Here is a 52895-nt window from a genome sequence, read left to right as displayed (position 1 = left end):
AGATAAGCGGCACTTGAGGGCGGCCGACTGGAGCGGCAGCGAAAGGAGGTCGCGGTCAAGCGTCCGCTTCATCTCCTGGTTAGGCGTCAGCTGTTGCACTTCATATGTGAACCCAAACGCCATTTTCGCCTCCTGCTTAGCTGCAAAACAGACGCGAACCTTTGCATCATGTTGGCTCCTCTTCATAGATCGATACTCCGAATCTCACGTCACGAGCCCTCAGATACCCCGTGAGGCTTTCCAGCTGCGTCTGAGTTTCTCGGTCAATTTGGCCACCCGGGAGTAAAACGTTTACAAAATGCTCTTTAGAGAAATCACACGCTTCGAGGACCGTCGGAGAGGAACTCGAGCCCATTGGTTCAAGAGACACACCAGACCCGCTCACGTAGACGTCGATCCATATTTGATGAGATCTACATTCCGTGTCTTTGCATACTAGATCTCTTTCAACGCGCCCGCACTCCCTGGCAAAGGCTTGATGCGCGATGCCTATACCAATGACGGCAACTACGAATATCGGTAGTGCTTTGCGCATGACGCCTAACGCCGAGATAAGCGGCGCTTGAGGGCGGCCGACTGGAGCGATAGCGAAAGGAGGTCGCGGTCAAGCGTCCGATTCATCTCCTGGTTAGACGTCAGTTGTTCCGCTTCAAATGTGAATCTAAACGTCAACAGACTATTTCGCTTCAGTTTTATGACAAACCACCTCAACGTTATGTCCATCCGGATCGGTGACGAAAGCCGCATAGTAGTTTGCGTGGTACTGCACGCGAAGACCAGGAGCACCATTGTCCATGCCGCCCGCAGCCAAAGCTGCGCAATGGAATGCATCGACTTGCTGGCGATTTTCGGCTGTAAACGCCAAGTGGAGATGCGCTGGCTTCTCGTCGGTTTGGAACATGCACAGTGACGTCTTACCATCGGAGCTAATCTCGATGCCGTGCGGCCCTTCCTGAACAATAGCTACGCCAAGCGGCTCGAGCGCCTTCAGGAAGAACGCCTTGCTTCTTTCATAATCGCTCACTCCGAATACAACGTGGTCAAACATTAGCTTTCCGGATTTTCGTGATTCTGAGTGACGTCTAACGCCGAGCTAAGCGACGCTTGACGGCAGCCGACTGGAGCGGCAGCGAAAGGAGGTTGCAGTCAAGCGTTCGCTTCAGCTCCTGGTTAGACGTCAATTGAGATAGTGCTTCCATAAACCTTCTTCACTGGCAATCCATCTATGTCTATCCCTTCGAGACAGCGCACGTTTATCGCCCAACCATCGAATCGCTCTATACCCTGGTCAAGCTCAGCTCCTGTGGGATCGCTAGGACGTCGGAAAGGAAGGATTCCACAGGTTGGACAAAAATAATCTCTGGCAGTGCCGGAACCCCACTGATAAAGAGCAAGGTCCTCCCAGGAAGAGAGGAGCACGAGCGCTTCTCGGGGCACTCTAAAATTAAGGGCACCGCGTTTACTGCAGATCGAGCAATCACAAGATCGAACGTGATCAATTTCAGCTTCAACGCGAAACTTGATCTTCCCACAGTGGCAGCTCCCCGAATATGTCCTCATGACGTCTAACGCCGAGATAAGCGGCGCTTGACGGCGGCCGACTGAAGCGGCAGCGAAAGGAGGTCGCAGTCAAGCGTCCGATTCATCTCCTGGTTAGGCGTCAGTTGGTTCACTTTCTCCCTATACCTCGTGTTGCATTTCAAACGCGAATCTAAGCGTCATCTCCTCTACCACCAATCACCTGAATTCTAGACTTCCGCATTGCCCGATAGAAATCGTTTCGCTCGCCTCCAATACGACTACCGAGCTCTTGAAGATCTTGATGGCTCATAGCCATCCTATTCTGGATGATTTTGGCGTGTTCCTCGTAGGTTTGGCGTGAAGTTGAAATCACATCAAGGGCTGCTTTGTTGTCGAGAATGTGTAAGCGAGCGACAACCTCAGATCGCGCACCCGCGTGAAGATTAAGTTTGTTCCACGCATCATAGACGGATGTCCAGTCTGTCCCATCCCGCTCCTCTATTTTAGTCCCCTGCTTTTTCAGCACTTCGAACCATAACTCAAAATACTTAGACATCGTTTCGACGATTTGATCGATGGATTCAAGATCGCGGTCCACCAGTCGAGTTCTCAAGTCGTGGGAGCGACTTGCTTCGCCTAACTTGATATCGCGACGATAGGCGAAAGCGGCTGTGGCGATAGCGATGATAGAGGGAATCCCGATCTTGATAAGATCGGAAACGACTGTTGGCGTAATGATCTCGCTCATGACGCCTAACGCCGCAATAAGCGGCGCTTGAGGGCGGCCGACTGGAGCGGCAGCGAAAGGAGGTCGCGGTCAAGCGTCCGTTTCATTGCCTGGTTAGACGTCACTTCGATACCCCGTTTCGATTGCATTTCAATTGTGAACCAAAGCGCCGCAATCACTTCTCATTCGCCTGGTGCTTCCAGCCGTCTGAAAGCTTAATCGGGGAGACATTGCTCAGGAATGCATTCATAGCTGCATTAACCTCGTCCGATATTGAAACAAAGTTCCAGGGCTTAGTCTCTGGTGTTACTGCAAGCCGAGCATAGGTCAGATGTGCGATCTCTTTGCCGGCTCTCTTTTTCGCCGCTTGAAGGTTTGCTGAAAAGTCGGGACGAACCGATAACCAAGTATCAGCGGTAGTAAAAAAATCGTGCGCCACGACGTCGTCACCTCGCGGTGAATCGTTGAACAGAAAATCAATCAGGCCCCTCAGATGCACCACAAACGATTCCAGCAATGCATTCCTGATCCAGTCTGGGGCAGTCATCCCAGAAGCCATCGCCCTTGTTACGGCGTTGAGCATCTGGTACTCGTACAGGAGGTGTTCAGATACACATCTAAGCTCCTGATCGGTTCGGTCTGCTCGCGGCATAGCTAATGACGTCTAACGCCGAGATAAGCGGCGCTTGACGGCGGCCGACTGGAGCGGCAGCGAAAGGAGGTCGCGGTCAAGCGTCCGATTCATCTCCTGGTTAGGCGTCAGCTGTTGCACTTCAAACGTAATTCTAGACGTCATCTCTTGAACCGTTTCCAGTCACTAGGAACTGAATCGAGAATTGTATCCAAATCTGCAAGATGTTCTTGCTCAAGGTGAAAAAGCAAACTGGTCAAGGAAAAGAACCGATCCCGGGCACCGCTGTACTCTCTAGCAGCTTCGCAGAGCACGCAAACATAGGTCGATTGATGGTCAGGGAGGACGTTGGTTTTGTAGTGGCGTTTCATTCGGTCAGTCAACGTCGTCATGCCATCGTACCACCCACGACACAGATGATTACCACGCCGATCAGTTTCAAAGAAAACCTTACTGCCGTGATTGCAACTCCAGTAGTGAACTTGCGCACCGCAATAGGGACAATCCTGCGGGTGGCTTTCAACCGTATAACATCCGGGGCCGTGGCTGGGGCTACCCATGACGCCTAACGCCGAGCTAAGCGACGCTTGACGGCAACCGACTGGAGCGGCAGCGAAAGGAGGTTGCAGTCAAACGTTCGCTTCAGCTCCTGGTTAGACGTCATCTTCTAAACTCCTCAATCAGTCGACCTCACAGCCGAATTGATACTGGCAAAGAGTCCTAGCAACGACGAAACAAATGCCACTCCGATTAACGTGGTAAGGAGCTTAATCTCAATATTGCTAGACGCTGGATTGCTTAGATCAACCAACTTCCCGAAAAAGCTTCCATAGAGCATACCTGCAGCTGCTGCAAATGCTGCAGAGAAAGCACAGCGCCTTGCCACACTTGGCCGGCCCATCAGATATGCCGTTAGCAACAATGGCACACCAATGAAAAAGTCATCCAAAACGAAGAGTAGGTTTCTTCCTTGGCCCCAACTGCGAACAAGCTCACCGACCATCAGAGACGATCCAAGTAATGCAGCCCAAATTCTCCAGAAGGTCACGGCATATCTCCTGCACTGTTAATCTTCGCGATGATGACGTCTAACGCCGAGATAAGCGGCGCTTGAGGGCGGCCGACTGGAGCGGTAGCGAAAGGAGGTCGCGGTCAAGCGTCCGATTCATCTCCTTGTTAGGCGTCAGTCGGCTCACCTACCTTCTATCCTCTCTGTTGCACTTCAATTGTGTATCTAAGCGACCCCGACTTTACGATGAGACATAGGCAGCGAACAAGAGATCGACAACCCGCTTCGAGCTGCCGTTGATCGTGCCGAAGTAGATCTCATGCGAGTCCTTCATCACACGGATGTTGCTACATTCATAACAGATAAGAAAGTCGAAGGTAGATCCTGCGGCTTTAATCGTTACAGCATGTCTTGGAATGAAGCACAGACTGATACCTGGCAGTGGGTTTGCGATCTCGTTGTGAAGCAGTGATACCAGGCGTGCGACTTCAACGGGCTTCTCCATGGTGCCGGTACCTAGCATTTCAAAGCCATGGAAATTCGGTGGCTCTGCATGAATTCCGGAAAGCTTAGTGAGTGAGGCTTGGGCTGTTTCAGCGATCTCGAGCCAAAACGTGTTCGGGAAGGTTTCTGAGACGTCGGTGCCTGATAGTGCGTATCCAGAAAGGAGGATCGAGAGGAGCGCTGGCAGGGTACGGAGGGTGGACATGGTGCGTGACGCCTAACGCCGAGATAAGCGGCGCTTGACGGCGGCCGACTGGAGCGGCAGCGAAAGGAGGTCGCGGTCAAGCGTCCGATTCATCTCCTGGTTAGACGTCAGTCCTAACACTTCGAATTGGATCCTAAGCGTCATGTTTCAACACTCATCTTTTCAGTTGTTGGAGGATCAACAAGGCTGTCCGCTCCATCGTTTCCAATTTCACATCAGCATTCTCTAGGAAATCTGAGTCGAACTGCTCAGGATCGGCCCAATGCCTGCCCTTGATGTCGCATTTCTTTGCCAGTGTGTCTAACCCCAGATCGGTCAGCCTAAAGCTCAGATTTGTCCATATCATGGAGAGCTGGTTTTCTGCTCCGTAGTTACGCTTTCCGTTGTTTTGAAGTTCTCTCATGTACACAGCCGTACTTCTTGAAGCCTGGACAACCTCTCGAACCGCCGCGATGGACTCCGCCTTTCGTTTGTCCGAAGCTCTACTTAGGTTTCGAATCCATGCTGCGGTATGTTTCAGCAGATCCCAAAGGGAAATCGAGGTGACTATCTCAGGCATGATTCAATGGTGCTCGACTGGCTGCATGACGTCTAACGCCGAGCTAAGCGACGCTTGACGGCAGCCGACTGGAGCGGCAGCGAAAGGAGGCTGCAGTCAAGCGTTCGCTTCAGCTCCTGGTTAGACGTCACCGCTAATCCTTTTTTTCGTTGGGCGACTTTTGAATTTAAACAACACGACGTCAGGTTGCTAGCCAACCTATTCATCGACGCAACTTTGTTCTGGTGTTCTAAAATTGATTCCACCTCCTTGCAAACTCACTGTTGGCCATGCGCTCTGCGTATCCCAGCCTTGGCTGGGATACTCTCTAATCAAGGACTGCTCATCATCCATAGAAAAGACACGTGTGGAAGATTCCCACTTGTTTCGCAGCTTTCGAGCATTGATCAAGCTCATTACCGGGCCGTTACGCTGCTGCGTGACTGCCAACCAATAGCCATAGCAATCTGAAGGGTGAAAATTGTTTAGAACACTCGTTACCGTTTCTGGACCAAACACACTACGCTGTACGTACTGCATACGCTTCGCGAATTCTCTAGGGTCTCTAGTACGCATCCCGGTAAATTTTCGAACATCGTATATCTCAACGTACACGTCATAGACGGGATACTCCTCACCATCTTGCCTCATAATGAACTTGGATGAAGATTCATCAAGGTCTTCGAAAGTCAAATACACATAACTATCACCACCGAGCACCTGCTTCTCAAATGTATGTTGTTCGGATACTGCTCGTACGCTCTGAGCCATCGTAGCTACAGACGCGATAATGATCATTGCCTTGTATCGCATCGGCAGCCTGTCTTGTACGGCCGAATAGATCGCAACAACAAGCGTGAGGGAAGTCGCGATGATACCCAATAGCATGGTCATACTCTGCTTCCTCAGGTGGTGATGTTCTACAAGACTGCCATTCGCTGAAACTCCAAATACCGCATCGTCAGGAATATCGAACAACTTACCGTGACGTCTAACGCCGAGCTAAGCGGCGCTTGACGGCAACCGACTGGAGCGGCAGCGAAAGGAGGTTGCAGTCAAGCGTTCGCTTCAGCTCCTGGTTAGGCGTCAATCGCTGTACTGCAAATACATTCCTAGGCATCACTTTGTATTCCAGTGAGAATCGTCGTTCCGCAGTATGCGCCAATCATGAAAAGCACAATGGAACAGACGACCAGGAATAGTGAAATCCAAAGCCAAATCACGTGATGCCCAAGACCCGATTCTTTCGCTCCCAATGCCGATTCGTTGTAGAGGCGTAGTTGAGTTACGTATGCCGTGACGTGGGCGAATCCCGACAACGCAATTCCCACAATGAAAAGAACCATCGGTACTTTCAACGACGGTACGGATACCCCTCGTCCTACCACGTCTCCGATTAAGGCTAATAGCGCGATGGACGCACCACCATTTACAAGAGCCCCAAACTTAAGGCCGGTCTGCGAAAGCTGGATTAGCCCTTTGTATGTTTCTTCTGAATGCCATTCGGTTCTCATCGATGACGCCTAACGCCGGCGATCAGCTGCGCCGGAAAGGGGCGCACAAATTGCGGAAGCAATTTGTGTGAAGCTTTTCGGCGTCAGCTGCATCGCCATTGTTAGGCGGCGAATCCCCGGTGCATTGCTCTCCATGACGCTACGGTACGATCTCAATTGGCGTTCCGGGTTCGACCAAGTTCCAAATTTCATCCATCTCGGCATTCGTAACTGCAATACAGCCATCTGTCCAGTTGAACTTCTGCGTTAGCCAGGCAAGCCAGCCGAGGCCGTTCCGTTGACCATGAATCATGATCGCTCCACCAGGATCATGACCTTGGTGAGTGGCTCGGTCGCGGTCTGCTTCATTGGGATACGATATGTGGATGGCCTTGTAGAAGGCGCTGTCGGCCTTCTTGTAGTCTAAAACGTACCACCCCTCTGGTGTACGTTCGTCGCCCTCCCTCTGCTTGTGACCCGTTGGATTCGCGCCGAATGCTACTCGGTAAGACCGAAAGGCTTCTCCGTCTCTCAGCAGATACATGCGTGCTTCGGATTTCACTACACGTACCTGATCCGCGTTAGGCGGCTGCGAGTAGACCATCCCGATGGGTGATAGGCCCAGCGCCAGCCACCACAGCAGATTTCGAACGGTTCTAAACCTGAGGAAGTACCAGGTGCCGCGCATGAGCCGCCTAACGCCGAGCTAAGCGACGCTTGACTGCAGCCGACTGGAGCGGCAGCGAAAGGAGGTTGCAGTCAAGCGTGCCGCTTCAGCTCCTGGTTAGACGTCCAGTCCTCTAGACTCGGCTGTCATATTCAACAAGATCTGGATTTTCTCGCAATTCTACGCCACGCCAACTCCAGGAGGTCTTTAAACTTACGTTCTTCGACCGTAGGACGAATCAATACTGCTGGGTACCCCTTGTAGTGATCGGTGATATAGAACGACGTGTCTTAAGAATCAGTTCCTGCTGCTCCTCAACGGTGTTGATCAGCAGGACAATTGCATCCTCTTTGTCGGTGCATCCGCAGCATCAGACGCTTCCCGACTTTAATAGCCGGTGTTCCATATGATGTGCTCACCCTCAGTTCCTGGGAGCAACTTGGTCATTTTCTCTATGCGACTGAAAGTGATCATCTCTTACTGACGTCTAACGCCGCGATAAGCGGCCGACCGACCTGGCGGCTTTTCGCAAGCAGAAAAAGATGACAGTTAGGAGGTCCGATTCATCGCCTTGTTAGGCGTCACATCTGTTTCCTCGGACGTAGAAGCCTACCAATAGCACCGAGAGCAATTGCCGCTAGGAAGGGTATCGTCACGCCGGCTCCAAGGTAAGCCACCATCATCAACGTCATGGCTCCGCCATCTCCATCCCTCAAAGGCGATTGTTAGCACGATCATGTAAATCGCTATCCACGTAGCTCCGGCAATACCATAGAGAACCAGATATGAAAAGTGGGAGTACCCACTGTTGTAAGTGTGTAGAAAGGTAATGTTAGCACCACGGCGACCAGCGAACTGAAAAAGATCAACATGTCCGGCAACATCTCAGTCCGAGAAACGAAAAGCATCAGTTGAGATGCAAGCCCCCAGAAGATACCAATCGCAGCAATGCCGTCACGGGTAATGCTCGGTGTTGTGATCCATGAGACAGCTGGCTGGTTCGTTGAGCCGCGACGCCCTAACGCCAAAGATAAGCGACGACGAAATGCGGCGCGACTTTTGCGCATGCAAAAGGCGTGACGCATTTTGGCGCTTCGCTTCATCTGATGGTTAGACGTCGGCCTTTCAACACGATTCATATGGAGGCGAAGCGACGGATATTGAATGGCGAAGATAGCCCCGAACGAAGACTGAGCGCAAGGAGGGTGCCTTCAATCGGAGAAGGCAAGCATGGAAGGCTCTGGTTAGATTCCTGGATCCCCCTTTTCCAACGCGGTGGGGAACTGAGACTTGCGCCTGCCACCTTGGATCAGGCTCAATCGAGCTGAACAACTCGCTGAAAGTGAAATAACCCGCGATATTCGAAGCCAGCACCGGGACGAAGGAAGCTGATCTTCCATCAGAAGGTAGTGATTACTCGCGAACAAAGTGAAATTTCTTCTGTAGTGAACGCTGACGTCTAACGCCGAGCTAAGCGACGCTTGACGGCAGCCGACTGGAGCGGCAGCGAAAGGAGGTTGCAGTCAAGCGTTCGCTTCAGCTCCTGGTTAGACGTCACTTCGTTACCTCCTCTTTGGCGCGCAAATAATTGAGCACATCATCAGTCACCGGCCAAACAGTGCGGGAACAAGATTCAAATCTCGGCCGAGGGTATCGATGTCGATGATCCGCTGGTGATATTTCATCCGTAGGATCAATAGCAAGATCGAGCTTTCTAAAACACACAATGTAAAAATGGCCAATCTCGAACTCGGGGCCACAGCCTCCCAGGATAGATCGTTGGGACCGTTATAGATTGGCATAGCCAGTCGGATATCTCTCCCGGGGAGTCCCCTTTGTATACCTCCACGACTTTCGTCAGCACCCTGGAAGCTGGCAGGCTCCCCAATCCTCGGTTCTTCGTCAATTGGGAATGCTCTAGTAACAACACCCAGAAGAAAACTTCGGAGTACTCATCATACTGCTCCTCTACAGTTGGTCTCGGTACGCAAGAGCACGCCTCCGATGTACCTGCAAAGGAAGAGTGCGGATAGCGAAAGCACTCCAATGATCGTACAGCGCATGCGGTGACGTCTAACGCCAAAGATCAGCGACGACAGGGAGAGGGGATTTTTGCGCAAGCAAAAGCATGACGCTCCCTTGGCGTTCGCTGCATCTTTTGTTAGACGTCAGTCGCTGTGCCTTCAATATGTATTCAAGCGGCGTTCTCGCGAGCCCTCGAAATCGCCTCATGCAAAGTATGTAAAACAAACCGAACTGTTGGAATGTGTATTTCGAGTCTGTCCTTTTCATAAATGTAACGCCACTTCGTTCGAATGCTTCATTCAGCATCGCAATGCTGGCGGTCAAATCAGGAACATCGTCACTAAAATGTTGGCGCACGGCCAAAGCAGACTCGTCAATCAAACCTTTTATGTTCCGGTGACAGTTTGGCATAGAGGTCAGTTAGCTTATGCCCGCGAACTGAATGCCCCTCCAGGTCATGGAGAGTTTTTTTATATAGAGTTCAGCTGCGAATGAGGAATTCACCACAAATGGTGTAGCCGCAGGGCCATAGAATGGAGATCTCTCACCAAATGTTTCTTGTATATGCTGATCGCCGTTTCGGCAAATGAGTTTGCATGCCCAAACATCTGGTCATTCCTGGATATCTGTTTCCAAAGGTTACGGTCTTTCAGATACCTTCTAACTGATTGAATGTCATCATCTTGGAATACCCGTGGACTCATACTCCCCGACAACAATTCCATTTAGAACGATCTTTTTCTTCAAGGATTGGTGATTCCAATCATGACGTCTAACGCCGAGATAAGCGGCGCTTGAGGGGCGGCCGACTGGAGCGGTAGCGAAGAGGAGGTCGCGGTCAAGCGTTCGCTTCAGCTCCTGGTTAGACGTCAGCAGCTTGCCTTTCTGATTCGCGTACTCGCGAAGAGCACGATTGACCGCCTCTGGAATCGGGGAACAGCTTTGTGAAGATCCGGATCGATGAGAACAACGTTTGTTCCCTCTCGATATTTCGATACATACTTGCCGCGAACACCAGTTCTTATGAGATCTGAATCGTATTCGGGTCTCAAAGTGTCTTTGTCATTACTCCATAAGCTTGTATCTCTCGGCGGGACATCCGCCGTGCGGAGATGATTCGAATTCTATCACCCCGATCGGTGAATGATACGACCAGGTGATTTTGCTGCTTGCTAAGTCCGAAAATCAAGAAACGGTTCTCCTCTGCAGAATGATCTGGATCAGATACCGTCAAGGAGAAGTCATCATCGAACACGGCTCCTTCTTAAAGGTTACCCCGTGTTTTTCAATATTCTGATTAGCCTTGGTTATGTCCCATTCAAATTCCATTGGAAGTGATTCTCTGACGTCTAACGCCGAGATAAGCGGCACTTGAGGGCGGCCGACTGGAGCGGCAAAGCGAAAGCGAGGTCGCGGTCAAGCGTCCGCTTCATCTCCTGGTTAGGCGCGTCAGCTGTTGCACTTCATATGTGAACCCAAACGCCATTTTCGCCTCCTGCTTAGCTGCAAAACAGACGCGAACCTTTGCATCATGTTGGCTCCCTCTCTTCCATAGATCGATACTCCGAATCTCACGTCACGAGCCCTCAGATACCCCGTGAGGCTTTCCAGCTGCGTCTGGAGTTTCTCGGTCAATTTGGCCACCGGGAAAGTAAAACGTTTACAAAATGCTCTTTAGAGAAATCACACGCTTCGAGGACCGTCGGAGAGGAACTCGAGCCCATTGGTTCAAGAGACACACCCGACCCGCTCACGTAGACGTCGATCCATATTTGATGAGATCTACATTCCGTGTCTTTGCATACTAGATCTCTTTCAACGCGCCCGCACTCCCCCCTGGCAAAGGCTTGATGCGCGATGCCTATACCAATGACGGCAACTACGAATATCGGTAAGTGCGCAGACGCCTAACGCCGAGATAAGCGGCGCTTGACGGCGGCCGACTGGAGCGGCAGCGAAAGGAGGTCGCGGTCAAGCGTCCGATTCATCTCCTTGTTAGGCGTCAGTCGTTGTCTCAAATGTGAACCTAAACGCCAGGGCATAGAACATCGACATACTCAACCTCGAGCAACACTCCTGAAGCACTCATGCCAACATAGACACACTCTTCGTCGACGCCAGAGTCGAATGAACAATCCGCAGTCTGTCGATCATATTGCTGGTAAGTTCCCACTAGTTTTCGGCCCACATGCCTTTACTCTCTGATATCCGTTTACCAGCAGTGATTCTGATAGGTCAATTGCCAATCGATTCATACTACTCTGATTTTCATAGCTCTCCCGATCAAGGTAGATGGCGTTTCCCTCGAATTCCAGTTGATAACACCCTCCACCCTCACAAGCCGTTCATTGTACTTTCACCGCTCGCGACGAGCTCGTGTAGAGAAATTTGCAGGGCATGCTCGTCTGCAACGCAGCAGGAGGTCGGTCCCGCCAGCGCAAGACCAGCGGCGAATACTAGATAGAAGGCAACGACTAGCACCTGACGTCTAACGCCAAAGATAAGCGCGACGACGAAATGCGGCGCGACTTTTGCGCATGCAAAAGGCGTGACGCATTTGGCGTTCGCTTCATCTGATGGTTAGACGTCAGCCTTTCAACACGATTCATATAGAGGCGAAGCGACGGATGTTGAATGGCGAAGATAGCGCCGAACGAAGACGGAGCGCAAGAACAGCATCTCGAATCGGAGAATGGGGGCTGGGATCGCTCCTGCTAGATTCCCCTGGTTCGATCTTTTCCAACACGGCGGGAGACTGGAGACTTGCGCCCATACCCTTGGATCCGGCTCAATCGAGCTGAGCAGATCGTTGAAAGTGGAATCACATCCGCCATTCCGGAACTAGTGCTAGGTATATGAAGAGGGTGATGTTCCATCGAAAGTATGAGATCTGGCGAGCAAAGTGAAATATCTTCTGTGGTAAACGCTGACGTCTAACGCCGAGATAAGCGGCGCTTGAGGGCGGCCGACTGGAGCGGTAGCGAAGGAGGTCGCGGTCAAGCGTCCGATTCATCTCCTGGTTAGGCGTCAGCTGTTGCACTTCAAATGTGAATTCTAGGGTACTCACTCCGGAGTACCAACGAGAAACCAAGTCGAGAAAAACGCGACAACTCCCACTAAGCCGATTACCAGCCACGAAACGACGACCTTCATACGGTGTGCTTCGCAAAAAGCGATTTCATCATCCCGTCCCCTTTCAGCATATTCGCGCCTCAAGAGATATTGAATTGTTGGCCATGCACTCAACAGACCTGAGTCGGTTCTCCAGTTGCGGCACCCTGTGTTCCCAAAGGCTTGGATGTCGCGATCTCAATGCACTTAGGAACCGCCACGAATACCAGCTCTCTATACCAACACCAATGATCATGATCGCGGCTGCTAGCCAAAAGGTGCTGCATGTTCTGCCCATGCCGGTAAACCTTCGACCATCGCACTCAACCTGTGGAGTGTCGAGAATTCCCTAATCCGTCGGATGGCATCCAATGACGCCTAACGCCGGGCTAAGCGACGCTTGACGGCAGCCGACTGGAGCGACAGCGAAAGGAGGCTGCAGTCAAGCGTTCGATTCAGCCCCCTTGTTAGGCGTCAGTCGTTGCACTTCAAATGTGAACCTAAGCGCGTCGGACGGCACGATTGCTGTGTAGATGAACATGTCACTCGGGCAACTCCCATGCTCTGAGTACACCAGTTTGAAGCGCATCGGCAAGAGTGAGCTTCGGGTAGCTCCGAAACTGAACCCGATGGACTTCTGATCGACTTCGCTCACTTGAGTTCGAAGCGTAGTTGAGCGAAGACTCATCGACGAAGGCGCGCGTAAACGGGACCTCATTGATCATTTTGGGGAATATCGCATCCACAATGAGCGGAGGTTCTTCACTCTGATGATGCTAAGGACACTGTCCACTCCAATCATCGACGAGGGCATTTCGATTTCATGTTGAGTAGCAACTTCGTTGCAGATGAACATGCTCGCGTTGCTGGCGCATGGCACGGTGAAGAAGCAGGAATCGTGTTGCTTGGGGGAGCAAACAGCTGCGCCCAAGCCATGAGCTGCGCGATGTTGCCCGTCCTCGGTTCCATTAGTTGCTCGAGATCTGCACGGCTGGCTCCCACGACGCCTAACGCCGAGATAAGCGGCGCTTGACGGCGGCCGACTGGAGCGGCAAGCGAAAGGAGGTCGCGGTCAAGCGTCCGATTCATTTCTCCTGGTTAGACGTCAGTCTTGGTGACGTTGGGATATTTTCTGGATTCCGAATCGAGTCGAGCGAGATCAATATCTAGGTCGGGGCCAGTGGATACGCGCCAGGGCCCTCTGTGATCACATTCAGAATTTGTTCGACTGTGGCTTTCTTTAAACCAAGGGAAGTTAGGAGAAGGGTAGGAAATGCTCCTCGTCGACGATCAGTACCCACAACCCATCTGGAGAAATGTCAGTGACTACGATTTCCGAAGTACTTTTTCCAGGTCTTCGGACAAGCTCATCTCTATGCGCCTCGACTATCGCTTCGATCTGACGAAGCTGTATCTGGGACAGACGGTAATTCTTTGCCAATTCTATACGAGGTTCAAGCCAATACTTTGCCTCACCGTCTTGAGATCGAATATGAACGTGCATCCTTGATTCTTCCAGTGAAAGAAGAACCGGTATCCACGCTCTCTGAATATGGTGGGGCTCATCTGCTTCTGACGTCTAACGCCGCGATAAGCGGCGCTTGAGGGCGGCCGACTGGAGCGGCAGCGAAAAAGGAGGTCGCGGTCAAGCGTCCGCTTCATTGCCTGGTTAGACGTCAGTTCCAGCGCATTGAATGCAAGGCTAAGTGTACGAGTCATTGAGGAAGCCTTCTTTCAAAAGCAGTTCGTAGATCGTAGCACCAATTTCAAGGCAATCTTTCACCTCGAACCCCTCTGCCTCGAAGGAGTTTGTGAATACTTCCGAGACGGCCCGAGCCACATCAAGTTGGGAGTTGGATTTTCCGGAATCTGGGTCACGATGGAGCCAACCTCACCTTGAAATTCGTCAGTCGGTGAGCCGCTTGAGACAAGTTTGTATGGGTCCCAGTCGTTGATGGCTTCTTGAATCAATTGCAGTGCCCTTCTGTAATCCTGTTTCTGTTGAAGGGTCATCTGCAGTGACGTCTAACGCCGAGCTAAGCGACGCTTGACGGCAGCCGACTGGAGCGGCAGCGAAAGGAGGTTGCAGTCAAGCGTTCGCTTCAGCTCCTGGTTAGACGTCATCTGATACTCCCGCCGATTGCACTTCAAATGTGAGCCTTTGCGTCGACTGATGCTTCCCCGATCTACTACACTATTTACGCTGTTGGAGTTCAAAAATGAAACTAGTGACACCGAATAATCCCGGCCCCCAGTCCGTTTCTGTTGGTATTACACAAACCGATCTAGCTCTTCGATAACTTGACGCGCTGATGAGCGGAGCTCGGCCTTTCGCTCGTCACTCAGTAGACGCCAGTCAATACCCAACAACGCGCATTCCAAAGCATAGTCCAGTTGATAGTTATTCGCTTACCGAACTGCATCCGCAATGCCGTAAAGCTTCCCACGGCCCCGATGTTCTCGCAAAGATAGAACGTCTTCTATTCCGACTTCGGCCAATAGTTTGGCAGATGTAACGCCCAAACTGGGTAAATCGAGTGCCAAATGTTCTGCACCCTTCCCATGACGTCTAACGCCGAGATAAGCGGCGCTTGAGGGCGGCCGACTGGAGCGGTAGCGAAAGGAGGTCGCGGTCAAGCGTCCGATTCATCTCCTGGTCAGGCGTCACTGATCGTACACCTGCCTGATTGAAGTTTCGCCTGCACAACGCCAACAAGTGCTTCAGCCGTGTATTGATCGCCGAACGACATTTTCAGGGTAATCCTCAAGAGCTTTTTCAAATTGGCGATGCATGCGCTCTGCGACACTAGGGCGAGCGGAGGCCTGACTGGATCGGTTGGCAATTCGGGACAAGGTGTCTGGCAGCGCTGCATGAAACAGGTAGTCGAAGGAATCCAAAAGTTGAAAGGATCGTCGGATGAAGCCAGGGCCCGTTACTCCATCAACGAAAACGGAATAGCCAGCTTCGGCAAAGGGCAGTGACCGATGGAGCAATATGCTCGCACAACGGCCTCATTCTGGACTTGAGAGCCCGGTTTGGACGGATCGATTCTGTGAGCGATGAAATCGAAGAAGTCGTCCGTGTGAATATGAACACCTTTCGTAACCGTCCGGTGAACCCATCTTGCCTTTAGAAGGATTTTGTCTACGTAGCTGGTGTCGGGATTCCAGCAGTGCGGCAGTAACTCTTCGATCCGGCTCGCCGGCTGCGTCGGCAGTCGCTCGAGCACGTCCTTAAGGTATGCGTAGGCGTCATGCCCGTTAAGCTTTGCTGACTGGATGAGGCTCATCGCAGCAGCGGCACGTTGCCCACCGCGCAGAGATCCCGCGAACAACCAGTTCGACCGGCCGAGGCGATCGACCGGATGCGATTCTCGATGTGATTTTTGTCCGGCGGCAGATTGCCGTCCTCGACGAACCGGACGAGTGCACCCCAGCGATTCAGGCTGTAGTCGAGGGGCTTTGGCGATGGCCGTGCCCTCCGTCGCCTTCTGGCGCTGCGAGCACCAGCCAGTCGTGGAAGGTATCCACGATCGGCCGGGTCTTCAGTGTTCGCAGTCGAGTGCGCTGATCGACATCGAGCGCCTGCAGGCTTCGTTCTATGTCGTAGATCGCCGCGTAGAAGCGCAAGGCCTCTTCTGCAACGGGACTCTGGTGGTACGTCCACAGATCGAAGAACTTGCGCCGGGCATGTGCCAGGCATCCCACTTCTGTGACGCCCCACCGGCGAACAGCGCCTTGTACCTGAAGTCATCACACACCAGCTTGCCCTGCCAGCCGGTGAGGAAGCGCCTGGCGTGCGCTCCAGCACGACCCTCGGCGAAGTCGTAGACCACGGCCTGCAGTGGATCATAGACCGTCGTCCCGTAGGTCCAGACATAGGCCCGATGGGTTTTACTTGCCGGGTACCAGCATTGCCACCGGCGTCCTCGTCAGCGTGTAAAAAACGGGTCGTTCGCATCTGCTCTCGCAAGGCGTCCACCAGCGGCTGCAGTTGAACGCCGCATGACCCACCCAGTGCGCCAGGGTTGAGCGCGGGATCGCCACCCCGCCCGGCCAAAAATACCTTCCTGTCGGTACAACGGCTGATGATCCAGGTATTTGGCCACCAGCACCTGGGCCAGCAGGCCGCCGTCGGCAGGCCTTTGTCGATCACGTGCGGGGGTACCGGCGCCTGGACGAGGATCTCCAGCGCCCGCACACCCACTTGCCGCGGACGTGTCGCTCGACGCTGAACACGCCCGGCACATAGTCGAAGCTTCTCGCTGATATCCTCGCCGATGCGCTTCATGGCACAACCGCAGGCGCAAAGGGTCGACTCCGGCTCGTGGCGCACCTCAGTGCGGGCAGATGGGCGGGCAAGGCGGCCCGGCGCGGCTTGCCCTTGAGCGGGGTACGCTGTTCGATGCTCTGTAACGCCTCGAGTTCTAGACCGGATGGCTTCCAGATCGGCTTCGAGCGTCTCTTCGAACAGGTGACGCTGGGCGGGTTCAACCGCTCGCTACGTGCAGCGAACTTCCAGCGCGCTTCAGGATCGCCATCTCGTGGGTGAGCTGGTCGATCTTCAGTTGCTTCAGCGTGTTGTCGCGGCGGATCTCGACCACTTCGGCAAGTAGCTGCGCGGCCAGCGCACGCAGCGATTCTGCGTCCAAGGTGGCAAGTTGGATCGGCCGAGTGCATGGCGGGCAGTATCCCACAACAGGCAACCGAACGGGATCCATTGCGAGAAAATATCCGGCTCCAGGCAAGCCGGATGGCGACCGCGCCCAGTCGCTGCCAGGGCAGTCCAACCACCAGTGCCTGCAACTGCTCGGCGGTCAGCGTCACCGCAGCCTCTGACCGTACACCCGCCCAGATGAAGCCGCCGCGATGCAGGCCGTCGGGCACACAACCACAGACCAAAGCCGTCGTGCACGAGCACCTTCATCCGATTGGCCCGCCGGTTCGCGAACAGGTAGGCGTGATGCGCACGCGCCTCACCAAAAACCTTGATCACCCGGGCCAGCGCGCCGTGTCGGGGCCTGCCGCATGTCGAGCGGCTCGACGGCGAGCCAGATCTCATCGATACGGATCACTGCAGCAACTCTCACTCAGCCACTGGGCACAGATCCCTGCGCCCGCGACTGGCCACTGGATATCGAGCGTCCGTGCCACCTCGACGGATCGAGATCCGGATGTCGCCTGCCGGCATCGATCCCGGTCGGCCGTAACACCGGCAGGGCGATGAACCTCGTTGATCCGGATCAATGTCCTTAACCGCCCGCTGCCCTGGTCCCGCCAGCCGACGCCACCTGTGGTACCAGGTTCGCGTTCAGCCCGTGCTCCATCGCGATCCGCGCAACCGAAGGCTCCAGGTTCGTTACAGGCATCCAGGAACTCTGGTCTTCAACTCTGCCAGCTATGACGGCGACGCGTACCGCGCACTCCTGCCATCTTAGTGTCCGCACTATCGATTAAGGTGGACACTATCCTCGGCACCCGATTCAGATCGCGCTAGATGGGTTTACCGGACGGTTACCACCTTTCTCATCGAGTTCAGCGTGAGCTTCGAACATAGCGTTGTTTTACCGCATCCAGGGCTGCCACCTACAAAAACTGGGCGCATAGCGGTGACGCCTAACGCCAAAGATCAGCGACGACGGGAAGTGGGCGGGACTTTTGCGAACGCAAAAGGCGTGACGCTTTCTGGCGTTCGCTGCATCTTTTGTTAGGCGACAGTCCATAGTTCTCTGCACTGAATCAGTCTAGTTTTAACTGAATATGTCATCCGGGTAGTGAACGGTATCCGCATCCGACAAACGAGATCCTACCACCAGATAGGTCGCGGATTGGCTGGACCGATTGGTAATGTGATGCGCATTGGGAACACCCCGCGGAAAACCCACAACAGTTCCTTCTCTCAGAGGATGTTCGCCATTATCGTCGATTAGCACGAGTTCGCCTTGCAACACGTACACAAATTCGTCTTCCAGATTCATGCCAATGTCGAAGAGCCGAGTAGGACCCGGGTTCGAGCACTACTCGATTGACGCCAAATTGCGAAAACCCCAACTGTTCGCAAGTCGACTTTCATGCGTGCCTCGGAACCCAGTTCGGTTTTGATGGGGGACTCATATTCCTTGATGACCACGATTCGAGGGGTACTTGGGAAACGTGTCCGATTCTCGATGCACTCATCTCTACATTTCCCGGTTGTTTTTCATCCGCTGTCGCCTAACGCCGAGCTAAGCGACGCTTGACGGCAGCCGACTGGAGCGGCAGCGAAAAGGAGGTTGCAGTCAAGCGTTCGCTTCAGCTCCCTGGTTAGGCGTCAGCTGTAGCACTTCAAATGTGAAATCTAAGCGTCAATCCCATCACTAGCCTCCAGTCGCAACGGCAGTTCCCAAGAGGACAGCATTGCCCAAATCACAATCTTGAAAGCATGATAACGCCTGAATCCCGTTATCAGTACAGCGTGTGCAGGATGGCTTTGTTTATAGTGGACGGTGAGGTTCGGCGCGTTCGGAACACCTTCCCGAGTGCGCCATCTACCATCTCAGCGCCGATCCAACTCGGAAATCCATAGCCAAGCTACGTTCGATACGTAGTTCCTTCCGTCAACTACATAGGAGTACTTAATTTCTCGCATCGAGAAGTTCACAGCGTCTCCGCCATCGAGGTACTCCATATCCCAATGATCAAGAGTCGCTGAGGTAACTGGCCAGGAGGCCGATGCAATGCTCTTCCTGCACGAAACACCTCTAGCGACAGAAACACTATAGCGGCGAAAAACAGAAGATATCCGAAAGCGGCCAACGTTGACGCCTAACGCCGAGCTAAGCGACGCTTGACGGCAGCCGACTGGAGCGGCAGCGAAAGGAGGTTGCAGTCAAGCGTTCGCTTCAGCTCGGTTGGCGTCAGACGCTTCATTTTGATAGGGAGCTTAATCAGCATGCAGCATCTTATCGAGTAGATCATAACCGGATCTCTCTGCAAATCCGGACCTGCGATAGAACCTGCGCGCTGCATCGTTTGCTCGCGACAACTGCAATGACACGTTCGTACAGCCAATACGGACGGAACTCTGATTCTGCGGCGCCGAGCAACTCGGAGCCAACCCTTGATGATCGCCCGAAAGGTAGAACGAAAAACTCATCGATCTCCGCAGTGAGTCCCAGATGCTCCAAACTGAAGACGTACACCGAAAGCAAGTAACCGATAGCAACTTTGTCCTTGATAAGCTATCCAGCCCGCTCCAAGTCCGGGCGTCGCAAGAAGTCTCTCCAGCGGCGGGCCGACCCGTGATTGGTCGAAACCAGAGATAGACTCGTATTCACCAATATGCCGCGACCAGAGGCAGTAGTTTCACGGAGTCGCCAGGTTCTGCTCTCTTGATTTTCCACCATAGCGCTCATCTGTCGCCTAACGCCGGAGATCAGCGGCGACGAGAAGCGGCGGGCCTTTTGCGAAAGCAAAAGGCGTGACGCTTTTTGGCGTACGCTGCATCTCCATTGTTAGGCGCCACCGAGAGCAATAACTGCACTGAGTACAACAATAGATACAACAATGGCAAGCAAAATCCAGAATACCCATAAGGCTATCCCAAGCGTCATTACAACAAACTGACGAAGGAGCTGAACGGTACCATCCCAACCAAATACAAGCAGTAGCAGAAGCAGCGACCACGGAAAGAAAATCGCTACGAGCCCTACAAACAGAACCGCATGCCACAGAGGATTCGTATCTAGTGATTCTTGTCCAATCGCGCGGTTCCGCTGCTCTCGTACTTTTCTATGGGCATCCCACCCAGCATTCCATTGTCTCGACATCTCCTCATCGGAATCTCGGAAGGGATTTTCAGAACGGTCCAGTTCATTGGCATGCGCCAGCTGGCCGTCCCTATAGGCACGACTATCGGTGTCCGCCCGCCACGACACATTAGTTAGAGCATCGGTTTTACTGCCGTAGCCGTGGAGATTCTGGTGTGCTCTAGCGTGTACCAACCAACCAGCATCCCACTCCTTGGCTAGGCGCTCGTCCGAATTTCTGTAAGGGTTGCTAGATTGTTCAATCTCGTTCGCATGCGCCAGTTCACCATCTCGGTAAGCGCGGCTATTGACGTCAATCACGCTATGCATCTGCTGTCCGGATGATCAAATTCATAGCGGCGCCTAACGCCGCGATAAGCGGCCGACCGTGGCCGGCGATTCTTTTGCGTAAGCAAAAGAAGTGACGGGTAGGGAGGTCCGCTTCATCGCCTGGTTAGGCGTTGCACTCATCTTTCTCTCCACAAACTGGACAGCTATCCAGATTCTGAATCTTCACTGCCTAAAACTTCACGATTGACGAAATCGATGAAACGATGATCGTATACATGTTCAGCTATTTTGAACCATGTCTGGCGAACGAAAGGCGATTCCATACGCCAACGCATGTTCCTTCTTTTTGAATCAAACACATGCTCATCTATCGTACCGTTTACGTAGTGAAGATAGTGCGCCTCGAAAAGATTGAACATGTGTGCGCAAATCGACTCAGCAATCTGTGCTTCCTGCTTGGTTAATAGCTCGGGCTCTCTCCCGGGTGAAATCGCTTTCTCAAATACCTCCGGATACTCCGCCCGTAGGGTGTGAACCAAAGAACCTATATCTACCCATGAAGTATAAATGCTGGAGCGAATACTTTTATTGTTCTGACGGATCTGAAGTGCCAAGTACCCTAGGGTTAGAAGGACAGCAATGGCACCGACAATTTCCCCTACTGCTCCTATGGCATCCCAATTCACGTTGAAATCCTAGCGACGCCTAACGCCGAGCTAAGCGACGCTTGACGGCAGCCGACTGGAGCGGCAGCGAAAGGAGGTTGCAGTCAAGCGTTCGCTTCAGCTCCTGGTTAGACGTCATTCTCAATCTCCATCTGTCCGTGATCGGCCAACTCCGGTCGTTTAGGAACGTTGACTAGGCTTCTCTGATGCGTTGTGCAACCTGCGGCATCACCTCGTCCAGCAGAGCCAGGCAGTTTCGATAGCCAACCATCCCAAGTTCATAGGGGTCAGGAATGCCGCCATTTCTTTCATTCGCAACAATCACGCTCGCACTGCCTCCGTTCAGGACGGCACGTACCTTGTCGGCCTCATCAACGCCCACACAAACTATCCACCGGTATTGATCGAGATCATCAAGGCCTCCGATCCAGCGACTGATATGACCACTCAAATCGACCCCGCGCTCCTTCATACACGCAACTGAGCGAAAATTGGCTGGGCGACCTGCTAACTCCTTAGTCAAACCGGCACTTTCGACAACGAACGCAGCGCCAAGTCGCTGCTGAAGCACTGCCTGCATCATCGGGCTACGGCTAATATTGCCAACACAAACACACAAGACCTTGTACATCATTCGATCAAAGCATGGTCAGCCGCTGAATTAAACCAGTGGCGCAAGAACAAACGTTTAGGGCAAAAAAGCAAACATTATTGAAAGTAGATTCCATGACGTCTAACGCCGAGCTAAGCGACGCTTGACGGCAGCCGACTGGAGCGGCAGCGAAAGGAGGTTGCAGTCAAGCGTTCGCTTCAGCTCCTGGTTAGGCGTCAGCTGGATCAAGAATCTCACCACACAATTCCTCTATCGGTTTCACTGAATTCAGCTTTACGACCGGGCAATGAAGGCGTTTTATCCAGTTTGTATGCAGATCCATGCTGCGAATCGGGGCTGCAGCGGTATCGTAGCTGAGGGCCCATTCCATAAATTCTAGGTGTTGATGGTACATGTCTCCTCCGGGCTCGATTCGGGCGCCGTACCGCTCGATTTCCCTTAGGCGAAGCCGTTCCATTCGAATGCTGGGATCGATGAACAGAAAGATCGCAAGCGTAAACCGGTCCAATAGAGGATCACCCCAACTGCAGAGAGATCCCGAAAGTACCCAGCGCTCAACGCCGCACACGTCTTGCTCAATCATTTCGACTCGCTCGATAGATTTTCTTTTCTCAACGAAGGGCGGATCAGTATCCATCCAGTAGTAAGAATCAGTGTCGAGGTGAAGGCCATCTATTCGGCGCGCGAGTTCACTACCTAGAGATGTTGTGCCCGATCCCGAGGCACCAAAAACGTGTATTCGGTGATTCACCACTGACGTCTAACGCCTAGATAAGCGACGCTTGACGGCGGCCGACTGGAGCGGCAGCGAAAGGAGGTCGCAGTCAAGCGTTCGCTTCATCTTTTGGTTAGACGTCAACTGTTGTACCTCCGACGCGAACGTAAGCGGCACATTCCTATTGGGGTCCAGATCTGCACTTCAGTTTCACACTCCAAGCAGCTTTCTGATATGCATGAACTGGCCAAAGACTTGCCCCATTTCATCGGCGGCTTGCTCGACATTTTGAATTGTTAATCCTCGCCTACTGTATTCGCTCTTATCTTCAGAAATCCACGGAGGGAGTCTTAGGCTGATGGGTTCGTTATTGCGCAAAGGTAGTATCTCCCAAGAGCCATGAACGAATGAATTCCTAACGAAGCGTGCACGGTTCGTGCGATCGACCCACTCCTGCAGATCCACACGTTCCGTGTTCAGCCGTTCATCAGCCTCCACAAGTTTGATGAATTTATCGAGCTTCTTTTCCAGGGACATGTTCGATATCGCGCCATACGACTCTTTCGGTGCGGCCTCATTGATTAGGAACGAAAGCGAGAGCCCAAGGTTTAACTCCAGATGGTTGAACCACTTCAGCAGCCGCAGCACGGCTACTGAAAGCGCTGTTTCTATCTGTTTTGTGTCGCTGACCATGGCCTACCTTGACGTCTAACGCCGAGCTAAGCGACGCTTGACGGCAGCCGACTGGAGCGGCAGCGAAAGGAGGTTGCAGTCAAGCGTTCGCTTCAGCTCCTGGTTAGACGTCAGTTCGAACCTATGCCTGCTTCTTCTGCTTAAGGAATTCCCTGAGAGCGTCATTCACGGCCTTGTCATCCGGAAAGGATTTTCGGAGTTCAGGATCTAGCAATACTACGTTCGTGCCTTCACGGTACTTCTTGGCATACTTACCTCGAACGCCTTTACTGAAATCGTATTCGTCTCTCATAGCTATGTCTTTGATTCGTATTGAAGAATCTCTCGCCTGGTTGCGAGCCTTGCGCTGATGATTCGGATTCTATCACCGCGCTCTGTGTAAGGAACTACGACCAGTCGACCCTCGGAGGTCATACCCAGCAGGACGAATCGTCGCTCTCCATCAGAGTTGTCAGGGTCAGGTATCGTCATAGACAGGGAATCAGCAAAAGCGGATTGCGCCTCATGGAATGAGACATCGTGCTTCCGGATGTTCTGCATCTCCTTGGCTGGGTCCCATTCAAATTCAGTCATGAGTGACTCTGACGTCTAACGCCGAGCTAAGCGACGCTTGACGGCAGCCGACTGGAGCGGCAGCGAAAGGAGGTCGCGGTCAAGCGTCCGATTCATCTCCTGGTTAGGCGTCAAGTCGCTTTTCATGGGACACCTTGCGTCTGTCACTCACCTTTGAATAGCCAAGCCGAGAATAGAACTGGCTCGCAGAACCAGAATTTGTATAGAGCTGAATTCTTCGAAAATGCTGGGCCGCCTTTCGCTCGATCTGTCTCATAAGGCGTGTTGCTATTCCTCTCCTTCTAAAATCCGGTAAAACGTATAGTCGTCGAACACGAGCTACGATGTCCTCAGTTTCGTACGGATCAACGTTTAGTCCACCAATTCCCACTAGTTCGTCATCTACAAACGCACCGAGCAGCACCTCACCTTCTTTGAGGAATCGATTTTTTCCGGATCTGAACTCAGCCACCAGGGTTTGGATGTTATTGTGACCTTCAGCCTTCGCAATTTCGGCCAAGGAAAGAACTTCTTTCGAAATCTCTAATAATTGGCGAGTTTCCATGTTGACGCCTAACGCCGAGCTAAGCGACGCTTGACGGCAGCCGACTGGAGCGGCAGCGAAAGGAGGTTGCAGTCAAGCGTTCGCTTCAGCTCCTGGTTAGACGTCAGTCGTTGCACATCGAATGGGTACTTACGCTCCAGGTCCATACCTCACCGTATCACCAAGTATTGAGTATGACAGCATCTCGACTCCCGGAAACCAGTGCCACTGCTCATGGATTTCTCTGGTGATTTGCCCATCGAATGTCCACTCCAGAACTGGTCGATCGGGACCAATGCACTTGATGGTTGTTAGACTAAACTCGAAATCGTAACAATCGATGGGCCCGGGCCAGATCACATAGCGATCCCGATCACCCGGCCATGTACTCCGCATATACCTTGTTTCGAAAATATAGAATTCGCTTGCTGAAGGCCTAATCACGATCGTGGCGAAAACTACTCCAACCAGAAACAACGCTGTCGTGGCAGACACTAGCAATCGCTTGCGGGTATCCATGACGTCTAACGCCGCAATAAGCGGCGCTTGAGGGCGGCCGACTGGAGCGGTAGCGAAAGGAGGTCGCGGTCAAGCGTCCGCTTCATTGCCTGGTTAGACGTCGGTCTTTGCGACGTTGGGATACTTCTCAGGGTTTCGAATCGAATCAATCCCGAGATCTACATCAAGGTCAGGCCAGTGATATGCACCTGGTCGCTCAGTGATGACATTGAGTATTTGCTCGACGGTGCCTTTCTTGAACCAGGGAAACTTGGTAAACGGGAGAAAGTGCTCTTCATCTGCAATCAGAACCCATAGCCCATCGGGGGATATGTCAGTGACCGCTATCTCTGAAGTACTTTTGCCAGGCTGCGACAAGCTCATCTTTATGGGCCTCGACTATCGCTTCGATCTGACGAAGCTGTATCTTGGACAGACGGTGATTCTTCGCCAATTCTATATCTGGTTCAAGCCAATACTTCGCTTCGCCATCCTGGGACCGAATATGAACGTGCATTCTCGATTCTTCCAATGAAAAGAAGAAGAATCGGTAGCCGCGTTCTCGAAAAATGGTTGGGCTCATTTTCTTCTGACGTCTAACGCCCTGATAAGCGGCGGGCGCCGCCCGGCGATTCTTTTGCGCAAGCAAAAGAAATGACGGGTAAGCCTGTCCGCTTCATCAGCTTGTTAGGCGGCAGCCTCTCAGATCTATTGATGGCCCGATCCTCAATATCCTTGCAGCCCGACCATAGCGCCAGCAAGTCGAAATGAGCAAGGGTGGTTTCCTATCCAGGAACGATTGCACTCTTCCCGATCTGGACCCAGGAAACCTACCAGCTCCCCTGAGAGCGATTCTGAACTCAACTACGCGAACTCCATCGATCAGGTAGCTGGACAGAATCTAGGAACGAGATCGGCGGGGGAGCCAGAACAACAACTCTAGATCTATCCGATCTGGGAATCTCGCAGAATCTTAGCCGGGAATAGCAGCAACTTGCGGCTATCTCCAGGAAGTTTCTTAGAGCGACCGCAAAGCATGAGAACATATCGGCTAGGAAAGGATCATCTACCAACGGTCGGAGAGCAGGACACCTTCGAATAGATTTGTCGGCGCTGACGCCTAACGCCACGATAAGCGGCCGACCGCCGCTGGCGCTTTCTTTGCGAATGCAAAGAAAGTGACAGTTAGGGAGGTCCGCTTCATCGATTTGTTAGGCGTCACTCGTCACCTGACCCTCGTCGAGCGTCGACAGATGACAAAACAAATTCCCGGAAACCACCATACGCCATCCGTTTTGCATCAAACCCTGAACTAGATGATTCAATCAATTCCGTCATTCTAGGATCAGCCGCGACCTTTGCGTTTATCCGATCACGAGCTTCGCGAGATTCAAACTCCACCCATCCGAAAATCACTACCTCATCCCCGGTTGCGCCTGATAACTCGGTGAACGAGCGCGTCCCCTCAAGCATCGAACTCTCGCTGACATATTCCCTGTAATCAAGGGCGCCGTGTTCCCTCCAAATCTCCCCAGTCGGCTCAACAAGACGTCTATATTCGTCGAGGCTGCGGCGAGAAATGGGTAAAACGAATCCGTCTATGTAATGCGCCAAGTTTGCTCCGATAGGGGCGAGTTTTTCTAGGGACTTCGCGATGACGCCTAACGCCGCGATAAGCGGCGCTTGAGGGCGGCCGACTGGAGCGGCAGCGAAAGGAGGTCGCGGTCAAGCGTCCACTTCATTGCCTTGTTAGGCGTCACGTATCTGTCTCCTCTTCTTCGATCATTCTTACAATTTCGTCCAATCGCTCTCTAAACGCTGGTGAATAGGTCCCCTTCGTTTGTATCCATAGTTCACGAACAGCAACTGAGCGCATGTTGTACCTCCATCGACCTATCCGGGGTTCAAACTCACTGGATTCGTAGAGTCCTCTTTCGTATTGATAGTGAGAATTCTCCCATTCTCTCCATATGCCAGCTAAGAGAAACGAAAAGGATGCGTACTCTTTAGTTCCTGGTTCTAGCAAGCCTGCGACTCCCCTCACGTAGATATCCGCCGCGTATTCGTTTGTACCCATCCACTCAGAGCCAAGCATCTGTTTTTCAGACATCGAATCACGGATCTGGGCTTTCATCATGTCGGTGTTCTGTCGGATCTCGATCGCCAGAAATCCAATTCCGACCAGTACGCCAAAGTTGGCGAGGAGCGTTAGCCACTGATTAAGTCTATTCACGCCAACTGTCCACTTGGATCACGCCTTTCTAGTGACGCCTAACGCCGCGATAAGCGGCAGGCGCTGCCTGGCGATTTTTTTGCGCAAGCAAAAGAAATGACAGGTAAGCCTGTCCGCTTCATCGTCTTGTTAGGCGTCGGTCGTCGTGCTACAGAGACAAATCTAAGCATCATGGTCTGAAGCCTCGATTGAAAGGTGAATCCGCCGGCACCTTTCGACATAGCCTACATTGAATCGATAGGACGGCAGATCGTCACTGTTTACTATTAGAACGTTGACTTCGCTACTCTCTTCATCTATCTGCCGATGTGACAACGGCACTGCTAACACCATCTGGTCCTTTACCGTTCTAGTCAGGAGAACAGAGCTGAGGGGGACTGAGTCTAGAGAATTCGAAACTCTAAGAATCAATCCAAGCTCAGCTCCCTCCACAACGTACTCAATCTCGTACTCGGATTCTGTCGCGTTTCGTTCCTCCAAGGCGATCTCACAGTGTCGTGGTTCAATTGCTCCAACGTCGAAGGCCAGCAGAACGAATAGTGCAGTCGCGAAAGCGGTTCGCACGCAGACGCCTAACGCCGAGATAAGCGGCGCTTGAGGGCGGCCGACTGGAGCGGTAGCGAAAGGAGGCCGCGGTCAAGCGTCCGCTTCATCTCCTGGTTAGGCGTCAGCCGTTGTACTTCAACTGTGAACCTAGACGTCACGATTTTCTACTCTCACAGTAGCCTCTATCCTCGTTTTCTCTTCGCCGGCTTGACATACATAGCGCGTCTATCTGATTCCACTCTGATGGCTGCGCTGATCTGCGCGTCGGTCGCTATACCGCGCGATTTGAAAGCTAGGTTCTTACGCTGTCGGTCACGTGTGTTCTTCGTGGAGACACGGATCGTAGGCTGGCCCTCTACCAACGCGAATGGGCTGTCTCTCGCCAACTCAGATTCGGTGTTTCTGTCTTCGAGATACTCGAACGACGAGGATGAATCTTTCCATCGCATCGGGCCAAACGTCTCATACCAGACAACTAGCGAAGTCGGCATAAACACTAATGAAAACTCACGCACCAACGCCGTTGCAAACCTCACATCTCCCTTCTCAGCCTTTCGCAGGCTCTGTAGGGCGACGTCTAGCCACTGCTGCTCACTCCGGCTGATGAGCTTCTGTTTGCGGATCCATTCATTCGGCCCTGATCCTCTTCGGTTGCTCATTAGGTGGTCCTTCCCTCCGCTAGTTGAACGGCTGACGTCTAACGCCGAGATAAGCGGCGCTTGAGGGCGGCTGACTGGAGCGGCATCGAAAAGAGTCCGCGGTCAAGCGTCCGATTCATCTCCTGGTTAGGCGTCAGTCGTCGTCGATCATATTCGGATCTAATCATCGTCGTTTCGAAACTGTAGTTGCTTGATGTACAGGACGTTCTTGTACCCTTTTGGATATTCGGGGACTATCGCTAATTCTTTGAATCCCAACTTCTCGTAGAACTCCGTTGCTTGGAAGCTGTGAGTGGTGAGGACAATTTGCGTGCACTTTCTGCGGATCGCTTCAGCCTCGGCGCACCGCATGAGTTCACTTCCTACTCCCTGGCCTCGTAGTTTCTCATGAACCCAGACTTGCTTGATCTCGCAAGTACCACCCCAGGTATGACCGGAAAGACCAGCAACTATGGCTCCATCTTTATCACGTGAACTACAGAATAGAACTTCACCGTCGGTAAATCCGGTTGCCTCAACATTGAATTCATAAAGTCTATCGCCGAGTAACGCCTCGAGGTCGGAGTCTTCCGCTGAGTGAAGTTCTATTTCGATTCGGGTCACCTATGACGCCTAACGCCGAGCTAAGCGACGCTTGACGGCAGCCGACTGGAGCGGCGGCGAAAGGAGGTTGCAGTCAAGCGTTCGCTTCAGCTCCTGGTTAGGCGTCAGACGCTTCATTTTGATAGGGAGCTTAATCAGCATGCAGCATCTTATCGAGTAGATCATAACCGGATCTCTCTGCAAATCCGGACCTGCGATAGAACCTGCGCGCTGCATCGTTTGCTCGCGACAACTGCAATGACACGTTCGTACAGCCAATACGGACGAACTCTGATTCTGCGGCGCCGAGCAACTCGGAGCCAACCCCTGATGATCGCCCGAAAGGTAGAACGAAAAACTCATCGATCTCCGCAGTGAGTCCCAGATGCTCCAAACTGAAGACGTACACCGAAAGCAAGTAACCGATAGCAACTTTGTCTTGATAAGCTATCCAGCCCGCTCCAAGTCCGGGCGTCGCAAGAAGTCTCTCCAGCGGCGGGCCGACCCGTGATTGGTCGAAACCAGAGATAGACTCGTATTCCCAATATGCCGCGACCAGAGGCAGTAGTTTCACGGAGTCGCCAGGTTCTGCTCTCTTGATCTTCACCATAGCGCTCATCTGTCGCCTAACGCCGAGATAAGCGGCGCTTGAGGGCGGCCGACTGGAGCGGCAGCGAAAGGAGGTCGCGGTCAAGCGTCCGATTCATCTTCTGGTTAGGCGTCAGCCGTCGCAATTCAAATGTGAATCTAAACGTAATAGTGCATGACATCCACCATCTCTCCCTCATAGCGCTCTCGGAAGAGCTTTTTCCAACCGAGACGCATGTACAACTCTGTCGCTGCAGAAGTGTGGAGATAGAGCTCGGGAACTCCCATCTGAGCTGCGGCAGCTACTGCATGTTCCATCAGGGCGACTCCAATGCCGCACCCTCGTCGAGCTGGGATTACAAAGAGTCCCGCGACCCATGGAGTAAGCTCCGGATGCGCGGACATATCAGATTCGACAAGAGACACTGAGCCAATGGGCTCATCGTCATCACCTAGCGCAACAAATGTTGTTGGAATGATGTCGATCTCCGTCTTGATTTCAAGAGCGTTTGTCCAAGCCGCGAGGGAACCTTGAGGATCAGCATGTCCCCATTCGTCCCAGTGCCATTGGGCAACGGTCGCTATGTGCATAGGATAATCGGATATCGGGTGGATACGCTGCATGACGCCTAACGCCGCGATAAGCGGCCGACCGTAGCCGGCGATTCTTTTGCGCAAGCAAAAGAAGTGACGGATAGGGAGGTCCGATTCATCGCCTGGTTAGGCGTCACATCCGTTTCCTCGCACGTAGGAACCTCACAATAACACCGAAAGCAATCGCAAATAGGAAGAGTACTGCTACACCACGTCCGAGGTAAGCCACCATCATAAAGGTCATGGCTCCTCCATCTCTCCATCCATCGAAGGCGATTGTTAGCACGGCCATATAGGCCACAATCCATGTGGCCCCGGCAATAGCATAGAGAATCAGAATACGGAAAACTGTGTACTCGCTGTTGTAGGTATGTAGAAAGGTAATGAGTACCACGGAGACCAATGAACCGGAGAAGATCAATAGGTCTGGCAACATCTGACTCCGAGAAACGAAGAGCATCAGCAGAGATGCAAGCCCCCAGAAGATACCAATCGCGATGCCATCACGGGTAATGCTCGGCGTTGTAATCCAGGAGACAGTTGACTGGTTCACGCTGAACGGTGACGCCTAACAGCTAAGTAGACGACAAGCTGTCGCGTTAAAACACGTCAGGCTGTCGTATATTCGCGGGAGCAATTCTTCAAGTTTCACTCAACCCCCTGATTTGGCTTCAGTTTGTCGGTTCGTGTGGGCTTTGTCCTACCGCGCAAAGGGTTTTTCGCTGGTAGGTTTGTTGTTCATCGTCCCGATACTAATCCAACAGTTTTTCGCACGGAAGGTTTGCGATGAAACTGCTCGATCAGGTGCGGTCTGAGATTCGGGCACGGTACTACAGTATTCGCACCGAAGACGCCTATGTCTTCTGGATACAGAAGTTCATACGTTTCCACAGGATGCGGCATCCTGCGGAGCTGAACGACTCGGATGTCCGTGCATTTCTCACCCATCTGGCCGTGGAGCGCAAGGTTGCGCCTAACACCCAGCGCTCCGCGTTGAATGCACTGGTGTTTCTCTACGCGCGGGTCCTGCGTCGCCAGGCGATAGATTTCTCGGGTTTTCGGCTGGCGGCAAAAGGTCGCAAATTGCCGGTGGTCCTCAGCCGGGATGAACTCGCGAGCATCTTCGACGGGCTCAACGGTGCGGCCCGTCTCTGTGCCCGTCTCATGTACGGCTCCGGCCTCAGGGTGATGGAGGTGGTGCGATTGCGGGTACACGACGTCGATCAGGAGCGGCTCAGTCTGCTGGTTCGCGATGGCAAGGGCCAGAAGCAGCGCATCACCACACTGGCTGAACCCCTTCTGCCGGAAATCGATCGGCAGCTCCGCAAGGTGCGTCTTATCTACGAAGAAGATGCCGCGAACCCGCATTGGAGCGGCGTCTATCTGCCCTACGCTTTGGACCGGAAGTATCCTGCTGCGGCTAAGGAGTGGGGCTGGCAGTATCTGTTTCCCGCAGCGCAGGTCAGCATGGATCCGCGCTCAGATGCTCAGCGACGTCATCACCTGGGTGAGCGCACGGTGCAGCGTGCATTCACCACCGCGCTGCGCCAATCCGGTATTTCCAAACCCGCTTCCTGCCACTCCCTGCGGCATTCCTTCGCCACCCACCTGCTCGAACGCGGCGCGGACATCCGCACCGTGCAGGAGCAGCTGGGTCATTCAGATGTGCGCACCACCGAGATCTACACCCACGTCATCCGCCGGGGCGGGCATGGGGTGCTCAGTCCGCTGGACAGTTGAGTCGCGTTTTCCCCGTCGCCCGCGCTACCCCGTCACACATCGAACAGCACCCCCGGATTCAGAATGCCGTTCGGATCGAACGTTTTCTTCACCGCGCGCAGCGCATCCACGTGCAGACCGGGCATCTGCTGCTGCCAGCCTTTGCGGTGCATGCGGCCGACCGCGTGGTGGTGGGTGATCGTGCCGCCGGCATCCACCACCGCAGCGGCGGCGGCGTCCTTGATGATCTGCCACTGCTCCTGTTCGCCGCCGATCGCAACCGGGCCCGAGAAGCTGTAGTAAGGCGCTGGCCCATCCGGGTACACGTGGGTGAACCGGCAGCTCAGTGTATGGCCCTTGCCCAGGGTCTCGGTCAGGGCCTTGCCCACCCGATCCCGCACATGGGCATCGAAAGCCGGCCACTTGTCCCATGTTATGGCGGTTTCAAATGTGTCGGCGAGAAGTCCCAGGCCGTGGGTCAGGCCTGCGTTCACGCCGATGAAGGAAGATCGCCAGGCACCCACCGCACCTTCGCGACCGGTCGCACGGCCGCTGCCGTCGTCGATGCGTATGGCATCGTCTTCAATCAGTCCGCCGGCTTCGCGGGCAATGGCCACCGCCTGCCGGATGTATTCACCCTGGGGCACATCCGCCGACTCGAAGCCGATGATGAGCAGACTCTGTCTGCCGTCGAGGCCGGCGCTCTGCTGCGCTTCGGCCGGGTCGAGGAGGCGCAGATTGGCCGGCCAGAGTTTCGCCTGCACCACCTGCCGGGTGGCTTCCGCGCCCTGGGCCCAGTCCTTGAACACCACGCCCGCAGTGCCGCGATACACGGGCCGCTTCTGCAGCCGCAGCCAGCACTCGGAGATCACTCCGAGCACGCCTTCCGAACCGATCATCAGCCGGTCCGGACTCGGACCGGCGCCGCTGCCCGGCAGGCGTCGCGATTCCCACCAGCCTTTTGGCGTCAGCGCGCGGATGCTCTCCACGAAGTCGTCGATGTGGGTGTGGTTGGTGGCGTAGTGGCCGCCGGAGCGGGTAGCCACCCAGCCCCCCACCGTGGACCAGGGAAAGCTCTGGGGGAAGTGCCGCAGAGTGAATCCATCCTGACGCAGGCGATCCTCCAGATCCGGACCCAGCACCCCGGCCTGAATCCGCGCCGCACGGGACACCGGATCCACTTCCAGCACCTTGTGAAAATGATCGAGATCCACGATCACACCCGCCTTTGCGCTTTCCGGAAAACCGATGCCCCACACCACCGTGGTGCCGCCGCCATAGGGCACCACCGCATAACCCTTGCTGTCGCACCAGGCGAGCACCGCTTCGAGCTCATCCTCCGTGCGCGGGTGCGCGACCGCGTCGGGGGGATTGGGAAATTCGCCGCGCAGCGCGCGCAGCAGTTCCAGCGGGTGACCGCCGTGAGTATGCAGCGCGCGATCGGTGTGCGAATCATTCACGAAGCCCGTCAGCGCGCCGGGGATCTTCACTCTGGATGCGCGCAATTCGACGTCTTCGAGTTTCGGGATCGGTGGCGGGGTGACCGTCTTTCCGAACCGGCGCGACACCGACTCCGCCGCCTTGCGTCGCGCAGCCTCATCCGGTTCGTCCGCTTCGTAGCCCCAGGTCCAGAAACTGCGGCGCTGTTTCCAGCGGCCGCCGGTTGCCTGACTGTCACTCATGCTGAGCTTCCTCCACAGGCGCTGCTTTTGCAGCGGTGCGTCCCAGCACCGGTGCTCGCCGGTGTCGGGTCGATCGTTCGTAGGCGTGGCCGATACCGAGCAGCACCTCCTCGCGCCAGGGCCGGGCCAGCAGCTCCAGTCCGACCGGCAGGCCGGCCGGGGTGAAGCCGGCAGGCACAGACAGCGCCGGCAGACCGGTATTGGCGCTCAAGCGGCAGTTACTGCCCGGTTGTGCAGCATCGATCAATGCCGCCGTGCGCCGCAGGGTCGGATAGGCCAGCACATCCAGTTTCTGCTTCGCCATGGCTGCAAGCACCGCGAGTCTGAAGCGCTCGCGATGGGCGAGCTCAGCGAGATAATCCTGATCGCTGCGCTCGTCCATGGCCTGGGAAAGCCGCAGGGACTCGCCGATAGCGGGGTCGTACTGACCGCTGAGCAGTATCTCGTCGAGGGAGGCAACCGGCGCGTTGGGGTGGCTGGCGAAATAGGCGTTGATGTCTGTTTTGAATTCGTGGATCAGCACAAAGAAGCCGTCGACGCGGCTGCTTTGCAGCGCTTCGAATCCGTCGATGTGGATGCGCTCGACCGTGGCACCCAGCGACTGCATCTCACTCATCGCCGCGCCGAACACGTCCGCCACCTCCATGTCAGCCGGCTCCACGATCAGCAGGTCTTCGAGCACCCCGATGCGTATGCCCGCGAGATCCCCCGCCCGCAGCGCGTCCTGATAGGTCTTCGGCTGATTGCCGTAGCTCGCCGCCGTCTGCTCATCCTTCGGGTCGAATCCGGCAATCGCATCGAGCACCAGTGCGAGGTCGGCGACACTGCGGGCAATGGGTCCGGCGATGTCCTGGGTATGTGACAGGGGCACGATGCCGCTGCGGCTCACCAGACCCTGGGTGCCGCGCAGCCCCACCAGATTGTTGTGTGCCGCCGGTATGCGGATGGAGCCACAGGTATCGGTGCCGAGTCCGGCGACTGCGAAATTCGCTGTCACCGCGGCTGCAGTGCCACCACTGGAGCCGCCGGGGTTGCGGGTCACATCGTAAGGATTGCGCGTGACCCCGAAGCCGGAACCGACCGTGGTGATGCCATAGGCGAACTCGTGCATGTTGGTTTTACCCAGCAGGATCGCACCCGCGCTGCGCAGGCGTTTCACCACCTCCGCATCCTGCTCCGGTTGAAAGCCATGCAACAGCACCGAGCCCGCCGTGGTCGGCATACCGCGGGTTTCGAAGTTGTCCTTCACCAGCAGCACGATGCCGTGCAGCGGTCCCCGGGGCCCGCTTTCCGCGCGTTCGAGATCGAGGGCGTCGGCCCGGCTGCGCGCGGTCGGATTCAGGGTGGCAATCGAATTGAGCGCGGGATCATAGCGGGCGATCCGGGCCAGATAGTAGTCCACCAGCTCCCGGGCGGTGAGGCGGCCGCTGCCCATGGCGACCTGCAGTTCGGCAATACTCGCTTCCAGCGGATCGAAGCGGGCCAGCGCCAGTGGATCTCCGGAGCTCATCTCCTCGGCCTGCGCCAGTGCCTGGGTCTGCGCCGGCAACGGTCGTGCTGACAGGGCAGCCAGGAGCAGGACGAGGAGCATTCCCACAATCTCCCCCGAGGGTGCCGGTCTGGAAAGGTGCCGAACGCGCGCGTGCGCCATGAGAGATTCCGTTGAGTTCACCCGCCAGTATACGTTGGGCCGGTCACTGCCACATCGGCTGGCCTTCGGAACTCGCGGGGGGTTCGATATTCAGCAGCCGGCTCACCGTCGCGGCCAGATCGATCTGACGGACTTCATCGAGTGTCAGATCTGCAGGCACTCCACGGCCCATCGCGAAGAAGATGCCGGCCATATCGGGCAGTTGCGCGTCGTAGCCATGGCCGCCGTAGTCCCAGCCGAGTGCATAGGCCGCAGACCAGAGCACGCCGGCCCAGCCCGCCGGTCGGGACAGGGTCCAGGGTGGCGGCAGGATCACCAGCCAGTCGCCACTGCGCAGCGGATGCGATATCCGCAGCTCGGCCGGCACTCCCTCCCGCGCATGGACCCGGGCGCCGGTGACTTCCGCCAGCACAGCCTTCAGCACCGCGCCAGCAGCACCGACCTGTTCCGGATTGTCGACGTAAACTTCCGCAACCACGCTGCCCGCAATTCGCGCGCCCACCCCCGCGTCTGCCAGTGCGCCCTGCACATCCAGATATTTTCCGGACGCCGTCATGCCATGGTCGCTCACCACCAGCAGCGTGGTCCGCGGCCAGAGGCCGAGCGCGTCTATGCCTTTCAGCACCTCGGCCAGAGCGGCATCCTGGGTCGCCATTTTCGCCGGCAGCCGGCCGCTTGCGGGTCCCCGGTCATGTCCGACATCGTCCGTGCCGGACCAGTAGCTCATGATCAGACGCGGCCGTTCCGCCTCGGGCAGGCCCAGCCACGCCACAATCTGCGCGGCTTTCGCCGCTTCGCTGACACTCGAATCGTATGGCGCGATCCGATAACGCGTACCCCTGCCGCGCCAGTCCGTTTCCGAACCCACCCAGAAATAAGTCGCAGCCGGCACGCCCTGTCGCTCGGCGGCGATCCACACAGGTTCCGCTTCGATCCAGCTCGCATCACTGCGGTCCCGGTAGTAGCCCCGTACAGCATCGAAGAAGCGGTTGTCGACGATGCCGTGCCGATCCGGGTAGGTGCCGGTGGCCATGGACACATGACCGGGAAAAGTGGCAGACGGAAACACCGGCAGCAGCCGTCCAGCGCGCACCCCTTCCCGGGCCATGCGCTGCAGAGCGGGGTAGTTGCCCAGCGCCGGGTAGTCGTGGCGCACGCCATCCCAGCTCAGCACCACCACAATGGGCGCCGTGTCGGTCGGTGTGTCGGAAACGGCCGAGTTGCCGGGAACGGCTGAAGTGCCGGGAACGGCTGATGCGTCGAGAGCGGACGCGGCGACTGCCCCTGCAGCAGCCGCCCCTATATATAGCAGCACACACAGCAGGCGCAGATTCCGGTGCAGGGCTTTCATCGCGCTTCCTCCTTGAGTGCACGCAGTTCGGCCAGCAGCGGCATCCGCTCGATATCCGCCGCACTCAGCCGCTCCCATTCCACCCCGCCGGGTGCAGCCATCGGATTCGCCACAAACAGACTGCGCTGGGGCGTGCAGATCAGCGTCAGCGGCAGGTCGTTGCTCTCCACCGGAAAGTCCGCCACGATCTGGGCCTCGTGCACGGTCGTGGCCACCGGCACCGCATCGAAACCCAGCTCCCGCAGAATGCCGAATTCAATGTCGCTGTAGCCGGCGCCCTTGCCGCAGCGCTTGCCGGATGCGGTCACCGCAACACAGCCGGTGACGATGGCATCGAACGCCGGCAGCTCGCGCAGCGGTACCAGGATCGAATGCTCCCTCATGCTCTGCAGGGTGGCCGCGGCGTCGAAGGCGTGGGCCGGGATGCGCTGCGGATCGAGGAGATGGAAGCCGTCTGTCAGTCGCGGCGTAGGGACATAAACCCGCACCCCGCGAGCGAGCGCCATAAGCCGCACAGCGCGCTGAGGTGAATCCGGATTGATCTTCAGCGTGACCGCTTCGCGCCAGGGTGACTGTTCGAACAGTCGTGCAGCCGCTTCCTCTGCTCCGACGAAGTTCGGAATGCGGCCGTGCGCGGGCAGCGGCGATTGCGCGAACTGCTCCGCTTCGAGCAGATCCCACACGTGGCGCCGGGCCTGTGCTTTGCTTTCAAATCTCATCGGGACGGTCGCTGATCGGTGCATGTCGGCTGACAACCCGGGCATACTACACACAGCGGTCGAGGAGAGTGCAGTGAACCTCATTACCGGGCGCTATCCGGCGCTCGCGTTTCCCCTTTTTCGCCGCTACTGGCTGGCTTCCTTCGCCTCAGTGGGCGCGACCCAGCTGGTGACCCTGGGTCAGGGCTGGCTGATTTTCGAACTCTCCGGCTCTGCCCTGCAGCTGGGGGTGCTGGGCGCCGCCGCCGCCCTGCCGAACATTCTGATGACGCTGCTCGGCGGTGTCATCGCCGATCGCTTCGACCGGCGCCGCATCCTCATGACCACCTCGCTGATCACCACCGTACTGCTGACGATCCTGGCCTGGCTCGACTACTCGGGTCAGGTCGAGGTCTGGCATGTGCTGGCGATCGCCGCCGGGGTGTCGCTGATCAGCGGTCTCGACTGGCCGGCCCGGGCTTCGATCTTCCCCATGCTGCTCGAGCGCAGTGCCTTCATGAGCGCGGTCGCCCTCAACGCGTTCATCTGGCAGTCCACGCGCATGGCCATGCCCGCGCTGGGTGGCATCGTGATCGCGGCTGCCCGGGACACCTGGCCGATCTTTGCGGCCAGCGCTGTGGGCTTTTTCGTGATGTTCTGTGTGATGGGCAGCATCCGCATCCAGGTCGCACCCGTCGCGACCGTCTCGCCCCTGGAACAGCTGCGCGAAGGTGTGCGCTTCATCTGGCAGGAGGAACTGTTTCGCACCCTGCTCGGCCTCACCTTTGTCGGCATGTTCTTCGCATTGAGCTACGTGCAGATCATGCCCGTGTTTGCCGACCTGCTGGGATCCGATGAGCGCGGCTACGGCCTGCTGCTGTCGGCGGGCGGTCTCGGTTCCGTGGTCGGCACACTGCTCATCGGCGGTGTCGAACAGACGCGCAACTTCGGGCGGGTGATGCTCGGCAGCGCGGCTCTTTCGGTGCTGGCACTGTTCGCCTTCGCAGCGGCGACCGGCTGGCAGAGTTTTGTCACCGCGCTGATCTGCGCATTTCTCGCCGCCGGTTTCGGCAGTGTGTTTCAGATCAGCTCCATGACGGTCATGCAGCTGCGGGTTCCGGACAGCCTGCGCGGCCGGGTCATGGGCATCCACACCATGGGCTATTCCTTCGTACCCCTGGGCGGACTGTTTCTCGGTTCCCTGGTGCAGAGCATCGGTGCGGCCCAGGCGCTCGTACTCGGCGGTGCCATCTATCTGGCAGTGATTGCGCTGGTGTGGACTGCGCGCCCGCTGATCCGGGAGCTGGAGGGGGAGGCGTAAGGGGAGGGGGAGACAATCCCCTGAGCGATCAGCCGCTGGCCGCGCGGGCACCCCGCTCACGCTCGAGTTCGAGCTGCTGATGCAGCACCTGCAGCGACTTGTTCTGCAGTTCGCGTTCCCGTTCGAGTTCGGTGACCTTGCGCTTCTCGGTTTCGAGATTCCGGCTCAGGCGCTCGAAATCCTCGGCCTTCTGCCGCAGCCGCGCCTCCAGGTCGGAGGTATTCACTGAGGCTGCCTGTGCTGTGTTGGCAGCTCTGTCAACACCGGCCGAGTGCCTCACCGACACCTTCGCAAGTTCCGCTTTGAGGTTCACCACCTCGGCTTCGGCCGCTGCAGCTTCCGCGACCGCGTCTGCGGCCGTGGTTCTTGCCTCATGCAGTGCCTGCTCGAGGGTGGAGATACGTTCGCGCAGGCGCTGTACCGTTTCCCGGGACTCGCCCTGCTCCGCCGGATCGGCAGGGGAGGGAAGCGTTTCGGACGGATCCGACACGGCAGCGTAGTCGAGATTGTCTGCCGGCAGGATGTCACCCGCGGTCAGATCGTCCACCGCTCTCGGTGGCAAGGGCGGCTGTGCGAGTTCCGCGTCGTTGTCCGGAAGTCTGACCGTGGCCAGTTTCTTCAGCTGCAGATCCCGCTCCCGCAGCGTGTCTTCCTTGGCCTTGATTTCCTCCATGAGCTCGGCGATCACCCGCTCCTTGGTGGCCATCTCATCCCGGGTGCGTTTGCCCTGATCTTCCCGGGCGCGCAGCTGGGCTTCGAACTGGGGTACCCGCGCCCGGGCTTCGCTCAACGCACGGTTCAGCGCTTCCTCCCGCTTCATGGCGCTTAAGTTTCTCAGCAGCCAGCCCGCGCCGCCACCGGCCGCCATGGCCAGCAGCAGGTAGAGAAAAATTTTCATGATCAGGTAGATCACGCGGTGTCTCCGATCACCCGGAACTCGATGCGGCGGTTGGTTTTGCGGCCGGATTCGGATTCGTTGTCGGCGATGGGCTGGCTTTCGCCGTAGCCTCTGGCTTCGAGCTGCTCAGGGTGCACACCGCGCTGCACCAGATGCTTGCGCACCGCGTCTGCGCGGCGCTGGCTGAGTTTCAGATTCACGTCGGCATCGCCCACCGAATCCGTGTGTCCGGCGATCTCCAGTCTGGTATCACAGTTGCGCGCGATGCTGGCCAGCATACCCAGGAGCGGGAAGCTGGATTCGGCGACATCCGCGCTGCCGTTCTTGAAGGTCACTTCTTCCCGGGCCAGATAGGTATCCAGTTCCTGCTGACAGGTTCCGGCTTCTCCGATGATGGCGATGGCGTTGTCCACTTCGATTACCCCGGTCACTGCCGCAGCGATTTCACCCGCCCGCTTCTTGGCCTGGTAGTCGGGGGCTGCACCGGTGAGACGTATGGCCTGACCCCGGGGTTCGACACTGGCCCAGAAGAGATTTTCCCGGCTCACCTGCTCGCTGACCGCGGTACCGAGTTCGGTTTCGATGTCGGAAGCTTCGGCGAAGATACACACAAACAGCAGGCACAGCAGAAACGCGCCCGCACCGGTCAGTATCTCGAACTGGTTGAATTTCAAATCCATGTAACTGGCGCATTAACAGTCAATCGGCCAATGCCTGATTGTCGTAACTTATCGCCTCCCATATCGTTAACCCGTTCTCATGTCAGCCAGAGGATCCGTGCAGACGGGCGAGGTAGCGCCGGGTTTTCCACCAGTAGCGCAGGTTTGCCTCGAAGCGCCGCGGCAGCGCGGGTGCCTCTTCCTTGTACGACTGAGTATAGGGGGCAACGCCGTCCAGCGCCGCCTGCCATGACCGGTCGCTTTCGTATCCGTAGCGGATGAGAGCGTCGGCGAGGTCCGGGTGTTGTGCCAGTGCCCCCTGGATGCGCGGCAGATGCTCGCGCCAGCCGTCGATGCGGGTGGTGTCGAAGGGGCGCGCGCCGAGCATGGACACGCTGGCATTCTCCGGCACTTCCGCGCCTTCCGGATACTGCGCGAAGGCGCGCCGCGGCTGCAGAAACGCAAAGCGCGCTTCGATCCGCGCCTGCACGGCCGCAGGCTCCCGCAGCAGATCCTCATAACGCACCATCAGAAACCGCGGGTGGTCGATGAGGGTATCGATGGCCGCCGCATAGTCCCGCCAGCGCCGGAAGCTCGAGAAATACACACCGGGTCTGTCCGGGTGGATGCTGCTGATCACCGAGCGCGGATCTCTCTGCAGGGCGATGACATGCAGTCGCTCATCGGCGAGAAACACTTTGCGCAGGCGCGTGGTATCCGGCGGCTTCTTGCTCAGATACAGGGGTGCGTCCTGCGGAGCCGGATTGAAGACGCTTTCTTCATGCGCCCTGCGTCCGCTGAACGGGTAGGCATACCAGAGCAGCTCCATCATCAGGGTGGTGCCACTGCGATGGCAGCCCACCACATGCACCCGGCGGCAGGTCTGCGCTGCGTCGCTGCCTGGGACTGATCTTCCGGCCTGTGCGTGCGCACTCATCCCAGAAAGGGGTCTCCTTTGTTGAGATCCAGTCCCTGGGCGCGGGCAAAATCCTGCGCCAGGCCCTGCGGCTCCCGGTTGTGCCGGGCGAGGGTTGACAGGGCGGCGAACGCGATCCACTGGGCAGACACTTCGAAGTAGTCGCGCAGCACGTGCCGGTCCTCGGACAGACCGAAGCCGTCCGTGCCGAGAACCGTGTAAGGGCCCGGCACCCAGCGTGCGATCGACAGCGGCAGCGCCTTCATGTAGTCCGACGCGGCGACAAACACGCCGTCTTCACCGGCCAGCAGACGCGCCACTTTCGGGCTGCGCTCATCGCCCCCCATGCTCAGCAGCTGTGCGCGTTCGCAGGCCAGGCCATCCCGGGTCAGCTCGTTGTAGCTGGTCACACTCCATACGTTGACCCGCTTGTCGAGTGTGCGCAGCAGTTTTGCCGCAGCCAGCACCTCCTGCATGATGGCGCCGCTGCCGAAGAGATTCACGGTGGCGCCACTCTCCCGCTCGAAACAGTACATGCCGGCCAGCAGGTCCTCTTCCACCCCTTCCGGAGCCGGCGGCATCGAATTGTTCTGGTTGGTGACGGTGACGTAATAGAAGACATCTTCGAGGTCGGTATACATGCGCCGGATACCGTCGCGCACGATGTAGGCGATCTCGAAGGCGAACGCGGGATCGTAGCTTTTCAGATTCGGGATGGTGCTCGCCACCAGATGGGAGTGACCGTCCTGATGCTGCACACCTTCCCCATTGAGGGTGGTGCGGCCGGAAGTGCCGCCGAGCAGGAAGCCCTTGCACATCATGTCGCCGCAGGCCCAGATCATGTCGCCGACCCGCTGGAAACCGAACATCGAGTAGAAGATGTAGAACGGAATCATCGGCAGACCGTGATTGGCATAGGCCGTACCCGCCGCGAGAAACGACGCCATCGCGCCGGTTTCGCAGATGCCTTCCTGGAGGATCTGTCCGTCTTCCGCCTCCCGGTAGGGGGCGATGCTGCCTGCATCGACCGGTCGGTACTGCTGTCCGGCGGGCGAGTAGATGCCCGCCTGGGGAAACAGTCCGTCCATGCCGAAGGTGCGCGCCTCATCCGGCACTATGGGCACGATGTAGCGACCGAGGGTTTTGTCCCGCAGCAGTTTCGAGAGCAGGCGCACCACCACCATGGTGGTCGAGACTTCCCGCTCGCTGCCCTTGAGCATGTCGGCAAACAGTTCTATCGGCGGCGGTTCGATGTGCAGACAGGCCACCTCACGGCGGGGCAGAAAACCACCCAGAGCTTCCCGTCGGCTGAGCAGATAGCGCAGTTCTTTCGAGTTCTCATCGGGTCGGTAGAAGTCTGCCCGGGCAATCGCTGCTTCCTCGAGGGGGATGTCGAAGCGCCGGGCAAGATCGCGCCGCTCCTCGGGACTGAGCTGTTTTTTCTGATGCACCGTGTTGCTGCCTTCGGTGCCGGGTCCGAGGCCGTCGCCCTTCACCGTCTTCAGCAGCACCACACAGGGTTTGCCGCTGACCCGGGCGGCCTGTTCGAAAGCGGCATAGATTTTCTGGTGGTCCTGACCGCCGCGCTTGATCGAACGCACTTCCTCATCGGTCAGCGTTTTCATCAGCTCGCGCAGTTCCGGGGCGGTTTCCACCCAGTGTTCGCGCACGAAGTCGCCGGAGGAGACGGTGTACATCTGATAGTCGCCGTCCACCGCCTGCTCCATGCGCGCCTGCAGCACCCCGTGTTCGTCCCGCGCCAGAATCGGATCCCAGCCGCCACCCCAGATCACCTTGATCACATGCCAGTCCGCACCTCGGAATGAGCGCTCGAGCTCCTGAATGATCTTGCCGTTGCCGCGCACGGGCCCATCGAGACGCTGCAGGTTGCAGTTGACCACCAGCACCAGGTTGTCGAGCGCTTCTCTGCTGGCGATGTTGATGGTGCCGAGCACCTCCGGTTCGTCCGCCTCGCCGTCGCCGATGAAAGTCCAGATCTTGCCCCCGTTCTTCGGCTTCAGACCCCGGCTCTCCAGATACTTGGCGAAACGCGCCTGATAGATGGCACTCGGTGTCGACAGCCCCATGCTGGCCGTGGGCATCTGCCACAACCAGGGCAGCCGTCGCGGATGCGGGTAGGAGGGCAGGCCGCCGCCGGCGCCGAGTTCGCGCCGGAAATTCAGCAGCTGCTGCTCACTGAGTCGACCTTCGAGAAAGGCCCGGGCGTACACACCGGGGGCGGTGTGGGCCTGGAAATGTACCTGATCGCCGCCGTAGTCGGTGGTGCGGGCACGGAAGACATGATTGAAGCCGACTTCCATCATGGTCGCCGCGGACAGATAGGTGGCGATGTGACCGCCCACACCGGAGCCGCTGTCGTAGGCTTTCAGCACCATCGCCACCGCATTCCAGCGGATGATGTTGCCGATGCAGGTTTCCAGTTCCACGTTGCCCGGATAGGCCGGCTGATCGCGCAGATCGATGGTGTTCTTGTAGGGGGTGTTGAGTGCCGCATCGGTCAGGGTGAGCCCCTTGTGGCTCAGGTGTGACTGCAGTTTACGCAGCAGCTCCCGGGCGCCGTCCGGGCCGCGACCGGCCAGCACGTCATCGAGCGCCTCGATCCATTCCTGGGTTTCGAGCTGCCATTCAGTATCGGGCGCGGTCTCCTGTCGGGATTCAGCCAAGCGGATTCTCTAATCTCTCAGGTCAGGCACGATCATAGTCCAGGCTTGCCGGGTCTATAAGCCCTGGTCCACCCCGGCGTCGTGGCGCGTGACCGGGGAGTTTTCCGGTAAACTCCCCGCTCACATCCTGGGGGGAATTTCATGTTGATCAATCATTTTCATCCGGCCGTTCTACAGGCCACCATATCCTCACACGCCGCCATCTGGCGGACCGCCACCTGGCGCACCGCCGCCGCGGTAACGCTCGGTCTGCTCACCGCCTGCGGGCAGGACACGGCCGAACCGCCAGCCACCGGCACCGTCGCCCCTGCTGCCACCACCAGCGATACCCCGGCAGCCGGCGTTGACTCAGCACGCGCCACCGCCATCAGAGCCGCCACCGCCAGTCTCGATGGCCGGCGCATCGCCGCCGCCGCGGAGCCGGGCAACTGGCTATCCCACGGCCGCACTTACGACGAACAGCGTTTCAGCCCGCTGGATCAGATCAATACCGAAACCGTTGCCGACCTCGGCCTCGCCTGGTCCTGGGACACCGGCACCATCCGCGGTCTCGAAGCCACGCCGATCGTGGTGGACGGCATCATGTTTTCCACCGGTTCCTGGTCGGTGGTATGGGCCCACGATGCCAAAACCGGCGAGCTGCTCTGGTCTTACGATCCCCAGGTGCCCCGGGAGTGGGGCAAGTTCGCCTGCTGTGATGTGGTCAACCGGGGTGCCGCCGTGTGGAAGGGCCGCGTCTACTCCGGCACCCTCGACGGCCGTCTGATCGCCCTGGATGCCGCCACTGGCAGACTCGACTGGGAAGTACAGACCACGGATCCGGAGCGTGCCTACACCATCACCGGCGCACCGCGCATCGTCAAAGACAAGGTCATCATCGGTAATGGCGGCGCCGAGTACGGCGTGCGCGGTTATGTTACGGCCTACGACACCGCAACCGGCGCCCAGGCCTGGCGCTTTTACACCGTGCCCGGCAACCCGGCGGAAGGTTTCGAATCCCGTGCCATGGAAGTGGCCGCGGCCACCTGGCGCGGCGGCAAGTGGTGGGAGGTCGGCGGAGGCGGCACGGTGTGGGACTCCATGGCTTACGATCCCGAGCTGAATCTCTTCTACATCGGCGTCGGCAATGGCGCACCCTGGAACCGCTACATCCGCTCCCCGGGCGGCGGCGACAACCTCTATGTGTCCTCGATTGTTGCGTTGAACCCGGACAACGGTCAGCTGGTCTGGCATTACCAGACCACACCGGGCGACACCTGGGACTACACCGCCACCCAGCACATGATCCTCGCCGACATCGAGATCGAAGGAAAACTGCGCAAGGTCATCATGCAGGCGCCGAAGAACGGCTTCTTCTATGTGCTCGACCGCACCACCGGCGAATTCCTCTCCGCCGAAGCCTATGTGCCCGTAACCTGGGCGACCCACATCGATCAGGAGACCGGACGTCCGGTGGAAAACCCGGACGCCCATTACGCCAACGACGCCCGCAAGATCCGCCCCGCCCCCTACGGCGGCCATAACTGGCATCCGATGACCTACAGCCCGGACACTGGCCTTGTCTACATCCCGGCGCTGGATCTTTCCTTCAGCTATGCCCAGGACAACGCCTTCCAGTACAACCCGGAAACCTGGAATACCGGCGTCGACTTCGCCCAGACCATTCCTTCTGCAGATCCGGATGAACTGATCACCGCACTGCAGGAGGTCAAAGGCCACCTCGCGGCCTGGGATCCGGTGACCCAGACCGAGAAATGGCGTGTACCCCATGACACCAGCTGGAACGGCGGTCTGCTCAGCACCGCGGGCAATCTGCTGTTCCAGGGTCTCTCCGACGGCAATTTCACCGCCTACCGGGCAGACAATGGCGAGAAGGTCTGGGCGTTTCCCGCCGAGGTCGGCATCATCGCCGCGCCGATCAGCTACAGCGTCGATGGCGAACAGTACATCGCCGTGGTGGCAGGCTGGGGTGGCGCTTTCGCACTGGCCTCCGGTGCACCGCGGCACCGGGACAACCGACTTGCCGAAGGCCGCATTCTGGCCTTCAAACTGGGGGCGAAGGGGGCACTGCCGAAGCAGAACGTGGCCTTCATCGACATCCCTGAGCCACCGCCCATGACCACCACCCCGGAGCAGGTTGCCCACGGGCAGGCGCTTTATCACAACTACTGCGCGGTCTGTCATGGGCCTGGAGTGACGGCGAGCGGCGGCGGTGTTGCCGATCTGCGTTATTCCACCGCCGCAGTGCATGAGTCCTGGGACGCCATCGTGCGCGGCGGCGCTTTCGCCGGCAAGGGCATGGCGAGCTTCGCCAGTGTCCTCAACGAGGCAGACGCCCAGGCCATCCGTGCGTTCGTGGTGGAAACCGTGAAAGGCACCATCGCCCTGTGTCAGAGCGAGTACCGGAAGAACTATCCCGAGCTGCTGGATACCGCCTGCACGCGACCGCAGGTAACAGCCGCGGCCGGCGACTGACCCGCGACCGAACCGATTTTCCACTGCCGGCCAGTGGCGTTCGGCATGGAAGTTCGGGAAGAGGTTGATCAGAGCGTGGGCGAGGACCTGGTACCCCGGGCCTCGCTCGGCAGCTCCGCTGACCTGGCCTCCTGGCCTGTCTCGGATCCATCGTGAAGCTGGGGGGAGATAGGGGGTGTGTCGGACCGTGGAGCGAGGCCGAGTGAGGTGGATTGACTCGCGGCTTTGCGCGAGGCAACTCCGCCAATCGAGGGAAGCCCGGAGGGCCCGAGCGTAGGTCCGACGCAACCCCCTCACCACCCCAGCCTCGCTATCCGCTCCGAAAACAGACCAGGGACAGCGTGGGATCGGTTGTTACCGATCCCGGAGTGAGTCTTACATCAGCACCGGTGCATCGGCCAGCGCCAGGCTGACAGAAATGGGCCGGTGGTCGGACAGGCGGCAATCCAGCACTTTGTATTCGCTGATGCGCAGGCTCGGTGAGACCAGCACATGATCCAGTGCCAGTGCAGGTCGCCAGGACGGGTAGGTGGGATGCACGCCTTCGGCCGGTCGCAGTCCAGTCTCCGCTAAGGGGGAATCAAACAGCAGATCGGTTAGGTGACTGTTCATGTCGCCCATGATCACCACGTTCGGCTCACCATCGATGAGCGACTTCACGTACTCGAGCTGCAGGGCCCGGGAGCGTTCACCCAGGGAAAGGTGCAGCAGCACCACCGTCACCGAGGTCCCGCCAAAGGGCAGCCGTACCAGAATCGCACCACGGCCCGGAATGGCGCCGGGCAGGCGGTGATCTTCCATTGCTGCCGGTGAGATTCTCGACAGCAGGCCGTTGCCGTGCTGGGCGAAGGGTCCGAGATCGCGATTGAGCTGGGTATACCAGTAAGGGAACTGGGCAAGCTCCGCCAGGTACTCCACCTGATTGATGAAGCCGCTGCGGATACTGCCACCATCCACTTCCTGCAGTGCCACGAAGTCATGATCGGCCACCACACTGGCGATACGACGCAGATTGCGATTGCGACCGTCGTGGGGCAGCACGTGCTTCCAGCCCTTGGTCACATACTGACGGTATTTGGTGGTCTTGATGCCGACCTGAATGTTGTAGGTCAGGAAGCGCAGCTCCTCCGCCGGACAAGCGCCCGCGGCGGAGGATAAAGAGCCCGCGGCGGAGGGTAGAGAGTCCGCGACGGAGGATAAAGAGCCCGCGGCCGACAAAGCACCCGCACCGTCCAGAAGTGCATCGGCACCCCGGCGGTTGCCGGACGGAAACTCATGATGCGGCAGCACGTTGATGCGGGGCTGGCGTTCGAGACGCTCCTCACCCCAGCGGGCCCAGGTCAGCATGGGCGACTGTTCCAGTGAACGGGCGATCAGTCTAGCCGCGCTGGAAAAATCAGACTGTGGACTGCCTGGCATTTTGCTCTGCTTACTCGACGTCCAGACTGCCTGGCGCGGCGGGTACAGGCACCGGCGTGCCAGCGCCGAGCCGGGTTGCACGCTGCTGTTCGACCAGGAAGTCGACAATCAGGAGCATGTTGGTGTTATTGCCGGCCATGGTGCCGTCGACCCGGAAACGTCCATCGACAATCAGTGTCGGTACACCGGTGATGCCGTAAGCGCGGCCGTGGGCGTCGGCCTGCTGTACCCGACTGCGCACGCCGAAGGAATTGAATACCTGGGTGAACTCCGCTGGCGGCACACCGGCGGCCTGATTGAAAAGCTCCGCGAGCAGGGACGGATCCCGAAGATCCACGCCTTCATCATGTATGGCGGTGAACATGGGTGTGTGCACCCTGTCGGTCACACCCAGCAGCTCCGCGGTATAGAAGGCCTGGGCAAAGAGCGCCCAGGTCTGATTGAAGATCGCGGGGACGCGACGGAACAGCACATCGTCTGCCTGTGCGAGGCGCCATTCTTCGAGGGTCGGATCAAACGTCTTGCAGTGTATACAGGCGTAAGAGAACACCTCGACGACCTCCACTTTGCTGGCATCCACCGTATCGACGGGCACTGCCAGACGCGCGTAGTGCTGGCCTTCCTGAAATTCCGCGGCAGACAGACTGGAAACCGGCAACACCAGCAGTGCGCACACAGCCAGTATTCGAGTCATGGCCGGGACAGCGGATCGGGGTGTCCCAACCGGCCGTGGGTGGATACGAGTTGTCTTCATTCCTGAAAATTTCCTTCTCTTACCACGCCCTCTTTGTCCGGACTCGATGCACGGGCGGGCGGATTCTGATCACCAGTGTAGTCGCTGAGTCTTAACCTTCCATGAACGGTCATGGACAACAGCTGCCGGGGGCGCGCCGGTCAGCGCACCCGCGGTGTTGGACCACAAGGCACCCACTTGGTGCGCCCCGGCCCGGCGTAACTCAGTACAGACCCTGAATATAGTCGGCAAGAACGGCGATCTCGCCGTCTGTGAGACCTTCGGCCACGCCCCGCATCATGCCGCCAAAGGCTTCATCGCTGACCCGCTTACCTTCCCGGTACGCGGTGAGCTGGGCGACGGTGTACACACTCGGCTGTCCGCTGATCCGGGGGAAGCCGGCTGGTGCGTTGCCACTGCCGGTGGGTGAGTGACAGGCGGAACAGGCAGCCACACCTTTACGTGCGATCCCCCCGCGGAAAATTCCGGCAGCCCGGTCGATCTGGGCGTCGTCGCCCTGGGCCTGGCCAATCTTCCCGGGCAGTGAGGCGTAGTAGGCGGCGAGATCGTCGAGATCCTGCGCGCTCTTGCCTGTGAGCTGTCCGGCCATCAGCGGAATATTGCGGCGGCCATCCTGAATCATGCGCAGCTGAGCACCCAGATAGCGTGCGTTCTGTCCTGCAAGATTGGGATAACTCGGGTCGATGCCGGTGGCGCCGTCCTGTCCGTGGCAGGCACCACAGACAACTGCCTGGGCCTTGCCCGCTTCCGGATCACCGGCGGCCAGCACACTGAAGCTGAAGCTGCCCGCGACGATCAGCAGCGCGGCTCTGACGATGGCCGAGATGGATGACTGAAAAAAGTGACTCATTCTGGGGAGGTGCGGGCCCATAGACCCCGCCGGTCGTGACGCCATGGTTGTTTTGTCCTGTACACTTCTCGATTCAACCGGTCCCGCTGCGACCCGCTCCGAGCGCCACCGAAGCCCTCCTTTGACGGATGTCTTCGACGGCCGAGCAGCTGCAGGACCCGTCCGGCGCGGCTTGCCGGGCCGCGGATTATATAACAACTGCTCAAGTGTCGCGCCCCGGAAATTTCCGCAGCGAATTTCCCGGACGCCACGCACAGATACAGGTACCAGCGCATGACGGGCGGCCCAGTCTCAGATCTTCCCCGGCTCGACGTCGAATTTGTCAGCAGTGCGCCTGACCTCGCGGGCTGCCCGCCGGAGGCCGGACGCGAAGTGGCAGTCGCCGGTCGCTCGAATGCGGGTAAATCCAGTGTCCTGAATCGACTCACCGGGTCACGCCATACCGCCCGGGTCAGCAAGACCCCGGGGCGCACCCAGCTGCTGAACTTTTTCGATGTGAAATCCGGCGGGCGGCTCGTCGATCTGCCGGGATACGGCTATGCGAAGGCCCAGCGCGCGGCCCAGAGTGTGTGGCAGGCGGCGGTGAACGAGTATCTCTCCCATCGCGACGCCCTCATCGGCCTGGTGCTGGTGATGGACATCCGCCATCCGCTGCAGGACTTCGATCGGGAGCTGTTGAGCTGGGCGGCCGCCTCGGAGCTGCCGGTGCGGGTGCTGCTGAACAAGGCCGACAAACTCGGCCGCGGCGCCCAGTCGAAAACCCTGGCCCAGGTCCGCCGCGCCCTGCAGGATCTGCCGCTGGTGAGTGTGCAGTGTTTCTCCGCCACCGCCGGCCAGGGTGTCCCCGAACTGCTGAACACCCTCCTCGACTGGCTCACCGAACCCGCCGAGACCACCCCCTACCCCGGGGGCGACGCGCTCAACGACTGACCCCAGCATCCACCAGCAGGATCTCGCCGCCTGACTCGATCGCCTGCGACCAACCCTCCAACCTGGCCCCTCGGATCCAACCCCAATACCCGATAACCCCAAAATCTGGCCATGGATGGCCAAGCGCGGTTCAGGCGCCCCCAATCTGGCCAGGGACGGCGTGCGGATGAAGAGTGATTCTGCAGAATCACTCTTCAAGCAAACTAATGAGCCTCATCCCAGTTCGCCCCGACCCCCACATCCACCACTAAAGGCACCGCCAGTTCCGCTGCGGCCGACATGCGATCGGTCACCCCGGCGATCAGGCCCTCGACAGCAGATTCCGCCACCTCGAACACCAGTTCATCGTGAACCTGCATGATCATCAGCGCATCCAGCCCGGATGACGGCAGCCAGGCATGCACGCTGATCATCGCGCGCTTGATGATGTCCGCCGCCGTGCCCTGCATCGGGGCGTTGATGGCCGTGCGCTCCGCGCCCTGACGCCGCTGCACATGGCGACTGGTGATATCCGGAAGGTAGAGGCGCCGGCCGAACACGGTTTCCACATAACCCTGGTCATGCGCCAGCGCCCGGGTTTCCGCCATGTACTCGGCCACACCCGGATAGCGGGCGAAGTAGCGATCGATGTAGTCCTGGGCCAGGGTCCGGGAGATACCCAGATTGCGCCCGAGGCCGAAGGCCGACATGCCGTAGATCAGCCCGAAGTTGATGGCCTTGGCGTTGCGGCGCTGATCGGCGGTGACATCTTCGAGCTTCTCGCCAAAGACTTCCGCGGCGGTAGCCTGATGGATGTCCTGATTGTTGGCGAAGGCCGTCCGCAGACCCTGGTCTCCCGACAGATGCGCCATGATGCGCAGCTCGATCTGGGAATAGTCCGCGGCAACGATGCGCCGACCCGGCGGTGCCACAAAGGCCTGGCGGATCCGCCGACCTTCCGCTGTGCGAATGGGAATGTTCTGCAGATTGGGATCCGTGGACGACAGCCGACCGGTTGCCGCCACCGCCTGATGATAGGAGGTATGCACCCGGCCGGTTTTCTGATTGATCTGCAGCGGCAGCTTGTCGGTATAGGTGGACTTCAGTTTCGCCAGACTGCGGTACTCGAGAATCACCCGGGGCAGCTCGTAATCCCGGGCGAGGTCCTGCAGCACCGGTTCCGCGGTGGATGGCTGACCCTTGGGTGTTTTCTTCAGCACCGGGAGTCCGAGGCGTTCGTAGAAGATTTCCTGGAGCTGTTTGGGCGAATCCAGATTAAAGGTACCGCCCGCGAGGTCATGGGCCTGGGCGGTCAGCGTACCCAGCCGCTCGGCCAGCTCCCGGCTCTGGTCGGCGAGCAGCCCGCCATCGATGAGCGTACCGCGCCGCTCCATTCCGGAGAGCACCGGTATCAGGGGCATCTCGATATCCCGGAACACGCGCACCAGGGATTCGGTGGGTGCAAGCTTCGGCCACAGGGTGTGGTGCAGTTGCAGGGTCACATCCGCATCTTCCGCCGCATAGTCGCTGGCCTGCTCGAGGGGCACCTGATCGAAGGTGAGCTGCTTGGCGCCCTTCCCGGCAACATCCTGGTAGGTGATGGTGTCCCGCTGCAGATACTTCTTCGCCAGATCGTCCATGTTGTGACGGGTGGCGACGCTGTCGAGCACATAGGATTCGAGCATGGTGTCGAATTCGACACCGGCGATGTTCACCCCGTAGCGCGCCAGCACATTCATGTCGTATTTCAGGTTCTGGCCGATTTTCTTTGTCGAAGCGTCTTCGAGCAGCGGCTTCAGCAGGGCCAGGGCGGTCTCGAGGTCGATCTGCTCCGGTGCCCCGGCATAGCGGTGTCCGACTGGAACATAGGCCGCCTTCCCCGCCGCCCGGCTGAAGGAAAAGCCGACCAGCTCGGCATCCATGTAGTTGAGACTGGTGGTTTCGGTATCAAACGCGAAAATGCCCGCCTTGCGCAGCCCGGCCAGCCAGACCTTCAGACCTTCAACATCCAGCACACAGTCGTAATCCACTGGCGCTCCAGTATGGACCGCCCCACCGGCGCCCCCGGCTGCGGATCCCGCTGCCACTGCGCCGGCGCCCGCCGCGGCAGCCCCCACACCGAGTTCGGCCAGCCAGGTCTTGAATTCGTACCGCTCGAACAGCGCCACCAGCGCAGATTCGTCCGGCTTGCGCGGCACCAGATCCTCGATGCTCAGATCCAGCGGCACATCGCATTTTATTTCGGTGAGCTGCCGCGACAGGGGCAGATGGCCCAGACTTTCCCGCAGGTACTGGCCGATCTTGCCTTTGAACTCGTCCGCCGCCGCCATCACCGCATCGAGGGTCTGGTACTCGGCAAGCCACTTGGCCGCCGTCTTCGGTCCGACCTTGGGAACCCCTGGGATGTTATCCACCGTATCGCCGGTCAGGGCCAGGAAGTCGATGATCTGCTCAGGATGCACGCCGTATTTTTCAAACACGCCGGCCCGATCCAGCCGGGTGTCTGTCATGGTGTTCACCAGAGTCACGTGCTCGGTCACCAGCTGGGCCATGTCCTTGTCGCCGGTAGAGATCACCGTGTCACGTTGCGCGCTCGTCGCCTGGCGGGCCAGGGTGCCGATCACATCGTCGGCCTCCACATTTGGCACCACCAGCACAGGCAGCCCCATGGCGCGGATGATCTGGTGGATGGGTTCGATCTGCTCACGCAGATCGTCGGGCATCGGCGGTCGGTTACCTTTGTAGTCCGGATAGAGCTCATCCCGGAAGGTTTTACCCTTGGCATCGAAAACCACCGCAATCGGACTGCCTTCATAGTCCTTGGCCAGCTTGCGCAGCATCGAGATCACCCCGCGCACCGCCCCGGTGGAGGTATTGTCCGACGTCCGCAGGTCGGGCATCGCGTGATAAGCCCGGAA

Annotated in this window: 42 protein-coding genes and 1 pseudogene (1 of these 43 cut by a window edge); 4 read left to right on the top strand and 39 right to left on the bottom strand. The window is 57.5% G+C overall.

Going from position 1 to position 52895, the window contains the following annotated elements:
• The 27 genes and pseudogenes from R3E82_23305 to R3E82_23175 all read right to left on the bottom strand — a co-directional run.
• The coding region (locus tag R3E82_23305) for a hypothetical protein (protein MEZ5553823.1) at nt 1-186 on the bottom strand (186 nt) is incomplete at its 3' end.
• Between the two features lie 490 nt (nt 187-676).
• On the bottom strand, nt 677-1048 hold the full coding sequence (locus tag R3E82_23300) for a VOC family protein (protein MEZ5553822.1): 372 nt from the start codon (nt 1046-1048) through the stop codon (nt 677-679).
• Nucleotides 1049-1711: 663 nt separating this feature from the next.
• A complete protein-coding gene (locus R3E82_23295) occupies nt 1712-2269 on the bottom strand; it encodes a hypothetical protein (GenBank protein MEZ5553821.1) in 558 nt (185 codons plus the stop codon).
• 154 nt (nt 2270-2423) lie between these two features.
• A complete protein-coding gene (locus R3E82_23290; GenBank protein ID MEZ5553820.1) occupies nt 2424-2831 on the bottom strand; it encodes a hypothetical protein in 408 nt (135 codons plus the stop codon).
• Nucleotides 2832-3555: 724 nt separating this feature from the next.
• A complete protein-coding gene (locus tag R3E82_23285; GenBank protein MEZ5553819.1) occupies nt 3556-3927 on the bottom strand; it encodes a hypothetical protein in 372 nt (123 codons plus the stop codon).
• Nucleotides 3928-4129: 202 nt separating this feature from the next.
• On the bottom strand, nt 4130-4597 hold the full coding sequence (locus R3E82_23280) for a hypothetical protein (GenBank protein ID MEZ5553818.1): 468 nt from the start codon (nt 4595-4597) through the stop codon (nt 4130-4132).
• Nucleotides 4598-4751: 154 nt separating this feature from the next.
• The gene (locus R3E82_23275) at nt 4752-5156 is read right to left on the bottom strand and encodes a hypothetical protein (protein ID MEZ5553817.1); all 405 of its coding nucleotides are present in this window, start codon (nt 5154-5156) and stop codon (nt 4752-4754) included.
• 198 nt (nt 5157-5354) lie between these two features.
• Nucleotides 5355-6029, bottom strand: coding sequence for a hypothetical protein (locus R3E82_23270; GenBank protein MEZ5553816.1), 675 nt, complete (start codon nt 6027-6029; stop codon nt 5355-5357).
• Nucleotides 6030-6247: 218 nt separating this feature from the next.
• Nucleotides 6248-6649 (bottom strand): hypothetical protein, encoded by a 402-nt coding sequence (locus R3E82_23265; GenBank protein MEZ5553815.1) that lies wholly within the window; start codon nt 6647-6649, stop codon nt 6248-6250.
• A gap of 139 nt (nt 6650-6788) precedes the next feature.
• Nucleotides 6789-7316 carry a L,D-transpeptidase family protein gene (locus tag R3E82_23260; GenBank protein MEZ5553814.1) on the bottom strand — a complete coding sequence of 176 codons (528 nt, stop codon included), beginning with the start codon at nt 7314-7316 and terminating at the stop codon, nt 6789-6791.
• A gap of 6370 nt (nt 7317-13686) precedes the next feature.
• A complete protein-coding gene (locus R3E82_23255) occupies nt 13687-13935 on the bottom strand; it encodes a DUF4160 domain-containing protein (protein MEZ5553813.1) in 249 nt (82 codons plus the stop codon).
• A gap of 1663 nt (nt 13936-15598) precedes the next feature.
• Nucleotides 15599-17083: pseudogene (locus R3E82_23250) on the bottom strand (IS66 family transposase).
• A complete protein-coding gene (gene tnpB, locus R3E82_23245; GenBank protein MEZ5553812.1) occupies nt 17005-17493 on the bottom strand; it encodes an IS66 family insertion sequence element accessory protein TnpB in 489 nt (162 codons plus the stop codon). The pseudogene R3E82_23250 and the gene tnpB overlap by 79 nt, the downstream one beginning before the upstream one ends.
• A 2431-nt stretch (nt 17494-19924) precedes the next feature.
• Nucleotides 19925-20539: a hypothetical protein gene (locus R3E82_23240; protein ID MEZ5553811.1), complete on the bottom strand. Its 615-nt coding sequence runs from the start codon at nt 20537-20539 to the stop codon at nt 19925-19927.
• A 173-nt stretch (nt 20540-20712) separates the two neighbouring features.
• Entirely contained in the window at nt 20713-21195 is a 483-nt protein-coding gene (locus R3E82_23235) for a hypothetical protein (GenBank protein ID MEZ5553810.1), read from the bottom strand.
• A gap of 172 nt (nt 21196-21367) precedes the next feature.
• Nucleotides 21368-21808, bottom strand: a complete 441-nt coding sequence (locus R3E82_23230) for a low molecular weight phosphatase family protein (GenBank protein ID MEZ5553809.1) — start codon at nt 21806-21808, stop codon at nt 21368-21370.
• 187 nt (nt 21809-21995) lie between these two features.
• A complete protein-coding gene (locus R3E82_23225; protein ID MEZ5553808.1) occupies nt 21996-22538 on the bottom strand; it encodes a hypothetical protein in 543 nt (180 codons plus the stop codon).
• Between the two features lie 174 nt (nt 22539-22712).
• Complete coding sequence (locus tag R3E82_23220; protein ID MEZ5553807.1) at nt 22713-23195, bottom strand: hypothetical protein; 483 nt, start codon at nt 23193-23195, stop codon at nt 22713-22715.
• Between the two features lie 294 nt (nt 23196-23489).
• Entirely contained in the window at nt 23490-23768 is a 279-nt protein-coding gene (locus tag R3E82_23215) for a BrnT family toxin (GenBank protein MEZ5553806.1), read from the bottom strand.
• Nucleotides 23769-23871: 103 nt separating this feature from the next.
• Nucleotides 23872-24312 carry a GNAT family N-acetyltransferase gene (locus tag R3E82_23210; GenBank protein ID MEZ5553805.1) on the bottom strand — a complete coding sequence of 147 codons (441 nt, stop codon included), beginning with the start codon at nt 24310-24312 and terminating at the stop codon, nt 23872-23874.
• An 811-nt stretch (nt 24313-25123) separates the two neighbouring features.
• Nucleotides 25124-25372 (bottom strand): DUF4160 domain-containing protein, encoded by a 249-nt coding sequence (locus tag R3E82_23205; protein ID MEZ5553804.1) that lies wholly within the window; start codon nt 25370-25372, stop codon nt 25124-25126.
• Nucleotides 25373-26007: 635 nt separating this feature from the next.
• The gene (locus R3E82_23200; GenBank protein MEZ5553803.1) at nt 26008-26403 is read right to left on the bottom strand and encodes a DUF1428 family protein; all 396 of its coding nucleotides are present in this window, start codon (nt 26401-26403) and stop codon (nt 26008-26010) included.
• Nucleotides 26404-26545: 142 nt separating this feature from the next.
• Entirely contained in the window at nt 26546-27022 is a 477-nt protein-coding gene (locus tag R3E82_23195) for a hypothetical protein (GenBank protein ID MEZ5553802.1), read from the bottom strand.
• A 1364-nt stretch (nt 27023-28386) separates the two neighbouring features.
• Nucleotides 28387-28830: a GNAT family N-acetyltransferase gene (locus tag R3E82_23190; GenBank protein ID MEZ5553801.1), complete on the bottom strand. Its 444-nt coding sequence runs from the start codon at nt 28828-28830 to the stop codon at nt 28387-28389.
• Between the two features lie 130 nt (nt 28831-28960).
• Nucleotides 28961-29428, bottom strand: coding sequence for a GNAT family N-acetyltransferase (locus R3E82_23185; protein ID MEZ5553800.1), 468 nt, complete (start codon nt 29426-29428; stop codon nt 28961-28963).
• 128 nt (nt 29429-29556) lie between these two features.
• Complete coding sequence (locus tag R3E82_23180) at nt 29557-30021, bottom strand: GNAT family N-acetyltransferase (protein MEZ5553799.1); 465 nt, start codon at nt 30019-30021, stop codon at nt 29557-29559.
• 103 nt (nt 30022-30124) lie between these two features.
• The gene (locus tag R3E82_23175; GenBank protein ID MEZ5553798.1) at nt 30125-30544 is read right to left on the bottom strand and encodes a hypothetical protein; all 420 of its coding nucleotides are present in this window, start codon (nt 30542-30544) and stop codon (nt 30125-30127) included.
• Between the two features lie 233 nt (nt 30545-30777).
• Here R3E82_23175 and R3E82_23170 point away from each other — a divergent pair, with 233 nt between their 5' ends.
• Nucleotides 30778-31731 carry an integron integrase gene (locus R3E82_23170; protein MEZ5553797.1) on the top strand — a complete coding sequence of 318 codons (954 nt, stop codon included), beginning with the start codon at nt 30778-30780 and terminating at the stop codon, nt 31729-31731.
• Nucleotides 31732-31763: 32 nt separating this feature from the next.
• Here R3E82_23170 and R3E82_23165 read toward each other — a convergent pair whose 3' ends face one another.
• The 4 genes from R3E82_23165 to R3E82_23150 all read right to left on the bottom strand — a co-directional run bounded on the left by R3E82_23165 (nt 31764) and on the right by R3E82_23150 (nt 37113).
• The gene (locus R3E82_23165; GenBank protein MEZ5553796.1) at nt 31764-33392 is read right to left on the bottom strand and encodes an FAD-binding oxidoreductase; all 1629 of its coding nucleotides are present in this window, start codon (nt 33390-33392) and stop codon (nt 31764-31766) included.
• Complete coding sequence (locus R3E82_23160; GenBank protein ID MEZ5553795.1) at nt 33385-34983, bottom strand: amidase; 1599 nt, start codon at nt 34981-34983, stop codon at nt 33385-33387. The genes R3E82_23165 and R3E82_23160 overlap by 8 nt, the downstream gene beginning before the upstream one ends.
• A 103-nt stretch (nt 34984-35086) precedes the next feature.
• On the bottom strand, nt 35087-36394 hold the full coding sequence (locus R3E82_23155) for an ectonucleotide pyrophosphatase/phosphodiesterase (GenBank protein MEZ5553794.1): 1308 nt from the start codon (nt 36392-36394) through the stop codon (nt 35087-35089).
• Entirely contained in the window at nt 36391-37113 is a 723-nt protein-coding gene (locus tag R3E82_23150) for a 5-formyltetrahydrofolate cyclo-ligase (GenBank protein MEZ5553793.1), read from the bottom strand. Before R3E82_23150 ends, R3E82_23155 begins: the two co-directional genes overlap by 4 nt.
• A 73-nt stretch (nt 37114-37186) precedes the next feature.
• Between R3E82_23150 and R3E82_23145 the strand changes: the two genes are divergently transcribed.
• The gene (locus R3E82_23145; protein MEZ5553792.1) at nt 37187-38413 is read left to right on the top strand and encodes an MFS transporter; all 1227 of its coding nucleotides are present in this window, start codon (nt 37187-37189) and stop codon (nt 38411-38413) included.
• Nucleotides 38414-38441: 28 nt separating this feature from the next.
• On the opposite strand, the gene R3E82_23140 is transcribed toward R3E82_23145, so the two are convergent.
• The 4 genes from R3E82_23140 to aceE form a co-directional block, all read right to left on the bottom strand.
• The gene (locus tag R3E82_23140) at nt 38442-39326 is read right to left on the bottom strand and encodes a hypothetical protein (protein MEZ5553791.1); all 885 of its coding nucleotides are present in this window, start codon (nt 39324-39326) and stop codon (nt 38442-38444) included.
• Nucleotides 39323-39991, bottom strand: a complete 669-nt coding sequence (locus tag R3E82_23135) for an OmpA family protein (GenBank protein ID MEZ5553790.1) — start codon at nt 39989-39991, stop codon at nt 39323-39325. Before R3E82_23135 ends, R3E82_23140 begins: the two co-directional genes overlap by 4 nt.
• Before the next feature lie 82 nt (nt 39992-40073).
• Entirely contained in the window at nt 40074-40907 is an 834-nt protein-coding gene (locus R3E82_23130; GenBank protein MEZ5553789.1) for a hypothetical protein, read from the bottom strand.
• On the bottom strand, nt 40904-43570 hold the full coding sequence (gene aceE, locus R3E82_23125) for a pyruvate dehydrogenase (acetyl-transferring), homodimeric type (GenBank protein MEZ5553788.1): 2667 nt from the start codon (nt 43568-43570) through the stop codon (nt 40904-40906). Before aceE ends, R3E82_23130 begins: the two co-directional genes overlap by 4 nt.
• Nucleotides 43571-43711: 141 nt before the next feature.
• On the opposite strand from aceE, the gene R3E82_23120 reads away from it, so the two are divergent.
• Nucleotides 43712-46045 (top strand): PQQ-dependent dehydrogenase, methanol/ethanol family, encoded by a 2334-nt coding sequence (locus tag R3E82_23120; protein MEZ5553787.1) that lies wholly within the window; start codon nt 43712-43714, stop codon nt 46043-46045.
• A 375-nt stretch (nt 46046-46420) separates the two neighbouring features.
• Here the strand turns inward: R3E82_23120 and R3E82_23115 are convergent, their stop codons facing one another.
• The 3 genes from R3E82_23115 to R3E82_23105 form a co-directional block, all read right to left on the bottom strand.
• Nucleotides 46421-47464, bottom strand: a complete 1044-nt coding sequence (locus tag R3E82_23115) for an endonuclease/exonuclease/phosphatase family protein (GenBank protein MEZ5553786.1) — start codon at nt 47462-47464, stop codon at nt 46421-46423.
• A 10-nt stretch (nt 47465-47474) separates the two neighbouring features.
• Nucleotides 47475-48158, bottom strand: coding sequence for a thiol:disulfide interchange protein DsbA/DsbL (locus tag R3E82_23110; protein ID MEZ5553785.1), 684 nt, complete (start codon nt 48156-48158; stop codon nt 47475-47477).
• 262 nt (nt 48159-48420) lie between these two features.
• Nucleotides 48421-49068 (bottom strand): c-type cytochrome, encoded by a 648-nt coding sequence (locus R3E82_23105; GenBank protein MEZ5553784.1) that lies wholly within the window; start codon nt 49066-49068, stop codon nt 48421-48423.
• 273 nt (nt 49069-49341) lie between these two features.
• Between R3E82_23105 and yihA the strand changes: the two genes are divergently transcribed.
• Nucleotides 49342-49998, top strand: a complete 657-nt coding sequence (gene yihA, locus R3E82_23100; GenBank protein MEZ5553783.1) for a ribosome biogenesis GTP-binding protein YihA/YsxC — start codon at nt 49342-49344, stop codon at nt 49996-49998.
• Between the two features lie 203 nt (nt 49999-50201).
• On the opposite strand, the gene polA is transcribed toward yihA, so the two are convergent.
• On the bottom strand, nt 50202-52895 hold the 3' portion of the coding sequence (gene polA, locus R3E82_23095; protein MEZ5553782.1) for a DNA polymerase I. The gene runs 45 nt beyond the window's last position; 2694 of the gene's 2739 nt are visible here — the last part of the coding sequence; its start codon lies beyond the right edge, outside the window — the gene reads right to left on this strand; its stop codon occupies nt 50202-50204.

The sequence above is a fragment of the Pseudomonadales bacterium genome (assembly GCA_041395945.1).
Lineage (GTDB): Bacteria > Pseudomonadota > Gammaproteobacteria > Pseudomonadales > Azotimanducaceae > SZUA-309.
This window is presented reverse-complemented; position numbering and strand designations above follow the sequence as displayed.

Coding starts and splice junctions, on each gene's coding strand:
- R3E82_23155 (MEZ5553794.1), bottom strand. CDS start 36,394: ATGAAAGCCCTGCACCGGAATCTGCGCCTGCTGTGTGTGCTGCTATAT.
- R3E82_23295 (MEZ5553821.1), bottom strand. CDS start 2,269: ATGAGCGAGATCATTACGCCAACAGTCGTTTCCGATCTTATCAAGATC.
- R3E82_23185 (MEZ5553800.1), bottom strand. CDS start 29,428: ATGAGCGCTATGGTGAAGATCAAGAGAGCAGAACCTGGCGACTCCGTG.
- R3E82_23230 (MEZ5553809.1), bottom strand. CDS start 21,808: ATGATGTACAAGGTCTTGTGTGTTTGTGTTGGCAATATTAGCCGTAGC.
- R3E82_23205 (MEZ5553804.1), bottom strand. CDS start 25,372: ATGAGCCCAACCATTTTTCGAGAACGCGGCTACCGATTCTTCTTCTTT.
- R3E82_23110 (MEZ5553785.1), bottom strand. CDS start 48,158: ATGACTCGAATACTGGCTGTGTGCGCACTGCTGGTGTTGCCGGTTTCC.
- R3E82_23105 (MEZ5553784.1), bottom strand. CDS start 49,068: ATGAGTCACTTTTTTCAGTCATCCATCTCGGCCATCGTCAGAGCCGCG.
- R3E82_23280 (MEZ5553818.1), bottom strand. CDS start 4,597: ATGTCCACCCTCCGTACCCTGCCAGCGCTCCTCTCGATCCTCCTTTCT.
- R3E82_23135 (MEZ5553790.1), bottom strand. CDS start 39,991: ATGGATTTGAAATTCAACCAGTTCGAGATACTGACCGGTGCGGGCGCG.
- R3E82_23120 (MEZ5553787.1), top strand. CDS start 43,712: ATGTTGATCAATCATTTTCATCCGGCCGTTCTACAGGCCACCATATCC.
- R3E82_23265 (MEZ5553815.1), bottom strand. CDS start 6,649: ATGAGAACCGAATGGCATTCAGAAGAAACATACAAAGGGCTAATCCAG.
- R3E82_23170 (MEZ5553797.1), top strand. CDS start 30,778: ATGAAACTGCTCGATCAGGTGCGGTCTGAGATTCGGGCACGGTACTAC.
- R3E82_23210 (MEZ5553805.1), bottom strand. CDS start 24,312: ATGGAAACTCGCCAATTATTAGAGATTTCGAAAGAAGTTCTTTCCTTG.
- R3E82_23130 (MEZ5553789.1), bottom strand. CDS start 40,907: ATGAGTGCGCACGCACAGGCCGGAAGATCAGTCCCAGGCAGCGACGCA.
- R3E82_23115 (MEZ5553786.1), bottom strand. CDS start 47,464: ATGCCAGGCAGTCCACAGTCTGATTTTTCCAGCGCGGCTAGACTGATC.
- R3E82_23180 (MEZ5553799.1), bottom strand. CDS start 30,021: ATGCAGCGTATCCACCCGATATCCGATTATCCTATGCACATAGCGACC.
- R3E82_23275 (MEZ5553817.1), bottom strand. CDS start 5,156: ATGCCTGAGATAGTCACCTCGATTTCCCTTTGGGATCTGCTGAAACAT.
- R3E82_23260 (MEZ5553814.1), bottom strand. CDS start 7,316: ATGCGCGGCACCTGGTACTTCCTCAGGTTTAGAACCGTTCGAAATCTG.
- yihA (MEZ5553783.1), top strand. CDS start 49,342: ATGACGGGCGGCCCAGTCTCAGATCTTCCCCGGCTCGACGTCGAATTT.
- R3E82_23150 (MEZ5553793.1), bottom strand. CDS start 37,113: ATGAGATTTGAAAGCAAAGCACAGGCCCGGCGCCACGTGTGGGATCTG.
- R3E82_23270 (MEZ5553816.1), bottom strand. CDS start 6,029: ATGACCATGCTATTGGGTATCATCGCGACTTCCCTCACGCTTGTTGTT.
- R3E82_23165 (MEZ5553796.1), bottom strand. CDS start 33,392: ATGAGTGACAGTCAGGCAACCGGCGGCCGCTGGAAACAGCGCCGCAGT.
- R3E82_23220 (MEZ5553807.1), bottom strand. CDS start 23,195: ATGGTCAGCGACACAAAACAGATAGAAACAGCGCTTTCAGTAGCCGTG.
- tnpB (MEZ5553812.1), bottom strand. CDS start 17,493: ATGAGATCTGGCTCGCCGTCGAGCCGCTCGACATGCGGCAGGCCCCGA.
- R3E82_23160 (MEZ5553795.1), bottom strand. CDS start 34,983: ATGCTCCTCGTCCTGCTCCTGGCTGCCCTGTCAGCACGACCGTTGCCG.
- R3E82_23255 (MEZ5553813.1), bottom strand. CDS start 13,935: ATGCACGTTCATATTCGATCTCAAGACGGTGAGGCAAAGTATTGGCTT.
- R3E82_23215 (MEZ5553806.1), bottom strand. CDS start 23,768: ATGACTGAATTTGAATGGGACCCAGCCAAGGAGATGCAGAACATCCGG.
- R3E82_23300 (MEZ5553822.1), bottom strand. CDS start 1,048: ATGTTTGACCACGTTGTATTCGGAGTGAGCGATTATGAAAGAAGCAAG.
- R3E82_23290 (MEZ5553820.1), bottom strand. CDS start 2,831: ATGCTCAACGCCGTAACAAGGGCGATGGCTTCTGGGATGACTGCCCCA.